This is a genomic window from Gardnerella sp. DNF01144, assembly GCF_049244245.1.
In the GTDB taxonomy this organism is placed as follows: Bacteria; Actinomycetota; Actinomycetes; order Actinomycetales; family Bifidobacteriaceae; genus Bifidobacterium; species Bifidobacterium piotii.
This window is the reverse complement of record NZ_CP058390.1, coordinates 461,371-519,041: the sequence shown is the minus strand read 5'-3', so window position 1 is coordinate 519,041 and position 57,671 is coordinate 461,371. Positions and strand designations below refer to the sequence as shown.

Below are 57,671 nucleotides of genomic sequence, written 5' to 3'. Positions count from 1 at the left end.
TTGATGAAGATTTTGTTTTAGCAGCGTCAACAAATTCGCAATTAGGAAACCAAAAATCTCCAATCGATTTGTCTCAATTATCTAGTCAAAAAATACTTCTTTTGGAAGATGGACATTGTATGAGACGAAGTATGATTGATGTTTGTCAAAAGGTTGGAGCAAAACAGTCCGAATTTTGTGCAACATCTTTGGAAACCTTACGATACATGGTTGTTGGAAGCAAAGATGTAACATTGCTGCCACGTCTTGCAACTCTCCCTCCTATTGTTCAGCCAGCTGGTTTAACAATTCGCGAGTTTAATAGTCCAAAGCCGTATCGTTCACTGTACTTAAATTGGCGAGCTGCTTCTCCAGTAGACAAGATTATGGAAGGATTATGCACGATTATTTGTGGAACTTGCGCGAATTTGCATAAAAAATAGTTGCGATCATATATTTGCATATTTAACATGATTTAGCAGAATCTTAGTAAGATTTTCTATAAAATTTGATTACATGCTTGCGATTCAACAATCATTTATATTTAGAATGTTCGCTATACTTAGAATGTTCAGTAAGAATCAATAAGATGCGTATAAATCAATTGTGTAGAATTTTATTGTCTTACGTTAAAGTTGTGCAATAAGAAAGAATGGGGATTATGCAAAACCAAGTGCAATCTAGCAATAACGCTGATTCAATCTGCCATGATGTAAAAAATTGCAATTATAACGCAGATAGAAGCATGCAGATTGTGTTACGTACAATTGATACGCTTTGGGAGAGCAAAAACTCAATTTCTGTTAAGCTATTTTCAAAAAAACATATTTTTAACGATTTTCCTTTTATGCCTAGCTCAACAAAACTGGGTTGGATTAAGATTTACGGCAAAAAACAAGGTATTTCAATTGGATTGTTTAGCAAAGATTGCAAACGTTTTTACCAAGTTGCTGTTGCTGATTTAGAAGGAAGAGTTTACGAAGGACACACTGTAACAATTGAAGATACAACGGAAAATATACCCGAATTGTCTTTTGTTGAGCAAAACTCTATGACTCTTTCTAACTCAGATAGATTCTACGGTTGCATTGATAAAAAAACTACTCGAGCAAGTCATAAAACAAGTCATAAAGCGAGCCATAGCGCAAGCCATATCAAAAAAAGTTGTTTTAAGAATAAGTCAAATAATGATTTAGTTGTTATTAAGGGAGATGTTGTTGTTCAAACTTCTAAAGATGGCGGAATTCAATGGGTGTCGTCTTGGATTCGCAAAGCAAATACTAAAAAAGAAACTTATACGCTAGAAGAAACGCGTGTAGATTTGCCTAATAATTTGCGTTGCAATCTTAGTTATTTTGACGCAATCGCTATATCTTACTTTGCATCATTCTTTGTACCAGATATGTTGTTAGCTTTTAGCGGATTTGGGTCTGGAAACATATTTAGGCATCTTACAAAAGAAGCACCTTTGAGGGCTATTAGGCGAAGCGTTTGCGATGCAAACACGGCAGAGAGAGCTGGTCTACGCGTATCTGCAATGGAGAAATATTTTACGTACTTAATGGCAGATGCTGGAGCGTTAGAGGACGCTGGAGCATTAGAGGCTGAACATGCCGCTGAAAGATTGCATTTGCAAAAATCTAAATGTTCAGATGCAAACTTTTTAGTTTGGGATGATTCTTTGGAGGCAAAATCCGCGTTAAGAGCTTTGCGTATAGAAGGAGCAATAAATAGATTCCAGTCTATTAGCAATTGCTTAGAAGAAAACTGCTCTAATGGCGGTGATTTAACAGAAAATAACGCAACTTATAATCAAGTTTGTGCAATGGATATGGCTTTTATAAACGATCCTGCTTTTTGCGCAAGTGGCGAGATTGACATGAATTCTTTTGGCGACCCGTTGCAAGACAACAATATTAGGCCATTATTGCATTTACTTAACCGTGCAAGAAAATCTAATGATTTGTATATTTATAAAGCTGACGGATCTTCTAATTGTGAATGGTCGTACAGGCAAAGACTCTCGGAACTAATCAGAAGCCTTTATTTGCCTTTTAGATTCGATGCTGATTTTAGATCTAATTTAGATAGTGGGAATGTTGCATTAGCGTTTATGGCAACAGGCAATTCAATGATGCCTAATCTAACATACGATTGTGCTAAAAAAGATTTTGTTCCAATAAGCGAACAAAACAGATCCAAAATGACAACTAACTACAATCTTCGTCTTGGATTAATGCTGGCTACTCTTGCTTTTGGTGCTAGCGAAGAAGTGCAAAACGTTTCAATACGATTAGATTCAATCGGCTTAGAAGAGATGGTTGCAGCTCAAGACGTTGCTATGAATAAAATTTTAAGCCAAACGATTAATGCTCTTAATCACATGAATAAAAATGCTGCAAGAGCAAAAGGCGATCCAAAAGATGGGGATATTCATGGAGACGTTAGTAGTGGTTTTGCTAATTTAGGGTCTAGCGCGGATAGTAGTGCAGACAGTGCTTCAGATAGTCTTGTTGAAAGCATTGTAGAAAATCTTGAAGATACAAGCGCAAGCAACAGTGATAATAGCGCTAACGGTAATCGTAGCGATAATAGCAATAGTAGTAATAGTAGTAATAGCGATAGCAATAATAGCGCAAAAAACGAAGACCCAATGGCAGCGTTTAGCAAATCTCCTTCGATTATACCGTTGCTAACTGTTACTTTTACTAGAAAGTCGTTTTTAAAGCACATACGCGCAAACGGATTAAATAATCCTCTTGAAACGTATAAAAAGTTTAATGCAACTTTGCATGTCGACGAAAACGGCTCATTAAACCAAATTGAGCCAACGTTTGACTTACGAGACAGCTGCTTTGCGCCGCATGGTGCTCAAGAAGAACCAGAGTTTTCCGACATAATTTTTGACGCAAAGTCGCAAGAATTGTTAGCAACTCAAGACGCAAAAGGCCTTTCAATTCAGCGCGAAGACGTTTTGCAACAAGCGGTTGCTGATTTTAATCACATAGCGTCTAAAGCAATTATGACGAACGCAGAAAAAGCTCGTATGGCAATGGATATTGTTGAAAGCATTAACGATCCAGAGCTAAACGATCAAGCAAACCATGTAATAAGTGCATTAATAGACGAAAAAGAAATACCAGAAATATCGTTTAACGCTTCAAAAGATATTTACAATATGCGAGTGCATGCTCACGAACAATTTATGAGTGGAGATTTAGAAAGCGCAATCGAAGAGTATGAAAACAATATAAAGCATTTTGACGATATGTTTGCTTCTGGGGATGTTGTTCCAAGATACTTCAACTCGTATGCTGAGCGCGTTGTTTATAATCGCATGTTTGCAACGCAAAACGAGCAAATGAGGCTTATACCAGACGGACTTTTCTACGCGCATATGGAGATTGCGGATTTACTCGGCCAGCTTGGAAGGAGTAAAGAGGCGCTAAAACATCTAAATACAATGGTTTCTTACGCTCCAACGTATGTTATATCTCACTTAAAGTTAGCTTCGCAATTATCTCGTCAAGAAGATTGGCCTTCTGTAGAAGCAGTATGCTTAAACGCTTTACAAGTATGTTTCGATAGAGAAGATGCTGCGTTTATTTACTACAGGCTAGCATACGCAGAGTGGATGCAAGATAACTTCCCGCTCGCTGTTGCTGCATATATGGTTGCAGATGACTTGTTTAGCGAAAAAAATGAATCTCTAGAAGTAGAGCTTGCAGAACTCTTAAGTAGAGTTGAATCTCAATGCATTGCCGTTCCTAGAAGCTTGAATCAGGCAAAAGAAATGCTAGAAATCAATAATGTTGTGAATTGGCCAGATGTTAATGCATATGAGATTATTGACGAAGCTGCAAAAGTCACTGTTAATGAAGGTATGTTTGTTATTGCGCGAACTCTTTCTGTTGCTAGATCTAGAATGCTATTTAGAAACGATTCTTCTGAAAGTATTGTTCAAATGCAATTCTTGCGATCTCTTAACGCTTAATAAATTCTTGTTAAATGGGCTATAAAATAGACTAAAACGCTTTGAAGGGAAGACTCATGGCTGCATCTAATGGTGATTCGACGCAACATTCGAGTGGTGCTCAATTGTCACTTTTTGATGACTTAGATAGTGTTAATAATGTTGAAAATATACAAAATAATAATGAGCCAAGCGTTAATGGCAAATTTGCATCAACGATTCAAAGAGCAGAACAATCACATGATGTAACAAGCGATTTAAGTGAGTCTAACACTTTTAGTTCAATCGCAGATTTTGACAGTTGGATTGCTAAGCTAGAGCCGTCAGATTCGGACGCAATGCAATTAGCTAAGCTTGATCCTTCGCTTTTAACAACAGAACAAGGCGCAAGATTATGGGCAAAATTGGCTGCATGGGCGCAAGCAGATCAAATCGCATACTATGTTGACGATTCTCCAACAAGCTCCGACGCAGCTTACGACGCAAGAATGCGTGTTTTAAGCGCGCTTGAGTCTACTTTTCCGATTCTAGACACGCCGCAATCGCCAACGCATAGAGTTGGCGGAACTTTTTCTAACGATTTTGCGCCAGTTCGTCATCCTTCAAGAATGATGAGCTTGGATGATGTTTTTTCGATTGATGAATTAAAATCCTGGTATAACAGCATTATTCGAGACTTGCAATGGCCCGAAAATAAGCCGCTGCCAATGACATGCGAAGTAAAAATCGATGGTCTTGCGCTAAATCTTATTTATCGAAATGGAACTTTGGAACAAGGGCTAACCCGAGGAGACGGTGTTACTGGAGAAGACATATCGCTAAACGTAAGAACAATCGAAGAAATTCCTACGCAATTGCATGGTGAAAATCCAGACGATATTCCAGAATTTGTGGAAATCCGCGGTGAAGTATTTATGAAGTGGGCGGATTTTAGAAAACTGAATATTGAGCAAGAAGATTTAGGCAAAGCTCCTTTTGCAAATCCAAGAAACGCAGCTGCAGGCTCTTTAAGACAAAAAGATCCTAGAATTACAGCCACAAGACGCTTGAGTTTTATAGCACACGGATTAGGAAATCTAAAGTGGAAGGACTTAGCGCAAAGCGGTGGCGAATCTAATGCTCATGCTCAAACATCCTTCAACCAATCGGACGCTTACGAATTGTACAAAAAATGGGGTATTCCTGTTTCTCCATATACGCGCAAGGTTACGTCTTTTGAACAAATAGAAGACATGATTGACTACTATGGCGAGCATAGAAACACTATTATTCATGCTCTAGATGGAATTGTAGTAAAAGTAGACGATCGCGCATTGCAAAAAAAGCTTGGTGCAACTTCTAGAGCGCCGCGTTGGGCGATTGCTTACAAGTATCCTCCAGAAGAAGTTAACACGCGCTTAAAAGATATTGTTGTTCAAGTTGGAAGAACAGGAAGAGTAACCCCAGTAGCTGTTTTAGAGCCAGTAACTGTTGCAGGCTCCACTATATCTCGTACAACTTTGCACAATCCATACGAAGTTGAACATAAAGGTGTACTTATTGGAGATACTGTTGTTGTGCGTAAAGCTGGAGATGTTATTCCAGAATTAGTTGGACCTGTGCTCAAATATAGAAATGGCAGAGAAAATGAATTGAAAAAATTCGTTATGCCAGAGTATTGCCCATCTTGCGGAACAAAGCTTGCTCCTACAAAAGAAGGCGACAAAGATATTCGCTGCCCTAATGTAGAAAATTGCCCAGCTCAGCTTACTGAGCGCATAATCAACTTGGCTTCAAGACAAGCTTTTGATATTGAAAATCTTGGCGAAGCATCCGCTCTTGCTCTAACTAATCCAGAAGATTCTAGGCCAATAACGTCAAAAGTTTATATTGAAGATAAAAGCATAAGCAAAATAGTTGTTGAGCGTGGATCTTCTAATCCGCCGATTCTACCAGAGTCGAATTGCGATCTTCCTGCTCCTCAAACTCCTGTTCTTACTAGCGAAGCCGATATTTTTAACCTTAGTGCTAACGATTTAAGAAATGTTAAAGTTTGGAAGGAAATTCCGCTTGTTGAAGAATGGGAAGAAGTAGGAAAAGACGGAAAACTTAAAAAACGATCTAAAAAGATTGGCGGAAGTGGATTATGGAGGCAAGTCTCAGCTTTTTGGACTAGGCCTCTAGAAGCTACTAGAAGAAAGTCGAATGATGATTCTAAAGATTCTAACGACTCTAGTAATTCTAACGACTTTAGTAGTGATGAGTCTAACGAATCTTTTAACCCAAACTACCCAATGTTTGAAGTTCCTATAGATGCTTACGTAACAAAGCTAGTTGAAAAGAAAATTCGCGTAAATAATGTTCTTAAAACAGTTGAAGTGCCAGAATACACTCGTCCTAGCGAAACAACAAGAGCAATGCTAGAAGAAATAGCTCAAAAAGGCAAGTCTGCGCCTCTTTGGCGTGTGCTAGTGGCACTTTCTATTCGCAGGCTTGGTCCGCCAACAGCTCGCCTTATAGCTGCAAGATTTGGCTCAATCGAAAATATTGCAAATGCGACTATTGAGGATTTAACTCAAATTGATGGCGTTGGCCCAGAAATTGCTCAAGCTGTTTACGATTGGTTTGAAAAATCAAAAGATTCTAACGATTGGCGTAGTGAAGTTTTAAGAAAATGGAAAGAAGCTGGAGTTGTTGGAAACGATTCTGCACAATCCAATAATCTTGAGCAAACGCTTAGTGGCAAAACTGTTGTTGTTACAGGGTCTTTAGAAGATTTCACACGAGATTCTGCTAAAGAAGCTATTGTATCTAGAGGTGGAAAAGCTGCATCTTCTGTTAGTAAAAAAACGTATTGTGTGATTGTTGGAGCAAATGCTGGATCTAAAGAAGCTAAAGCAGAAGAACTTGGCATATCAATGTTGAACGAGAATCAATTTAAGATTTTACTTAAAACAGGTAGTGTTGAATCTGCACTAAAAAACGATATTACACTTGATTCGCAAAGTGAATTGTAAAAACATGAGTGATAATCTTGTTGAATTAGAAACGCGTATTTACGACTTATTAGGTAGTGTGATTGATCCAGAATTAGGGCGTTCTGTTACCGAATTAAACATGGTTACGGGCGTTCGCGTAAGCGAAAAATCATGCGAAAAATCATGCGAATCAAATAATCATAAGCCAACTTATAGCGTTTCTATAGATATTGAGCTTACTGTTCCAGACTGCCCATTAGCTCAAGTTATTACGCAAAGAGTTCAATCAGTTGTAGCAAAGTACCCAAATGCAACGCTTATTCCAACAGTAAACGTAAGCGCTATGAGCAAAGATAAGCTTGCAAAGCTTGTTTCGGATTTAAAAGAGGAGCGTAAAGAAAATCCGTTCAATAAAAATGGCGTTAGAACAAGGATTTTTGCTATTGCATCTGGAAAAGGCGGAGTTGGTAAGTCTTCTATAACAGCCAATTTAGCTGCCACTTTTGCATCTCTTGGCTACAAAACAGCAGCAATAGATGCAGACGTTTATGGTTTTTCACTACCTCGCATGTTTGGAGTTACAACTCAACCCACTAATCTGAACGGCATGCTTATGCCAGTTGAAGCTTGGGGAGTTAAGCTGATTTCTATTGGAATGTTTGCTGGAACAGATCGCGCGATTTTGTGGCGAGGACCTCGTTTGCAACGTTCTCTTGAGCAATTTCTATGCGATGTTTGGTGGGCAGATCCAGACGTGCTTCTTTTAGATTTGGCTCCTGGAACGGGAGATATGGCTTTAGCCGTTGCACAATCATTGCCGAATGTGGAGCTTGTTGTTGTTACAACACCTCAACCTAGTGCTTCGGATGTTGCGGTTAGAGCGGGGCTTATGGCTTTGCAAATTCCGGTTAATGTGCGCGGTGTTGTAGAAAATATGAGTTGGTTCGATAACAATGGAGCGCGACTAGAAATCTTTGGCTCGGGAGGCGGAAAGCGCGTGAGCTATCAGCTTTGCAAAGCTCTTGGTAAGAGTGTTCCTCTTCTTGCTCAAATTCCGTTAGACACAAGTATTAGAGAAATTGGAGAATCGGGCAGACCTGCTGTTCTTACAAAAGATGGCAAACTAGCAAACACTCAATTAGCGAATACGTTTGTTAGTCTTGCAAAATCATTAATCGATTAATCGATAAAAAATGAGGCCACTTGACTTTTCGTCAAGCAGCCTTATTTTTGCAATATGCTTTGATTAATGCTTTGCTTTATAAGCCAAACTACTTAATAGCGTTAAGCCACTGTTCTTTAGTTGCTTTTTCTGCTTGTAGCTTAGATTTACGCTTTGCATCTTTTTCGCTTGCAATCTTAGACTCAAGCTCTTCGAGTTGAGCCTTTAATTGAGCAGCAAAACTAGATTTGCGAGCATCTGCTTCTGGGTCTGCATCTTTCCAAGCAGCGTCTTCAACAGCCTTAATCTTCTTGTCTACATCGTTCAAGCGAGATTCAATTCTGCGCATATCTTCGCGTGGAACAAAGCCAATCTTGTCCCATTCTTCTTGAATCTCAGACAATGCTTTGCGAGCAGCTTTAGCGGCTTCTTCGTCTTTAACAGGAACAAGAGCTTCTGCTTTAACTAGTAATGCTTCCTTCTTGCTAAGATTTTCTTTTTCGCCAGCACTCATCTTTTCTCTATCTTCTTGACGAGCATGGTAGAAAGCATCTGCAGCTTCGCGGAACTTAGTCCACAATTCGTCGTCGTGTTGACGTCCAGCATTTCCAGCCTTCTTCCAGCGGTCCATCAAAGCATTAAACTTCATTGAAGTTTCACGCCATTGAGTGGAGTCCTTTAGGCTTTCTGCTTCTTTTATGATTGCTTCCTTAATCTCCTTAGCACTATTGCGCTCATTGTCTCGCTCTTTAACCCAAGCAGAGCGAGCTTGAGAGAATGCGGAACGAGCCTTGGAAAAACGCTGCCAAAGAGCATCCGCATCCGCCTTGTTTAAGTGAATTGTAGTGCGCTGATGCTGCTGCCACTTATCGAACAGCGAACGGAGCTTATCGGAAAGCGAGCGCCAGTTTGTAGACTCGCCCATTTGTTGAACAAGCGCTTCTGCCTGTTCAACAATTGCTGTGCGATCTTTAAGAGCTTTTTCTAATTCTGCTTTGCGAGCTTTAGCAAGTTCTTCTTTTTTAGATGCAGCTTTAGTTTTTAGCTCGGCGTGTCGCGCGCTTAAAGCGGCAAGATCTCCAACAACAGATGGCTCCTTAAGCTCCGCATCTAAAGTAGCTAAGGTTTCGTCAATTTCCTTTGGCCTTACGTTAGAAGATTCAAGTCTTTTTTCAAAAAGATCAAGCTTGATTTTTAAGTCAAGATAACGGTGTACGTAGAAAGTCAAAGCGTCTTCTGGAGTGCCAGTAGAGTATTGCCCTACTTCGCGTTCTCCACCAGCTTCTCGAACATACACATTTCCATTTTCATCAACACGCCCAAAGGTTTTTGCGCCTTTAACGTCTTCTTCGCTATACGAGATAGCTGGAACAGCAGCAACAACGCGAGCTTTATTTGCTAAGCTTGCAGGCGAAGGAGCATGCGGCTTTGGGGTAGCTTGTTTAGTAGTTTCTATAGGTTTAGTCTGTTCGGTCACGGGACGACTCCTTAGAGCATATGCACGGTAATAGTGTTACGAATAAGTATGACGGTAAGCCATGATTTTTCCGTAACATAACCTATTATAGTGGACATGGTACAAGGCTCATCAATATCTGGTTTTCCGGAGTGGCTTCCAAGCGAGCGCGCTGTTGAGCAGCGTGTTATGGACACATTGCGGGAAGTATTTGAATTAAATGGTTTTATAGGCATTGAAACTCGTGCTGTTGAGCAGGGTTCAAGCTTGTTAAAAAAGGGTGAAACTAGCAAAGAAATATATCTTTTATCTAGATTGCAAGAAGTGGGTCACGAAAGCGACACTCCAGTTGAAAACCGCATTGGATTGCACTTTGATTTAACAGTTCCTCTTAGTAGATATGTTGTTGAACACACTGGCGATTTAGCATTCCCATTTAAGCGTTGGCAAATGCAAAAAGTTTGGCGTGGAGAGCGTCCACAAGAAGGACGTTTCCGTGAGTTCGTTCAAGCAGATATTGACGTTGTAGGCAATGGCGACTTGCCATCTCACTACGAAGTGGAGCTTCCACTTGTTATGGTCGAAGCTTTGGAGCGTTTGCGCGAGTTTGGCTTGCCAAAAGCCACTGTTCACGCAAATAATCGCAAGCTTTCCGAAGGCTTTTATAGAGGAATTGGCTTAAGCGATATTGAAGGTGTTCTTCGAGAAATCGATAAGCTAGATAAGATTGGCGCAAAAGAAGTTGCAAATCTTCTTGTAAAAGAATGCAAAGCTACGGATTCTCAAGCTGCAGCATGCTTAGAGCTTGCAGAGCTTAACGCAAATAGCGGAGAAGAATTAAAGACTAAATTCAACGCTTTATGCGATAAACACAATATTTCTAGGGATTCTAGCAATGAATCTTACGCATTAGCGATTGAAGGTGTAGAAACGCTTGCGATGATTGTAGACGATGCGTCAAAAATTCGTCCAGGATCCGTTGTTGCAGATTTGAAGATTGCGCGCGGCTTGGATTACTACACTGGCTCAGTCTACGAGACGTTCCTAGAAGGCGCTGAATCCCTGGGGTCAATCTGCTCTGGCGGAAGATACGACAATCTTGTTTCTCAAGGAAACAAAAAGTATCCAGGAGTAGGTCTTTCTATAGGACTTTCGCGCTTGCTTTCTTACATGCTTCACACATCTGGAGCTACAGTTTCACGCGTTTCTCCTGCTGCAGTTTTGGTTGCAGTTTGGAACGAAGAAGATAGGCCAGCTTGTAACGAGATTGCTCAAAAGCTTCGCTCTAGAGGAATCGCAACAGACGTATCTCCAAGTGCTGCAAAGCTTGGTAAACAAATCAAGTATGCAGATAAGTTGGGTATTCCATACGTTTGGTTCCCAGAAGATAGCACAGATTCTGAATCCAGCAAAGATGAAGTAAAAAACATTATTACGGGAGAGCAAGTTTGCGCAGACGTTATGTCTTGGCAGCCAGATGACGCATATGCTCATCAAACTGTTTCTTGCGCTCAATAATTGTAATTTGCTTTTTAAGATTTAAGATTTAAGATTTGCAATTTGCTTTTTAAGATTTTAATATTTGAAAGCGCGATTCATGCGGTAAACTATTAAAGTCAAAACAAAAATTAACAAAATTATTCAAACAAGGAAGTGGACTTATGAGCCAGACGGCGTATCGCACACACCATGCCGTTGAAGTGACTGAGACATTAGTTGGACAAAACGTAACCATTGCTGGTTGGGTTGATCGTCGCCGCGACCACGGTGGCGTTGCCTTTGTAGACGTTCGAGACAACACTGGCTTAGTGCAAGTTGTTATTTACGATGAAGAAACTGCGCGACCATTGCGTAGCGAGTTTGTTGTGCAAGTTACTGGCGAAGTTCGCTTGCGTCCAGATGGCAATGAAAATGACCATTTAGCAACAGGAAAAATCGAAATCGTTGCAAATAAAGTAACAATTCTCGCTAAGTCCGATGCGTTACCATTCCAAGTTTCTACAGCTTTGGAAAACGAGTCCGAAAACAAGCTTCCTAGCGAAGACGTACGTTTGAAGTACCGTTATCTTGATTTACGCCGTCCATCTATGCAGCGTAATCTAAAGCTCCGCTCTGATATGGCTAAGGCAGCTCGTCATGCTTTGGAAGATATGGACTTTACAGAAGTAGAAACACCAACATTTATTAAGTCCACTCCAGAAGGCGCTCGCGACTTTGTTGTTCCAGCACGCTTGGTTCCAGGCTCTTGGTACGCTCTTCCACAGTCTCCTCAGCTTTTAAAGCAGTTGCTTATGGTTTCTGGTGTTGAGCGCTACTATCAGCTTGCTCGTTGCTATCGCGATGAAGACTTCCGTGCAGATCGTCAGCCTGAGTTCACTCAGCTCGATATGGAAATGAGCTTTGCAAGCCAAGAAGATGTTATGGCTATGGCAGAGCGCGTTATCGCTGCTATTTGGAAGGAAGCAGGCCACGAAATCACTTTTCCTTTGCCTCGAATCACTTGGCAAGAAGCAATGGATAAGTACGGTTCCGATAAGCCAGATTTGCGTTTTGGAAACCCACTTATTGAGTTGACTGACTTCTTTAAGAACACTCCATTCCGCGTGTTCCAAGCTCCTTATGTTGGCGCTGTGCTCTTTAAGGGCGGTGCCGAAACACCTCGTCGTCAGTTTGACGCTTGGCAGGATTGGGCTAAGCAGCGCGGTGCTAAGGGTTTGGCTTATATAATCTTTGGTGAAGATGGTGAGCTCAAGGGCCCTGTTGCTAAGAATCTTAGCGAAGAAGAACGCGCAGGACTTAAGGAAGCTGTTGGTGCGCAGGATGGCGATGCTGTGTTCTTTGCAGCAGGAAGCCGTGAATCTTCTCAGCTTTTGCTTGGTGCAGTTCGTGTAGAGCTTGCTAGCCGCGCAGGATTGCTTCACCCAGACGAGTTTGCTTTCACTTGGGTTGTTGACTTCCCACTGTTTAAGCGCACAGATGATCCAGACGATGACGATGTTGCAGTTGGCCACTCAAAGTGGACTTCTATGCATCATCCATTTACAATGCCATCTGCTGATTGGATTGACAAGTTCGATAAAGACCCAGAGCATGCAATGAGCGATTCTTACGACATTGTTTGCAACGGAAACGAGATGGGCGGCGGCTCTGTTCGTATTCATCGCGATGATATTCAAGACCGTGTGCTTGACGTTCTTGGAATCGACAAAGCAGAGGCAGAAGAAAAGTTTGGATTCTTGCTTGAAGCGTTTAAGTATGGTGCTCCACCTCACGCTGGTATTGCTTTGGGCTGGGATCGTACTGCTGCGATTTTGGCAGGCGCAAGCTCGATTCGCGACGTAATCGCCTTCCCTAAGGCTGGTGGCGGTCGCGATCCTCTAACTGGCGCTCCTGCTCCAATCTCTGCCGAACAGCGTGCAGAAACTGGCGTTGACTACGATCCAGAAGAAGACGAGTAGTCGCAAGCGTTAAACAAGAATTAATATTCGTATATGCCGTTAAGTCGTTTGGTTAACTAAACCAAAATCAAGGCTTAACGGCATTTTTTTAAGTAAAATTAACATTTTTGTATCATTTTTAATGTTTTTCGTAACTTTATAGGTGGTTAAAAGTAACTATTACGATAAACGCATGTAACACAAGAACATTAAAATCCTTTTTATGGATACTAAATTAAACAACACAAAAAAAGTAGCACAGCCATTGGTGGAACTTAGCCATGTTGAAAAACATTATGGCAAGCTTCACGTTTTGAAAGATATTAACTTAACAGTTAATAAAGGCGAAGTGCTTGTTATTATTGGACCTTCTGGTTCTGGCAAGTCAACAATGTGCAGGACGATTAATCGTCTTGAAACAATCGACTCGGGAGATATTCGCATTGATGGTAAGCCTCTTCCTCAAGAAGGAAAAGAACTTGCTGCATTGCGCGCAGAAGTTGGAATGGTGTTCCAATCTTTTAATCTTTTTGCAAACAAGACGATTCTAGAAAACGTTACGCTTGCTCCTATTAAGGTTCGCCATATGGAACAGCAAGAAGCGGAAAGTTTAGCAATGGATCTTCTTGCAAGAGTTGGTGTAGATAATCAAGCAAACAAGATGCCTTCTCAGCTTTCTGGAGGTCAGCAGCAGCGAGTGGCAATTGCTCGCGCGCTTGCAATGCACCCAAAGGTTATGCTTTTTGATGAGCCTACATCCGCGCTTGATCCAGAAATGGTTAACGAAGTTCTTGATGTTATGGTTGAGCTTGCAAAAGAAGGTATGACAATGATTTGCGTTACTCACGAGATGGGCTTTGCGCGTAAAGCTGCAGACAAAATCGTGTTTATGGCAGATGGTCGTATTCTTGAGCAAAATACGCCAGAAGAGTTCTTTGAGAATCCAAAGACAGATAGAGCAAAAGACTTCCTTTCAAAGATTTTGACTCATTAATTTGATTCTTAATTGAAATCATTAATATCGATTTTTAAGTCTTTAAGAGGTAGCTATGAAATATTTACACAATATTGCTCTTAAGTGTAAGCGTTGCAGACTGGGATTCAGGCATACATATCGCGCAATTTTATCTATGGTTTGCGTATTGTGCTGCGTTTTCCCGCTTAGCGCTTGCAGTAGCGATAATCGAAGCAATGTAATACGCATTGGTATTAAGTTTGATCAGCCTGGTCTTGGTTTCAAAAAGTCTGGAACCTACGTTGGTTTTGATGTAGACGTTGCAAAGTATGTTGCCAAAAAGTTGGGTTACTCCGAAGATAGAATTGTTTGGAAGGAATCGCCTTCAAAACAGCGCGAAGCAATGCTTCAAAATGGCGATGTAGATATGATTGTTGCAACATATTCCATAACAGATGCCAGAAAAAACGCTGTTTCTTTTGCAGGACCATATTTTATTGCTGGTCAAGATTTATTGGTTCGTAAAGACGAGCATAAAGTAAGCGGTCCAGACGATTTAGATGGAAAGCGCTTATGCTCCGTAACTGGCTCAACGTCTGCAATAGTTATTAAAGAGAAATACTCTTCAAAAGTTCAACTTATGCAACAGCCTGGATATGCAGAGTGCGCAACAGCATTATTCTCTGGAATCGTAGACGCTGTTACAACAGACGATATTATTCTCGCTGGTCTTGCTACAGCATCTAGAGGCAGACTAAAGCTTGTTGGTAAGCCATTTACCGAAGAACACTACGGAATTGGCATTAAAAAAGGAAACACTAAGCTAGCTAAGCGCATTAATGCTGCTCTTAAAGACATGATTAAAAATGGTTCATGGAAAAGAGCTTTAGACGATAACATGCGCGGAACTGGTTTTAAGCCAAACGCAAAGTATAATCCGCCAGTACCAGAAGAGGGGGAGGAGTAAAATGCAAGACTTTGTGCAATTATTTACCTCATACAATATTCCAGGAGCATTCTTAGTGAATATTGAAATCACATTGTGGAGCGTGCTTTTTTCCACGATTCTTGGCGTGATTCTAGTTATGATGAGGATTTGCCCAATCCATTCGCTTCGTCTTATTGCAGGCGCATACGTTGAGTTCTTTAAGAATATGCCTCTAACTATAATCATGGTTTTTATGGTTCTTGGCGTGTACGCACAGCTAAAGCTCGGTTTTTCCACTGTTTTTAGCGTAAACTTCTTCTGGCTTGCAATTGCTGGCTTGAGTTTTTACACTGCAGCATTTGTTTGCGAATCTTTAAGATCTGGCTTAAACACTGTACCTTTGGGTCAGGCAGAAGCATGTAGGGCGCTTGGACTTAACTTCTTCCAATCTGCTTCTAGTGTTATTTTGCCTCAAACTTTCTGCGGATCTGTAGCACCACTTGGAAACACGTTTATTGCGTTGCTTAAAAATTCCACTGTTGCCGCTGCTGCATCTGTTGCTACAGAAACATCTACTCTTATGAGCGAGATGATTGAAAGGCACGCAGATTTGATTGTTCCAATCTTTTTGATTTTTGCGTGCGGATACATTGTTTTGATTATTCCAATCGGTATTCTCACAACTTATTTGTCTAATAAGCTTGCGGTTAGAAGGTGATAAAAATGGCAAAAGAACAAGAAAAATCTCTGTTATTTGATGCGCCTGGACCTAAGGCTCTAAAGAAGATTCGTATTGCAAATATTATTGCATGCGTTGTGTTTGCGCTTTTTGTTATTGCTTTGCTTTTAAGACTTAGCAATCCTCCAGAAGGCGAGAACCAGCTTTCGTGGGCATTGTGGAATCCAGCTGTAGAATCGGAAGCTTGGAGCGATTTTTATCTTCCAGGATTGTGGATGACTCTTAAAGCTTCACTTCTTGCTGTTGTAGGCTCAATAGTTTTTGGACTCTTATTTGGTCTTTTAAGACTATTGCCTAGCTTGATTCTTCGTAGCATTTCTGCAGTTGTCGTTGAGTTTTGCCGAGCTGTACCAGTGCTTTTGCTTATGATCTTCCTTTGGCGAGGATTTGCATTTGCTGGAATAAGTGGAGCGTCTTATTGGGCTGTTGTTTTGTCTTTGATTTTGTACAACGGTTCTGTTGTTGCAGAGTTAGTTCGATCTGGCGTTGGAAATCTTCCTAACGGTCAGCGCGAAGCATCTTTAGCTCTTGGACTTTCGCAATATCAATCTTTAACACAAATCGAAATGCCGCAAGCAATAATCGCAATGCTTCCAGCAGCTGTAACTCAGCTTGTTGTTGTGTTAAAAGATACTGCATTGGGTTCCATAATTATGTACACTGATTTGCTTCAGGAATCTAGACGACTTGGATCAATGTACTTTAACATTTTGCAAACTTTGACTGTTGCTGCAGTTGTATACTTCTTGATTTGCTGGGCGCTTTCTTGGTTTGCTGAATGGCTTCCATCAAAGCTTAGTAGCAGAACTGCAGCTCCAACAGAGCCTGAACCTGTTGCACCAATCGCAATTATGGATCCTTCTAACGTGAATCAGATTGCTGTTGCTAAGGAAGTTAAAGAGCTGCCACATGGTGGAACTCCTAGAAAGTACCACGTGCATCACCGCGGCACAAACGCTTCTATTCACCATTGGCGTCGTACGCGTTACTTGCAAGGCTACGATGAGCATCATCTAGAAACAGGTGACGAGAATCTAGAAGATAGTCAAAATACTAACCAAGATAAAAATAATAAAAAGCATGATTAATCTTAACTTTTAGATTAATCATGGATTGATAGCGCAATGGGTTTGATTCCGCCTATTGCGCTATTTTTATTCGTTTGATTTTATTAATTTGAACAAAACGCTTTTAGCATTTACAAAAAACACTGCTAAACATGTTCAAAATAAAAATCGATAAAAATCTACACAATCATGTTAAAAATCGTGTTGTGATGTGTCGTTATTGAAAGATATCATAGCAAAGATATGCTTGCGTTCGCCGTTATGACTGGAGGAAAGTTTTATGACTATCGCACAAGCGGGGGAAAGCAAGTCTCGTAGAGTTTTATTGAAACTCTCGGGAGAAGCATTTGGCGGTGGCGCCGTTGGTATAGATACTCATGTTATTCGTAGAATTGCTGGCGAGATTGTAAAAGCAGTGCATGAAGGCGTGCAAGTTGCAATTGTTGTTGGCGGCGGAAACTTCTTCCGCGGTGCAGAGCTTCAACAAGCTGGCATCGATCGTAGTCGCGGCGATTACATGGGTATGCTTGGAACTGTTATGAATTGCTTAGCTTTGCAAGATTTTCTTGAACAAGCAGGGCAGGCAACTCGCGTTCAAACTGCTATAACAATGGGTCAAGTTGCTGAGCCTTATATTCCACTTAAAGCAATTCGACACTTAGAAAAAGGCCGAGTTGTGATTTTTGGTGCAGGCGCTGGCATGCCTTATTTTTCAACCGATACCGTTTCTATTCAGCGTTCTTTAGAGATTCATTGCGATGAAGTTCTAATGGGTAAGAATGGCGTTGACGGAGTTTATAGTGCAGATCCTCGTAAAGATCCTAATGCTAAAAAATTCCTCACTCTTAATTACCATCGCGCGCTTGTTGATGGTCTTGCTGTTATGGACGCTTCTGCGCTTTCTATGGCTAGAGACAACAACCAAAAGATTCGCGTGTTTGGCTTAGAAGGAGAAGGAAACGTTACTCGTGCATTAGTCGGAGATCAAATTGGAACTTTGGTTTCTAACGACGAGCCTACGTTTGCTTAATAGATGAAATATTAGTGAATAATCACCAATAAATAAATCATCAATAAATAAAACATGCAAATTAGGAAATAATTTAACAACGTAAAATTTAACAATCACAAAATTTATAAATAGAATTTTAATTGGCACAACTAATACCAATAAAGGAGAACACATGCCAGCGATTATTGATCAGGCTCTTGAACAAATGAACAAGTCTGTTGAAGCTACAAAAGAAAACTTTATGGGCATTAGGACTGGTCGAGCTAATCCTGCTCTTCTTAATGGCATTATGGTTGACTATTATGGTGCTCCAACTCCTATTAAGGCTGTAGCTTCTATTGGCGTTCCAGAGCCAAGAACTCTTTCTGTTACTCCTTTTGACGCATCGCAAGCAAATGCTGTTGAAAAAGCTATTCGCGATTCAGATTTGGGTGTTAGCCCTAACAGAGATGGCAATGTTATTCGCGTTACAATGCCAGAGCTTACTGAAGATAGACGTAAGGAATACGTAAAGCTTGCTAAGACCAAGGCAGAAGAAGGCAAGGTTGCTGTTAGAAATATTCGTCGCAAGACTAAAGAAAGCATTGATAAGTCTGTTAAAGATGGCGAAATTGGCGAAGATGAAGGCGATCGCTTGCAAAAAGAACTAGATAAAGTAACTAAGCAAGTTACCGATTCCTTAGATGCTTTGCTAGAAGGCAAGCAGAAGGAAATCATGGAGGTTTGATTCTTTGGATTCAAATGCTACAAACGATGCTTATGAAGCTTTAACAGATATAAACAAGCGAACTGGCAGGAACATGCCACAAGCTATTGCAACTGCAGTGCTGCTGATTGCTGTAATTGTGGCATGTCTTCTTGTAAGTATAGATGCTTTTGTTGTTCTTTTAACTGTTTTTATGCTTCTTGCATTGTGGGAATTGCACGTTGACTTTGCTACAGCGGGGTTTAGGATTCCTTTTGCTATACTGTCTATTTGCTCGGTTATTACGATTTTTTCAACCTTCTACGCAAAGTGGCATGCAGTTGCAATGGCAAGTGGAATAACAGCCTCGCTTATTTTAACTGTTATTTTTGCAACTCTAAATAGCACTGTATCTAAAAGAACTATGCGTGCTGTAGAAAAGAAACTACAGCATGCAACTTCTAAAAGCCCAAAAGCTAGTACTTTTACTAATACAGCTGTTTCGTTGTTTGTAGTGTTGTATATTCCTCTTCTTGCTTCTTGCATTATTTTATCTATAGCTGATTCTAAACAAGCTGTAGCGCACGCAATGCTACTTATATTTTTACCTGCTTTAAGCGATACGGGCGGACTTTTTGCTGGAGCATGGTTAGGTAAACATAAGCTTTCTCCACGAATATCTCCAAAAAAGTCTGTTGAAGGACTTATAGGATCTATGCTTCTTGCACTAATCGGAGCTTACGCGATTGTTGCTGGATTCTATGGAACATCTTGGATTAAATTCTGGTGGATGCCTGCTGTTATGGGCATTTTGTCTGGAATTGTTGGAACTTTTGGTGATTTGTGCGCATCTATGCTTAAACGAGATATTGGCATTAAAGACATGGGTCATTTGCTTAAAGGTCATGGCGGTGTTCTAGATAGAGTGGACTCAATCTTGCTGTGCGCGCCAGTTTTAATGGCCTTAATCAAAGCAGTTGGATTCTAATATTAATTTTTACCAATTAAACGTTTTAACAAAAGTCCTTATGTTTTGTTGAAAGTAAAAGAAAATAAAGGAAAGTAAAGAATATGACGATTTGTGCTATTCCTAGTCCAAGTATTTCTCAAATTACATTCGGACCTATTACATTAAGATTTTATGCGCTTTCGATTCTTGCTGGAGCACTAGTCGCAATTTGGATTGCAAATCGCAGATGGAAGCGAGAAGGTGGAGATTTTAACCAAATTTTAGATATAGCTCTTGTAAGCCTTCCTATGGGAATTGTTGGCGCGCGTCTATATCACGTTATTACAACTCCAGAGAAGTTTTTTGGCGCAAATGGCGATTTTCTAGAAATTTTTAGGATTTGGAATGGTGGACTTGGAATCTGGGGCGGAGTGATACTCGGATCTTTGGCTGCTAGTGCATTTTGCACGTACAGAAAATATCCTATAAGCCTACTTGCTGATTGTGCAGCTCCTGCATTGCTTGTAGCTCAAGGAATAGGGCGTTTAGGCAATTGGTTTAATCAAGAACTTTATGGCGCTCCTACAAAACTTCCATGGGGATTAAAACTTAATTATTCGGCATCAAATGCAATTGGTCACGCTGAAAGATGCTACGACGGTCTTACATGCCCAGAAGGCACACTTTTCCATCCAACGTTCTTGTACGAGATGCTTTGGAATTTTGCAGGCGCTGCTTTGCTTATATGCTTTAGCAAAGCGCTTAAAAGCAAGCTTAAGTCTGGTTCAGAGTTTGTTCTTTACGTAATGTGGTATACAGCTGGAAGAATGTGGATTGAAGCTTTACGTATTGATTTTTCACACACTTTCCTTGGAGTAAGAATTAACGTTTGGGTGTCGATTGCAATTTTTATTGCTTCGATTATTGTTTTTGTTATTTTGCAAAATAGTAAAAAATCGCGGGCAAATCTTGTGAACCGTTTGATTGACATTACAGCATACGAGCGTGAGCGTGAACTTCAATCCAAAGTAAAAATGGTTTCCAAAAACGAAGCGAAAGAGGAATCTAAGTTAAATAGTTAGATTTAGTTAGATTTTGCTTTTCTAGTCGCTTGCTTTTCTTAGAATGGAACACATGAATATACAAATAGCACCTAGCATTCTTTCTGCAGATTTTTGCAATCTTGAAAGAGATCTTATAGCAATTTCCAACGCTGATCTTGTTCATGTTGATGTTATGGATCATCATTTTGTACCAAATTTGACTTTGGGGGAGCCGATTGTAAAGCGCATTTGCGAAGTTACTAATCTTCCTGTAGATGTTCATTTGATGATTGAGGATCCAGACCGTTGGGCACCAGAATACGCTAAGCTCGGGGCTGATTCTGTTAGCTTCCACATGGGTGCAACTCACGCTCCTGTGCGCCTTGCTCGTCAGCTTAGAGATATGGGTTGCAAAGCTTGCTTTGCGGTTCGCCCAGCTGAGCCAGTTGAGCCTATTTTCGATATTTTAGATGAGTTCGACATGGTTCTTATTATGACTGTAGAGCCTGGTTTTGGTGGTCAAAAGTTCTTAAGCAATCAAATGAACAAGGTTCGCCGCTTACGCGATGAGATTACGCGCCGCGGACTAAGCACGCATATTCAGGTTGACGGCGGAGTTAGCCCATCTACTGCTGCAACTGTTGCGCAAGCTGGAGCAGATGTTCTTGTTGCTGGCTCTGCAGTTTACGGAGCAAGTAGCCCAGCTCAAGCAATTGATTCTATTCGTAATATTGCTCAAGAAGCTTGGCGTGCGTAGAAATATTGGGGCATAAGAGTGCCCCAATATTTTATTATTCGCAATAGTATTAGTATTGAAATTTTATTTTTAGCAAGTTTTAAGGAAATTAGGTATGGTCAAATTCGTTTATAGTCAGGAATACAGTCCTGAAGCGCTTAATCGAGTTCTTACTGTGCCTAATGTTATTAGCTTTTTAAGAATATGCTCAATACCTTATCTTGCTGTTTTAATTGCGCAACACAAAATGTGGCCTGCTTTAATTGTTCTTGCAATTGCTGCACTTTCTGATTGTATTGACGGTTATATTGCAAGAACTTTTAATCAAGTTAGCAAATTAGGTCAGATTCTAGACCCAATTGCAGATAGGCTTCTTATAGTTTGCAGCACATTAGCTTTAGCATTTGCAAAGATTATACCTTGGTGGGCATTAGCTTTAGTTGTTTTGCGAGACGCAATAATGGCAATTTTAATTGTGATTCTTGCACAATACGACTATGGCCCTTTGCCTGTTAATTTTATGGGCAAAACTGGAACAGCATTGCTAATGGTAACTATTGTTCTATTTATGATTGTTTTCGCGATTGCAACAGAGCCAATGCTTATTCTATATGCTGCTGCAATTGCATGTGCGATTTGGGGAATAACGCTTTATTGGTTTGCGGGAATATTATATTGCATACAAGCTTATAAGCTACTAATAAAAAAGGCTAAATAATTCTTACGATTTTTGAAAACTAATCAATAACAACGGATGAATCATGGTGGAAAAGACTTCTAATCTAAATCAAAGCGGAGATTATGCCTCTAGTGGCAAAGCTCCAGAGTCTTTTCCTGCTCCAACTGTTGTTTTGTTTTCTAAGCGCAGAGCAGTATTTTCTAAATCCGTGTTTAATTTAGGCGCTCATCACGTTACAAATTCATCGTATACTTTTTCGTCGCATCGAGATAGGCGTCGTAGGCTTGAAGATTATTCTCTTAGACTAATAGATGATTTAAGCAACAGGCCAGTGGATCCGCTTTTTATGGATTCTAGACTAAATAAGCAAAATGTTAGCAAGATTAGTATTTGGATTACAAGAATAATTGTTTTTTTAATTTGCATTGCTGTTGGTACTGTTGGTAGCCAATTTGTACGTAAACTACACGCTGATTCGCGTAAAGCTATACGCGTATCTTTAGCGAACGAGCTTACGACTCACGCAAGCAGATTCGATAATCTTGTTAAAGAAGTTGCAAAGCTTCACGCTAGTGTAGACAAAGAGTCTAAAAGAATTAACACTCCGTACGAAAATCAAGTTGATAAATCCGACAACATGACTAATGGTACTCACGCTGTATATGGGCCTGGTGTTGTTTTAACTATTGCAAATCCTATTTCTGCAAGTAACGATGTTTCTAATGGCTCTATTCCTAGAGAAATGTCTAAAGGAGCTAGAATCAAGGTTGTTAGCGATAGGGATATTCAAATCTTTGTTTCCATTCTTTGGGATGCTGGAGCGGAAGCAATATCAGTTAACGGATACAGGATTGGCTCTCAAACATCAATTCGTACTGCAGGATCCACAATTCTTGTTGGTGTTAATCAAACTCAAAGCCCGTATACGATTGAGGCAATAGGAGACAGCTCTAGCCTTATTGAAAAGTTAAATTCTCAAAAGCATTCTGAATGGTTTACTTCTCTTACAAATGCTGGTATTAATCCACAAGTTTCAACTACTAATAACTTAAAGTTGTCGGCAGCTGGAACTGGAGAAGTCAATTTTGCAAAAGAGTTGACTAGTAGAAGATAGGAAAGATAGGAAATAGGTTATGACAGCTATTCTTGGATTGATTTTAGGAGCACTTATTGGCATTGTTGTGCATCCAGATATTCCAGTGGTTATTCAACCGTATTTGCCAATCATGGTGCTTGCTGCACTAGATGCTCTTCTTGGCGCTGCTAGAGCTTATTTCGAGCGCAGCTTTTCCGACAAAGTGTTTGTTATTTCGTTCTTCTCAAATGTTATTGCTGCAACGCTTTTAGTTTTGCTTGGCAACCAGCTTGGAGTTGGTGCACAATTGCAAACAGCTGTTATTGTTGTTTTAGGAATACGAATCTTCTCTAACGTTTCTGCAATTCGTCGTTTTATATTTAGGGGATAGATTCAGGGGATAATATGAAACATCCACTTGCGAATACTTCAAAAAACAGCGTAAAAAACAATGAATTAAGCGATAATAATATTGATAAAAATGTAGACAATATTGTTAAACGGCTTCATCGCCAGCATGCTAAAGATCGAGAAAGCGACCGCACGCAAACGGGTTCCTTCCCAATCGTTAAGCGCAAAAATAAGCCATCTTTGCAAGGTCATGTTACTAGAACGCGCATTATAACAGGCTTGCTTGTTATGCTTCTTTGCGCTCTTCTTAGCTTTGCATATATGATTCAAGTAAATCGAAGTGCTCTTGTGTATCAAACTATGAGCGAAGATGAGCTTACGCGATTGATCACGGAAACTAATTCTCAAATACAAAATCTTGAGCAGCGAAAGTTTGAATTAACAAGTCAGCTTAATTCTCTAAAAGCATCTGTTAATAAGCAAGAAGAAGCTGCTAGAATTGCTAAGCAAAATTCGCAAACAAGCGGCTTGATTTCTGGTAGACTTCCAGCAATCGGAAAAGGTGTAATTATTCATATTACAGCTGGAGAAAAAGAGCGTGTAGATGCTGCAACCATGTTTCAACTTATAGAGGAGCTTCGCAACGCTGGCGTGGAAGTTATGTCTATTAATGATATTCGCATTGTTACTTCTACTTATATTTCCGACACTAAGCATGGATTGCTGTGCGATGGAATTGAGATAAATCCTCCTTACATAGTTAAGGCGATTGGCGATGCGCAAAATTTGCAAAACGCCGTAAATATTGCAGGGGGAGTTGGATCTAGATTAAAAGTTAAATTTGGCGCTTCCGTATACGTTTCAACGCCTGAAGAGGTTGAGATTCGTTCAACACGCGAACCAAAACAGTACCAATACGCAAAACCGGTCGAATAAGAAGGTAAAATAGCAATTATGACTGAACCTATTCCTACAGCTGGTGAAACAACCATTATTGGCATGCCAGCAATAACTATTCCAATAAACTCGAACGCAGACCGTCCACTAAAACAGGATGATTTAGACACAATAGCAAAACTGCTGCCAGGCACCGCTTTGCTTATTTCTACGCGTGGAGCAGTTTCTGGGTCTCGTTATTTGTTAGACGAAGATGTTGTATCGGTTGGGCGTGATTCTAGAGCAGATATTATGCTTGACGATTCTACTGTTTCTAGAGCGCATGCTGTTTTTAGAAGGAATGGGAACGTTTTTAGCATTGCAGATGCGGGCAGCTTAAACGGAACATATGTTAATCGTAATCGAGTTGATGAAGCAGTTCTTAATAATGGCGATGAGATTATGATTGGCAAATATCGCTTAATGTTCTTTACGCAAAGTGCTGTTAGTAAACGATAGCGATAAACACAATAAACACAATAAACAATAATGGTATTGAAAAACTCTTCTAAAAAGAATGCGCTGGCCGATTTTGATGAATCTAATAATCAGCCAGTGCAGGGGGAGTTGTTTTCTTTTTCTAGCGATGGAGAAGAGTCCGTAGGATATCGCGGAAGCGTTGCAATGAAGATTGCTGGAATAACCTATAGGCAACTTGATTATTGGGCTAGAAAAAACATTATTGTGCCTTCGATTAATCCTTCACACGGGTCTGGATCCAGACGTTTATATTCTTTCAAAGATATTTCTATTATGGCGGTTGCTAAGCGACTTTTAGACGCTGGCGTAAATCTTACAAACGTTACAACAGCTATAGTTTTTTTGAATTGTTATAGTGTTAATCATCTTGAGAGCATGACAATAATTTGCGATGGTCAATCTGTTATGGAATGTAACAATAATCAAGAAAACATGTTTAGCATGCTCGAAGGCGGCTCAGCTGTTTTTGCAATCGCAGTTGGATGCATTGTTAAGCAAGTACGAGCTGATTTATCTAAAGAATCTTAAAACTAAAGAATCTTAAAACATAAAATTTATATCATATTGAAAATATTGAAATATTAAGAATAAAAAAATAATGAATAATAAAAAATGAAAGTGGTGTGCTGATTCTAATTTCTTATGTAGTGTGTTGTATTCGTGATTTATCACAAATCTGACATAACGTACATTATCGGATACTTATATAGAATTATTTTTATATAGAAATATTATTTGCGCAAAGTATTATCAAAATATTCATCAATAGCAATGCTCAAATCACAAACATTGTCAATAATTCTATAAGCACCGTGCTTTTTAAGCTCACCAGACTCTGCGTAGCCCCAAGCGCAACCAAGACAATCAATGTAGCATGCTGATGCGCCATCTGCGTCCGTCCATCGGTCGCCAACCATTAATGCCTTGTCTAGCGAATAGTCAAAACCAATATTTTTCAAAACATAGCGAATAACTTGGTCTTTTTTAATTCTAGACATATCGGCACTTGCGCCGTAAATTCCATCAATCAAATCTGTTAAACCAAAATAATCACAAATAGGCTTAACTTGATATTCTGGCTTGCAAGATGCTGTAGCAAGATAATATCCAGATTCACGTAGTTTCTTTAATTGTTCTGGAATACCTTCGTAAACCTTATTCAAAAGACTTCCAGTGATTTTACTACCACTAGGATTTTTCGGATCTGTAAAAGTTGCAACTTCGGAATAATACTTTCGATATAACTTTACGCCTTCTAATTGCAAATCTTCTGGCATGCCATTTCGTTGAAAAGATTCAAGAATAGACGGTCCTACAAATCGCATCATCTCTTCATCGTCTGGAATTTGCATTCCTAAATCGCTCATAGCTCTTTTAGCACACGCAATAATTCCCATATGAGATTGAGTCAAAGTGCCATCTAAATCAAGCAAAACAACTTTCATGGAGTTTTCCCTAAAATCCTAAATTAAATAATTAATATTAGTGATTAATCACAAAATTAAAGTAAAACTACACATCAAAGACTACTCGTAATCAGGAATCCAACCTTCGTGATGCATTTTCAAGCGCTTATCAAGCAAAGCTTTTAGCTCTTCTTCGCTTCTACGCTCTAAAAGCATATCCCAATGAGTTCGAGTTGGCTTATTAAAATCATCATCTGGCCTATCTGCGTCGCCTTCTTTATGCGCTAAAGCGCCGCAACGGCATTCCCATTCTTCTGGAACTTCTGCACCTTGAGCAAGAGGGAGAATAGTCCTATGCCCTTTAGGACAAACATATGTAACATCATTACGAGCTGCAAAATCAACATTATCGTCGGATTCTAGCGACTTTGCACCAATGCTCATACCACGTAAACTGCGTTCTGCCATATTATATTCTCCTTTTAGTTTCCATTATAAAGCTAGCGAATTGCACGGACTATAAAGACTAAACATCACAATAGGCTACTACCCCACGATTAATTATTTGAACTGCTTCATATGCTTTGTGTGCTAAAGAATCGTCTACATTAGGCAAAATTCTTAAATAATCGCTAAGAACAGCAAGCTGATTAAGCAAGTCTATAAGTCTTTTAGCAAAGCGCACAAAATCTCCACCCGTAATATCCGTATTTTGCAAAATATCAAGCAAGTCAGCGCCTTGTGCCCAATCGTATATAAGGTCTACTGCGCCAAAATCCAGCGATTTCAACGCATCAAGATGATTGTTTAAGCACATATTGCTTATGCGCATAAACAATTCTTTTAATCTAGAAACAGTATTGAATACAGCACCGTCTAATCCACCAGGATATCTTCTTGGCTCTGATCCCACTGGCCCTCTAGACTCATAAACCAAAGAAGATACACAACTCAACAGCTCAATAGGAGTTAAATCGTTAAAAATACCTTCGCAAATAGCTTGCGCAAAAACAACATCAAGCTCGTTATAAAGTCGTCTAAGAAGCTGACCCTTATTAGTCAAAACAAACGTATTACCTGTTTGTTTTAAGTAATCCAAACTACATAAAACATTACAAATGTTGTCAAAACATCTTGCAACAGAACCAGTTCTAGAATTATAACGTTCTTTAACTTGATTTAGCTCTTTTGTTTCTCTAGCCCAATAATATCCCCAATGTAAATGGTTTTGAATATCTGGGCAATTTGCACAAGGATGGTTTCTTTCTTGAATGCGCAAGCTAGCAATTTTGTTATCTAACTCTTTGAAAGCATTTGAACGCTCTAAATCGCTAGAAAACAGAGTATGCTTAAGTTTTCTACGCTGATCATGTTGAGCGTCTTTAAGGCGCATTCTAAGAGTCATAAACTCAGCAAAATCGCCATTAGAACAATGGAAAGCTTGCTCATAGCCACTAATCGCCTCTTGAAGCTCTTCAATACGACTCAAAAGGCGCGTTGCAGAAGCATTTGCTTCCCATTGCGCAAACGAGCTGCTAAGTGTTACTCGAGCTGTTTTTGCATCGCTATTATTAAGAAGATTAACAGCCATGTTAAAAGTTGGAACAAAGCTAGAGTGAAGAGGATAAACACGCTTGCTAGAAAGAGAAGCCGCTTTAGCTGGGTCAAAATCAGGATTGTCTATTAAAACAGCATGACCAATATCGTCAATTCCACGCCTGCCAGCTCGGCCAGTAAGTTGAGTAAACTCTCCAGGAGTAAGAGGAACATGACCTGTGCCATCATACTTAACTAGCTTTTCTACAACAACGCTCCTAGCTGGCATATTTAAGCCTAAAGCAAGCGTTTCTGTAGCAAAAATAATCTTAATAAGACCACGCTCAAAAAGAGTTTCAACAATATGCCTAAAAATCGCAATCATGCCTGCGTGATGAGCCGCGAATCCTTGTTCCAAAGCATATCTAAAGCGTTCAAATCTAAGCGCTTTTAAGTCACTTTTAGAAAGCTTATTTTGCGAGATCATTGAATCAACAATTCTACGAATCTCGTACATCTCTTCATCGCTTGTAAGGGCTAGACCAGCGTTTAAGCATTGCTGAACAGCTTGATCACAACCAGAACGTGAGAAAATAAAGTAAATCCCAGGAAGCATATTAAGATAATCAAGCTCGTCAATAACAGCCCATCTTTTAGGAGTATGACGAACAGTTAAAGACGACTTGGAATTTTTTTGTAAATCACTAGAACGATCTCGCAATTTTCTTCTAGAAAATCGCCCTTTAGAGAATCTCTTATCTTTACTTAAATAAGAAGATTTTTTGCGCAAAGCAGCGTTTTCCCACTGGCTTAACTTTCTAGTTAAAGCAAGATTTACACGATTCGTTGCATTACCATTTTTGTCTGTATCGTAAAGATTAAGAAGCTCTGGCTCTGTTTGGCCATCTTTTTGAATAATAACATGACGTTCAAGAGGAACAGGCCTATGCTCATCTACGATTAAATGAGTGTTTCCGCGAACAGAAGAAATCCATGCGCTAAAATCTTCAACATTAGAAACAGTTGCCGAAAGTCCAATAATTTTAACGCTTTGCGGAAGATGAATAATAACTTCTTCCCAAACTGCTCCTCGGAATTTATCTGCTAAATAATGCACCTCGTCTAAAACAACAAATCCAAGAGAATTAAGTGTTATTGAACGCTCATAAAGCATATTGCGTAAGACTTCTGTTGTCATAACAACAATATCTGCTTCACTGTTAACAGACGTGTCTCCTGTTAAAAGACCAACTTTATTAGATCCATAAACTTCACAAAAATCATGATATTTTTGGTTACTAAGAGCCTTGATTGGAGTTGTATAGAAGGTTTTAACACCACGATTAACGCCCAAAAAAACAGCAAAATCTGCTACAACCGTTTTACCAGCGCCTGTAGGAGCAGCAACAAGAACATTATCTCCATTTTCTAGAGCATCAATTGCTTCAAGTTGAAAATCATCCAAGTCAAAACTTAAAGAGCTTTCAAATTTTGCAGCCATTGATTTAGAATGCTGCAAAGTCTTGCGAAACGCACTAAATCGTTGCGACGGAGATAATGGGAGCGTAGTCATAAACTATTCGTTAGTTTCCTTTAGTTTCTTTAGATTCCTTAAAAATTGGATTGTCAATATCTTCCTTACGCAAAGACACATTATTCCAATGCTGCCAAACAGTCCTATGAGAATCCCCTACTTTTTCTTGGCGCTTTAAAACTCGAATGCGAGCCTCTTCTACACATTGCGCAGCATCGCTAATCGGACGCGTAAAAAATGGATATGAATTCTTTTTCAACGAATCATCACCGTTTTGCAACTTTTCAAAACAAGAATAAACCTTAGTGGAAAAACTAGTGCAATTCGTTAAAATCTTATACGCGCATTTAAGCGCGTACGCAAGCCCTGCACCAATCATGCATAGCATAAAAAGAGTTAATAAAAGCCAAATCCACCATGGCATTTTAATTCTCCACGTTTTGGAAATCGCTATTATTAACGCTTAATTCTCGCTGTGCTCGAGCAATAATCATAGTGCGCAAGGTCTCTGGAGAAACAGCTTTAATATGACGAGCGTGAGCAATGCAAAATGCAACAAACCAGGAGTCGGAAGAAACCGTTAAGTGAACCTTAACACCAGCTCCACAAGGCTCGATGGTAGCTCCAGAAAGACTCTTTAAGAAGTTCAAATCTGGCTCATCTGTAATAAAGCATGTTTGAGTACCATTGTCAAAACTCCATTTTCTAAGTTCACTAACTGGAACATCTGGAATTTCTACAGGGCAAATAGGCTTAACAACTTCTGCGCGCTCAATTCTTGCAACGCGCAAAACCTGCCAAATTCTAGGCAAACCGTTCGCTTTATTAATCGAAGTGTCTTTTGCAACAAAACTACGCTTATCTTGTGGAGTTTGATTCTCAACATCTGTCCAAACAGCAACGTAGTAAACGCCTTCGTCAACAAAAATCTTAGAAGGAGCAACAATCTTTCTGCGAGTTCTACCAGCACCGTCCGTGTACTCCATGTCGATTAATGCATTAGCGCTAATCGCACTGCGAACAACGGAACAATTTCTAGGCTCCACCTCGTAACCGGTAAGGCTAAGCCAAGGAGTCTCACCAGGGCTAACATGCCTACGTAAACGCATGTAAAGCGCTTTGGCTTGATCTCTTTGTTCAACAGGCAAAAGAGGAGAATGCGCAAGGTAATTGATAGAAGCAGTAAGCATGCTCATATATTGTTGAGAAACTCCTGCTAAACGCTCAAGACCCAGTGAGTTAGTTGCGGAAACAATACCTTCCGTTTCTAAAAGCGACCAATCAATATCGAAGAATTGGCTACCTGCCATCTCTCCATCGTCGGAAACGGTAGTAAGCGTATTAATGTCTTTATGCAAAATCGCAACAAATCTACGAAGCTCATCGTCATTCTTAGGTTTGCCAATAAATCTTACAGCAAGCTCATTTAGTGGGAATTCTTCTCCAAGATGAGCAGATAGGAAGAGCATTAGTCGAAGTCTGCGATCTACTTCACTTCCCGTTTGGAAAGACGTCTTTTTTTGACGAGACTTGTCTGGCTCGTTTTCCGAAAGGTCTTGATTATCTTCCGCATTAGAACGTGCAGAATCAACGCTTTGATCAGCGTAATTCTCGTCGCATTCAACGAATTGCGTAGCAGCATTAAGTCTTCTATGGAAAGCATCAACCGCTTCTTGAGGGCTTACAACGCAAGAACCTGGATGCTCAAGAACAAACATTGCTAAATCGTCGGAATCAGTGTATGCAACGTTCAAATGTTCACCATCAACGTCAACAGTTGCTGCAAATCTTCTAGAATCGATAACCTTAACCAATGCGTCTGGAATTGTTTGAGTTCCAAGCCCTGGAGCAATCGAATCTAAGCCCAAACCAGGAATAGGCGTTTGAGGAACGCGCGGAGCAGTACGAGACGCAGAAGAATGTTGCTGATCTACTTTGCGTGATTCAGAAGAAGAAATCGACATAGAACGAGCTAAATAATTAGCAGCCGCAAGAACAGGAAGCTCTTCTTGTTCAAAACGAATACGCACGCGTGGTTCGTCACCAAGTTGCAACCTGTAGGATGCAAAATCTTGGCCTTCAGACTTTGAAGAATATTCAGGCTGGCGAGATTCAATCGCAATACCCATAGCTGCAAGCTTTGCGCGATCTCTTTGGAATTGCTTTGCAAACGCAGCCTTTGCAGCTTGATCTGCAAGTTCTCCATAAGAATCGGCATAAGCCTTAACTCGTTGCGCAATCTGACGCGAAGTCAGCCATTGTGGAAATGCGGAAGACAACACAGCCAGTACATCAAGCTCGTGTTTGCCCCACTTATCGGAAAAACGACGTCTTCCGTTACTTCCTTCTGCCATTTGTCCTCACGTATCGTTTCTTTGTAATTTCACTTTGTGTTAAAAACATGCGAAAAACGCTAAATTCTCAACACACACCTTAACTATTTTAATGGTGTTTTGCCATACGTGTGGACATTTTCAAAAAAAGTCATCAAATTTCTTGAAAATACAATAATCAACACTATAAAAACGTTGAAATAAGGCCATTTTCCACACGACACGCCCGAATGAATTTATTTTGTGACTACACCCACTCGTCTGGCTCAATGCCCTGCGGACCCACAAATTCACCATTTGGAACGTAACTTGGCTCCCCTGTATCTTCTAAAATAGCATCCGCAAACATAGAAACTTGGCTTCCAAAAGTCCAATCGCCTCGGATTGTAACGGATTTTGCAGCAGCCAAAGCTGGAACAGAATACGGGAATCTTTCGTTAAAATCATCAATAGTTTTGTAGAATCGTGGATCTAAATCCACATCTGGAAATATGTAATTGCCATCTTCCATCTCGTAAGAATCTGTAAGATGGAAGCGGTCAGAACGCATTATAAACAAATCGTTAGTAGTCTTTACAGGCAAAAATCGCATTCTATCAACCTCAACGCAAATCGCATCGTCAAAAAGCGAAACAGCGGAACCCATAGCAGTTTCAAGCTGAATCACTTTTTCGCTTGAATCATCAGTTGGGTCAACAGTCTTGTGATTGCAAATAACTGGAAGAGGAAGCACACCTTTATATTTTTTAAGAATCTTTTGCAAAGCATCAACGCGAATCCAAATATTATTAGTATTAAAATAAGGATGTTTATTAATGCTTTGCGCACTTCGCCTATCTTCTGCGGCAACCTGAGTCATTTCTCGAAGCATCATTCTGCCAGTTTCAAGACTTCTAACAATATGACCGCCTTTACGGTCTGCTTGAGTACGCTTAGCAACCTCAATCATGATTGAAGCACCAGTATTTTCAAAATGCTGAGCAAGAGTTCTAGAGGGTCTTGCACCTAAATTGTCGGAGTTAGAAATAAACAAGTATTTAATGCCATTTTTCTTTAGAATATCCAGCAATCCAGATTCCCAAATAGTAGAGAAAATGTCGCCGTGGCCTGGAGGACACCATTCTAAACTGCTATCTTTAGAACAAGAAACAGGCTCCCCCGTTTCTTCTAGAAGCTTTGGCTCTTGATGCTGAATAATTTCAACAGGAATATTTTCTTGAGAAAACTTTTTTGTACGCTTTAATACTTGTAACGTATCTTTAGACGTTCTAAAAGAGTTCATAAAAATCAAGGGCAAATCAACGCCTAAACGTTGGCGCGCTGTAAGAACTTGGCCAATTATAATATCAATAAATCTCATTTGACGAGCTTTATGTCTTCTAACTGGCAATAGCGACTTTGCACAAGACAATCCCATTGACGTTCCAAGACCACCATTTAGCTTAATAAATGCTGTTTTTGAAAACGCGTTAACTGCTTTATTGTGATCAATTGTTTCATAAATCTCATGAAAATTTGGCACAGTCTTAATAGGTTCTACTGCGTTTTCGCGAATAAATCCGCCAGTTTTATCTTCATTCCACACTTTATAAAGACGTTCAAATTGGCTAATAGCAACTTCGCTCATACCGTGTTCGCGCATCTTTGCAGCGGACAATTCAAAAGTGTTGTCCATTTAACGCAGCCTCCCTGTATGCATTGTGATTAATAGTTTATCTGCTCAAACAATATGTTGCAAACAAAAATGGACTCACGCGTTAAACACGCAAGTCCATTTTTACATTTCAAATAGTTTTCAGTAAAAGAAAATTATTTGAAACTTAGCAAAAACTATTCAGCAGAGCCTTTGCCAACCTCAACACGAGCGAAAGCTAAAGCAGAGCCGCCAACTTCCTTGAACAAGTCGCCAATAGTCTTGGAAGGATCCTTAACATAAGCTTGCTCAAGAAGAACAGTTTCCTTGAAGAAGGCGTTCAAACGGCCTTCAACAATCTTTGGAACGATCTTTTCTGGCTTGCCTTCTGCCAAGGACTTTTCGGTAGCAATGCGACGCTCGGACTCCAACACATCTGCTGGAACGTCTTCGCGGCGGAGCCACTGAGCACCCATAGCGGAAATTTGCAAAGCAGCTTCGTGAGCAACCTTAGCGCCTGCTTCGTCGGTAGCAATCATAGAAACAATGCTTGGAGGCAATTCAACGGACTTCTTGTGAGCGTAAACCTCAACGTGAGGACCGTTAACCTTGGCAATCTGGCCAACCTTAACGTGCTCGCCAAACAATGCTGCTGCTTCTTCAACTTCTTCCTTAACAGTAGCATCTCCAGCCTTAGCGGCAAGAAGCTCTTCTGCATTAGAAGCATTGGCTTCAATAGCATTGTTCAACACAGTTTCGGAGAATTCAACAAACTTTGGTGTCTTAGCAACAAAGTCAGTTTCGGAATTCAACTCAACTGCATAACCAGTTTCGCCTTCTGCAGTCTTAACAACCTTAGAAGCAACGGTTCCTTCTTGAGCCTTGCGACCTTCACGCTTGCCAGCGGCCTGAATGCCCTTAGCGCGGATGATTTCCTTAGCGCGAGCTACATCGCCTTCGGCTTCAGTAAGAGCCTTCTTAACGTCCATCATGCCTGCGCCAGTTTCTTCGCGCACCTGCTTAATCAACGCTGCAGTAATTGCTGCCATTTTGTTCTCCTCATTAACTGCCAACAGGCTTATTCAGCCTTGGCTTCATTGTCGGACTGTTCAGATTCCTTAGTGAGCAGTTCCTTTTCCCATGCTGCCATTGGCTGAGCATTGGCATCTTCAGCCTTTGCACCCTTGCCAGCGTGATCAAGCAAACCTTCTGCAACAGCATCGGCCATCAAGCTTGTAAGAAGCTCTACACCACGAATTGCATCGTCGTTTGCTGGAATTGGATACTCAACGGATTCTGGATCGGTGTTGGTGTCAACGATTGCCACAACTGGAATACCGAGCTTGTGTGCTTCTTCAACAGCCAAAGCTTCCTTGTTAACGTCTACAACAAACATTGCAGAAGGAGTACGGTTCATATTGCGAATACCGCCGAGCTGCTTGGAAAGCTTATCCTTTTCGCGCTCAAGAAGCAAAAGTTCCTTCTTGGTTAAACCAGATCCACGAACGTCGGTAAAGTCCATTTCCTCGAGTTCCTTCAAACGCTTTACGCGAGTAGAAACAGTTTGGAAGTTAGTCAACATACCGCCGAGCCAGCGCTCACTTACGTAAGGCATGTTTACGCGAGTAGCCTGATTTTGCACAGCTTCTTGAGCCTGCTTTTTAGTACCCACAAACAAAACAGTGCCATTGTGAGCAACAGTCTGCTTAATAAAGTCATAAGCCTTGTCGATCATGTCGAGCGACTTGAACAAATTGATGATATGAATACCATTGCGCTGAGTAAGAATGAACTGCTTCATCTTTGGATTCCAGCGACGAGTTTGGTGACCGAAGTGCAAACCAGCCTTCAGCATTTCGCTCATGGTAATCTGTGCCATATCTATATACCTTTCTTGTCGGTTCTTGCCTGGCCATGTCTGTTCGCATGCAACTTGGCTAGCATATAACTAAATCCAAGCCGACCGACACGAACGGACGCGTACATGGCGCGTATATGCGCATTCTGATAGACAATAAAAAACGAGCAATCGTATAACGCGACAACACTCATGCTCAAAGCGAACACGCAAATCCAAATTATAACAGAAGCTTTATACTAACTTTGTAATCAATCTATATAAAAAATCGCGATAATTTATTAAATTAGCTACTTAGAAGAGCTATTGCGCAATTGGCGTAAAGCTTGCTTTCTAACATCTTTTTCTAAACGGTCAATATACACATGACCATCAAGATGGTCACATTCATGTTGAATCATGCGGGCCATTAAGCCTTTACCTTCTAAAACAACAGTTTTACCGTCTAGATCTATTCCTCTTGCTCTAGCATAATCAGCTCTGCGGGTCTTGTACCACAATCCTGGAACCGATAAGCAGCCCTCATCTCCGTATTGTTCACCATTAAGCTCTTCTATAACAGGATTTAGAATATAGCCTATTGTTCCATCAATGTTATAAGAAAATGCTCTAAGATTAACACCAATTTGGTTTGCGCTAAGACCTGCACGACCTGGGTCGTTTACAGTTTCTAATAAATCTTCTACAAGACTTCTAACAGATGGTGTAATCTCGCGAATTTCATCACAAGGTGTTCTAAGAACAGGGTCTGGAACAACGCGGATTTGTCTAATAGTCACGGCACTCCTTAAAACAAAAGGCTAATTAAAATCGCAATCTATAATTATACAAGCTTTATCGTAATACCAGACGTAAATCTATATTTGCAATTGTTAATTAGCCTATTAGTATCTTATTTTATAATCTTATTCACTAACGGTTTGGTTTACTCCATCTTCATTATTTGAATAAGATTCCTTAGAATCGGATTGCACAGGCAAATCTTCTCCAAAACGCTTCAAATGCGTTGCAGCTTGATCAATAGCTTGCTTAACTTTAGGCGTAACAACCTCTTGAGCTTGCTTAACAGTTTCTTGAGCCTGCTTAACAGTTTCGGTTGTTTTATCTAAAATCTTAACCGTTGCAGGAAGTGGCCTACTATTAGGTTTTGGAGCATAAAGCTGCGTTTCAATAATATCGCTATATTTCTTCAAAACCTTTGGACGCACAACCTTCATGCTTGGCGTTAACGTACCAGCATCTTGAGAGAATTCTTCGTCTAAAATAACAAATTTACGAATAGACTCCGCTCTAGAAACTGTGCTATTAGCTTGATCAATAAATTGCTGAACAACAGATCGGATTGCATCATTTTGTGCAATATCTTTCATTGGAATAGTCTCATCCATTCCTTGATTATTAAGCCAAGAACGAACCATATCTGGCTCAAGCTCAATAAGAGCAGAAACAAATGGCTTTCCATCTCCAACAACCACTGCATGCGAAACAATAGGACACTTTGCAATAATGGTTTCAAGAGGAGCAGGACTTATGTTCTTTCCACCAGCAGTGATAATAATGTCTTTTTTTCTGCCAGTAATTGTTAAGAAGCCATCATCATCAATCTCGCCTAAATCGCCAGAATGAAGCCATCCATCTTGGTCAATAACTCCTGCAGTAAGCTCTGGCTTTCCGTAATATCCAACAAAAACATTAGGACCTTTTACAAGAACTTCTCCATCATTTGCAATGCGAATTGTGATTCCAGGACCAGGCTTTCCAACAGAACCAACTTGATTAGCATGCTCAAAGTTAACAACGCATGGAGCAGCTGTTTCCGTCATTCCATAACCTTGAATAAAAGTTATTCCATCTAATCCATTAAAGAAGTGAGCAAGCTCTGCATTTATTGGAGCACCACCACAAGCTAGCCACGCTAAATTAGGACCAAGTGCAGATCTTATAGAAGAACCAACAGTCTTCATATAAAAATCGTGCTGCAATTTTGCATAAATAGAATGCGATTTTCCTTCGACTTCGTCTTTAGACCACTCAGCAAAATGCTGAACAGCCTTAGCAAAGATTCTACCGCGGATTCCAGCGCCAGCTTTTTGAGATGCTGCGTTATAAACTTTTTCAAACACTCGAGGAACGCCAAGCAAATACGTAGGCTTAAAACTACGCAAATCTGCCAACAAATGCTTAGCGTTTGGAACATAACCAATAACGCCGTTCGCTCCAACTGCAACATATTGAATATACCTTGCAAAGCAATGTGCAAGAGGAAGGAATAGAAGTATTCTACTTGGCTTATACAACATGTCGTTTAGAACATCGTATGCTGCGTAAACAATGTGCGTAAAGTTTCTATTAGTAAGCATTGCTCCCTTTGGCTTGCCAGTAGAGCCAGAAGTGTAAACAATAGTTGCTAAATCATCTGCTTTTATTTGATTAATAGCATTATTTAGCTCATCGTCGCTTATTGATTTTCCAAAATCAATAACAGCATCAATACCATTGGCCTTAAAGTTAAAAACCGTTTTTAACGAAATTCGCTTATTGTCTTGACGAACTCTTTCCAAGCATTGCGCATGCTCATCGTCTCCTGCAAAAGCGATAACAGGCTTTACTTCCGAAATAATATCTGCAGCTTGAAGAGCGGAGTCAGTTTCGTAAATAGGTATGCTTACAGCACCAATACAAGCGCACGCAAAGTCAACAACACCCCATTCGTAACAAGTTGGAGAGTAAATAACGATTTTGTCTCCTTGCTTAACACCAAGAGCGATTAAGCCTCTTGCAGTAGAACGAACTTTGGATAGCATCTGTGATGCGCTAACATCGTGCCATTGACGAGTATTGTCATCTTGCCATTGTGCAATCACGCCTTGCGGGTCTCGCATTGCCCTATTGGCAAGCAATGAATAAATTGTGTCACCATCGTTAGTTGGGTGAATGTCTTCTACAGAAAATTCTCGCAGCATATTCTTAATTGTACGGTATAAGCATGCCAACACAAAACTATGAAGATACAAAAACATGCACAGAAAATTGGCGTTTTTTACAAAATAACAATTTAACAAATAACGATTTAGAAAACCCCTTGAGTAAAACAGCAAATGCAAATTATATTCTAGGGGCGTTACGCAAATAAGCTACATAATCCAACATGTTTATGCATGTACATACTTAATTAAATCAATAACTACTTAAAATTCATATTATGCAAACTACGATTAGGTAAAACCTAACCTATATCTGCTAACGTGCAAACCCATTTTCCCATTATGAATCTAAGTGTTAAAGATGTCCAATATTCTGTATCTCCAATATGAAGCAAAACAACTGCCTCTAATTGTGATGGAGAAACCAGTATTCCATTTATCATCTTAGGTATTGTTGGATTGCTTCTTAGCTTAGAAACTTCTGCCTCATTATGCTTATCTTTGTAGCATTCATTAATCAAGTACCACATATTCTCGAGTTTGTATATACACTCTTTTGTTAATGCTCTTTTCATCTCTGGCGATATTGGCCTGCCGTGAGAAATATCACCTACTATGCACGCTACTTTGCATATTTGCATTGCAAGATATAGGTACATCTTTTTACCATGCGTATTATTGAAACACGATGATACGTGATAACTTGCCATTGAGCGAGAAGACCCAACTGGTATTAAACCTTCATAAACTGGAAAAGGTCTTCTATCTTTAGTCTGGAACCGCGACGGATCTACTTGATCTGGGAAGTTACTATTAATAACCTCCCAAAATGTCTCATTATCATCGTCGTTTGCGTATAACAGAGTGTTAGAAAAATTTCTCATTCTCTCCTTCTTTCCTAAAATTTTGTCAAGTCATTTATTTTTTAATTCCTTATTTGTTAATTTTGTTTTCACATTATTTTCTAATGTTTAAGTAAAGCATACAGCTTATTGCAAAAAATAAAAGAGTTAATTTAATATGTGGATAAAACATTCATAACGCTTGAATTTTCACCGAAAAATCAAGGATTATCTAACAAAAGTTATACACATTGAATAAAAAGAATTGCTTTATAGTCCAAAGCTAAGCTGACTGCTTCTATTTTAAGAATACTCATCAGCTTAGCTTTACACACTTTTTGGCCTATAACCCATTTTCAGAATATTCATCAGCTTAGCTTTACACACTTTTTGGCCTATAACCCATTTTCAGAATATTCATCAGCTTAGCTTTACACAGTTTTGGCCTATAACCCACTTTTGGCGCTTACCCCCATTTTTCGGACTATAACCCAATAACCCAATATATGTGCGGAGACATGTGACAGAAAATAAAAAAAATCTCAGCGGAACATTATGGAACATCTGCTGAGACATAAAAAAAAATGGAGCGGACAGCGGGACTCGAACCCGCGGTCTCAACCTTGGCAAGGTTGCGCTTTACCAACTAAGCTATATCCGCAAACAAGATGCCATAGTAGCCTGATTTATTGTTTAATGCAAGTTATAATCAAAAATAAAAAATGTATAGTGATTTTCTGCTGTATTCAAGCAATTTTACGGAGTGTTGAGCAGAAGAAAAAGATAAGAAAACGATAAGAAAAATATTGAATACGATAATTATTATCATTAAGTCATAAATTTTTATAAAAATTTTTATTAAAATGTGATTTTTATCATGAAAAATCGTAAAAATAATGTAGAATAAAAGATAGCTTTTACCAAACAGGTAAAAGAAAACCGAAAAAGCAATGTTTTTCAAAGATGAAGCATAGAACAAGGAGGTTTCTATGAAGGCTATTGTTGCAACCAAAGATAAGAAGGCTCAGGTTGTAGAGAAGGAACTTCGTCCATTGGAATTTGGTGAAGCTTTACTCGATATGGAGTGCTGCGGCGTATGTCACACCGATCTTCACGTTAAGAACCAAGATTTTGGCGATAAAACTGGCGTTATTCTTGGCCACGAAGGCATTGGTATTGTTAAGGAAGTTGGCCCTGGTGTTACAACATTAAAGCCAGGCGACCGTGCATCTGTAGCATGGTTCTTTAAGGGTTGCGGACATTGCGAATATTGCACCACGGGCAGAGAAACACTTTGCCGTAGCGTTTTGAACGCAGGATACACTGCCGATGGTGGCATGTCTCAAGAGTGCATCGTCGCAGCAGACTACGCAGTAAAGGTCCCAGAAGGCTTGGATCCAGCTCCTGCAAGCTCCATCACTTGCGCTGGCGTTACAACCTACAAGGCTATTAAGGAATCTGGCGTACATCCAGGCGAATGGCTTATTTTATTCGGTCTTGGCGGTCTTGGTAATCTTGCGTTGCAATATGCAAAGAACGTATTTGGTGCGCACGTAATCGCAGTAGATGTTAACGATGCTCAGCTTGAATTTGCTAAGGAATATGGCGCAGATTTGTGCGTGAACCCACTTAAGGAAAATGTTCCTGAATTTGCTATGAAGAAGGTAGGCGGCGCTCATGGCGCTGTTGTAACCGCCGTAAGCAAGGATGCTTTTAACAGCGCAGTTGACTCTGTGCGAGCAGGCGGCACTGTTGCAGCTGTTGGTCTTCCACCAGAAGATATGGAACTCAGCATCCCTCGCCTTGTTCTCGACGGAATCCGCTTGGTTGGATCCCTTGTTGGAACTCGTAAAGATTTGGAAGAAGCATTCCAGTTTGGTGCTGAAGGCAAGGTTGTTCCAAAATGCCATATGCGCAAGATGGAAGACATTAACGACATCTTCGATGAGATGCTCAGCGGTAAGATTCGCGGTCGAATGGTAATTGACCTCTCCCACTGAAAAAAGAGATAAAATAAAAAATTAGAAGCCACTTAGTAAACGCTAGGTGGCTTCTAGTTTATGTTTGTGCTTTAATTTTTAAGACTTAAGCATTAATCTTAAATCTCAGTATTCAGCCTTAAGTCTTAAAAAATCTGCTATTTTAACGGAGGCATTGGCTTCCAGTTGGAATCATGCAAGATTTTTCTGCTTGCAATCCAACCAGTAAAAAGCTTTTTAACGCCACTTAAAATATGCTCGCGATCTACAGCAACAAGTCTAATAAGCTCTTTTGCAGCAGTCAAAGCAGTTCCAAGAGCAAACATAAATGGCCTAAAATCGCCGTGGATCATAAAGTAGCGCGCCATAAAACCACGATTTCGCATAATATGGTAACGATTCATATCGGAAGTGGAATTTAGTTGACGAACGCCAGCAATATCCCAATTAGGAATATTACGAGTTCTGCGAAGAATAATGTCACTTACAACAATCGGATTCGTAACCTTGCTAGCAAGATAGCCATAAGTAGTGTCATCCCAATAAATAAAATAGCGCGAATCTGGAAGTCCAATTTTCTCTACAATATTGCGCTTAAACAACCCACCTTCAAAGCACATTGTGTTCATAACGCGGTAGCCCGATGGCCCAAATGCTGCTGGAGCGATTGGATTAGGGATTCCAAGAGAAACAATAAAGTTATATTGCCAATAAAAATCGCCACCGTCGTAGTCTAATCGGCTGCCTTGAATCACATCGTGGCTCTTAGTCCACTTGCAAAGACGCTCAATAGATTCTGGAACAGTTTCAACGTCATCGTCCATAACCCAGAACCATTGTGCACCAAGATCGTACGCTTTTTTAACGCCAGCACTAAAACCGCCAGCTCCCCCAAGATTGCTACTTTGTGGCGCGTAAACAACGCGATTTGAATCGCCAGAATCGTCCGCGCTAGAAGCGCCCCATCTGCGCGAAAGAATATCGCCTAAATCATTCACCATTTTGCGCGTTTTTTCGCTACTTTCGTTGTCTACAATAATAATTCGCCAAGGGCATTGATTCAGGCACTCAAAAGATTTAAAAAGATTTGCAAGAAGCTCCTGGCGTTTATAAGTAACAACAATAATCGCAAGCTTGTCTATAGTATTAACAGAAGTATTCGTAATTTCACTCATGCTCTTAATCTTACACTTAGCATTGCCATCAAAAAGCGTTACAAGTCAAAAGTTACCCAAACGTGCTAAATGTTCTTGGCTATAAATGTTCGATAAATGTTCTTAGCATAAGATAAAAATAAAGTGTAGTTTCAGGGAAGGTGAAAATCCTTACTGGCGGTAACGAGGTAATTCTTGAATTAGTGAATTGTCTCGAAGCCCGCGAGCGGCATTGCGCTGCTGATTCGGTTAAAATCCGAAGCCAACGGTTAAAGTCCGGATGAAAGAAACGGAGGCTCTAATGAGCATTTCACGCGAAAATAATCATAAAACAAGCAATCACACAGCAAATAATCACGCAACTTACTCTGGCACAAACTATTGGTCAAGCGAAAAAATTGCTAAATACGCGCTATTCGTTGCGCTCTCTATTGCTGTAAGCTTTATAGAATTTCCACTTATTCCAGACGTAAACTACCTTAAATACGATCCTTCGGGAATTGTGTGTTTGATTGCAGGATTTGCATACGGACCATTCGCTGCTGCAATCGTAAGCGTGCTAGGATTTGCTCCACACTTCTTCACTAACCCGTTTGGCGCAATAATGGCAATATTGGTTTCAATGGGCGCTTCTGTTAGCGCTGCAATCGTCTACAAAAAAATTAGAACCAAAGAAGGCGCTATTATTTCGCTTGTAGTTGGCTCTGTAGTTGCGATTGCTCTTGCAATAGTCGGAAATCTTATTATTACGCCGCTTTATGCTCATATTAGCGTTGAGCAAGTTGCTGCTCTTATAGTTCCAGCTCTGCTACCGTTTAATGTGATTAAGCTTGCGATTCATTGCGTAGTAACTATGCTTGTTTATAAGCCTGTTTCAAAACTTCTTAACTACAACAAGTAGTAAACAAATAGCATTAGCCAAAATAGCATTAGTCAATTAAGTAAAAAGCAAGCTGATTATGCAAAGCAATAGAGTTATTCAATATAGAACAAGTTGCAAAGACGAAAAAAGCAATACGGATTATTGTGCTAAAAAAGATAATGCTGTTTCTTTGCAAAAAGTTCGCTTTAGCTATGATGGCGGAAAAACTTGGATTCTAGACGGAATAGATCTTGAAATTGCATATGGTCAAAGAATTGCAATAATAGGCAAAAATGGTAGCGGAAAGTCCACGCTAGCTAAAATTATTGCAGGACTTTCTTCCCCAGATTCTGGAATTGTTACGCTATGCGGAATAAAAGTTTTTGAAGCAAACAATGTTGATTCAAAAGCGTACCAAAAAGCACGAGAATCTATTGGAGCATTGTTTCAAAGCCCAGAAGACCAAATCGTTACAACAGTTGTAGAAGACGATGTTGCTTTTGGGCTTGAAAACTTGTGCGCCTCTAAAGAATTTATGAAGCAAAATATAAGCAACGCTTTACGCGCTGTAAACATGGAAAATCACCGTTTTAGCGACCCGAGCAATATGAGTGGAGGTCAGCAGCAGCGTGTTGCTATTGCGTCATCGATTGCTACAAAATCAAAACTTCTTGTATTAGATGAGCCTACAAGCATGCTTGATTCTTGCGCAAAAGAAGATGTGAATAAACTTTTTGACAAGTTGCAAACGAGCGGCACAACAATCGTGCAAGTAACGCATAAGATTAGCGAATGCAAAAATGCTGATCGAATATTAATGCTAGAAAACGGAAAATTGCGTGATGTAAGTTTATTGAAATTAGATGAATTTTTCACGGAAAAATCGCCAACTGTTATTGAATCAAAAAGCATGACGGAAAATGTAGAAAATTCAAATACGGCAATTGAAATATCGAATTTAAATGTGAGCTATACAAATAGTCAAAGTCCAATAATAAGAGACTATTCTCTAAGCGTAAAATCAGGCGAAATCGTTGCAATAATGGGAAAAAATGGATGCGGAAAATCAACGCTCGCAAAAGCAATATGCGCACTTATTAAATATGATTCTGGCTCTATTTGCGTAAACGGAATAAAAATTAGCGAAAAAACAAGCAAATCGCAAATGCGTGAAATTCGCAAAAACATTGGTTACGTTATGCAATTGCCAGAACAGCAACTTTTTGCGCAAACTGTTTTTGAAGACGTAGCATACGGGCCAAAAAACTTTGGATTAGAAGGACGTGAATTACATTCCAGAGTATTGAACGCACTAAAATCATTGCATATTGAGCACTTAGCGCAGAAATCCCCATTCGAACTTTCTGGAGGCCAGCAACGACTAGCAGCAATCGCAGGAATTTTAGCTTGCAATCCAAAAATTTTGGTTTTAGACGAGCCTACAGCAGGATTGGATTTTGAGTATGCAAAAATCGTGCTAAAAATTTTAAGCGATTTGCACAATAAAGGCGTAACAATTATTGTTATTACGCACGATTTAAATGAAGCAAAATCGCTTGGTGCGCGCATAGTTACGTTAGATTCGCGCAAAAAGAAGGAAATTCAAGAACACGCACAAGACGAAAAGCTTGAAAATGCTAGCGAGAATGGTAGCGAAAACAAAAACGAAAACAAAAATAAGTCATTGCTAAGCTTATTCAATACGCGAATAATACTAATATCTTGCTTAATTCTTATGTTTAGTGCGTTTAGCATTACAAACTTCTATCAACTAGGAATTCTTGCACTGTCAACGCTTGCTCTAATATTTCTCGCTAGAATATCGCCTATAAAATTATTGTTGTCATTGCACATGTTTATTGCAATATTCGTATTTTCTGGAATGTTTAATCTTCTAGTTGTGCATTCTGGAAGAGAACTTTTTAGAATCGGGCCGCTATTAATAACAGATGATGGAATAAAGTTTGCAATACTTTTCGCTTCAAGATTTTCGCTTGTTATACTAATTGGGTCAATAATTGTACTAACAATAAGCCAAACGCGATTGACTGAAGCATGCGCGTCTATTATTTCACCTCTTAAAAGCGTAGGATTGCCAAGTCAAGAAATTGCTCTTATTATGAGCCTTGCTTTGCGCTTTTTGCCAACTCTTTCAAAAGAAGCAGAATCTGTAGCCTTAGCTCAAATCGCAAGAGGCGGAAATATAAAAGACGGATCTATAAAAAAGCGATTGCGAGCAATAACATCTCTTATTGTTCCAGGATTTGCAAGCGTGATTCGACACGCAAACACACTAGGGCTTGCACTAGATTCTAGATGTTACGTTCCTGGAGCAAAGCGCACGCACTTACATACAGAGAAAATTCGCATAAAAGACTTTGCGCTTTTAAGCGTTACATTAGCTATTGTGTGCGGAATAATTTTTGCTGGAATATTTATAGCCTGAATATTTATAATCGAGCGGATTGAACGCATTGAGCGGATTTATTGTATTGAACGTATTGAGCGCATTGAGCGCAGATTCTTACGGTTAATGTATAATCCGATAAGCATTGAAAATTTAAGCGTTATAAATAGATGGTCGATAGTTGGTTGTTGATAATTGCGTTTGACAATATAGCGTTTTGACGTTTTAGTGTTTTAATGTTTTGAAAATTGACGTTTTAGTGTTTTATGCATATTGAACTCGATTTGGAAGGAAAATAATGGCATTAACTAAAAAGCAGATTAAGCAATTGCGCGCGCTCGCTAACACTTTAAGCCCATTGCTTTATGTTGGAAAAAACGATATTAGCGACGCTGCTGTTAAGCAAGCAGACGAGACAATGCAATCTCATGAGCTTATGAAGTGTGCTGTACAAGATGGCTCTGGCTTAAGTGCTAAAGAAGCTGCACAAGAACTTGCAGAGCATCTTGGTGCAGAAGTTGTGCAAGTAATTGGCAACCGCTTTGTGCTGTTCCGCGTTTCAAATCGCGAAGATATTGACCACATTATGCTTGTTCGTGACTAAAACTCTCTTAAAAAATAGTAATACTGCATTAAAAGGCTTCTTAAAATTCTAAGGAGCCTTTTAATTATCGACTTTATTTATTGTCATCGGGATTGTGGAGAATATTGCGGATTTGAGATAAACGTTGTGAAATCTCGTGCTCGTAGCCGCGATTATTTGGGTGATAATATTCGCGGCCAACTAGCTCATCTGGCATATATTGTTGAGAAGCTACAGCTCCTGGATAGTCGTGAGCATACTTGTAGCCTTCGTGATTTCCCCAACTTTTCATCAAAGCAGTTGGAGCATTTCGCAAATGAAGAGGAACTTGACCAATATTTCCAGCATCAACATCTTGCAAAGCCTTATTAATCGCATTGTAACTTGCGTTTGATTTTGGAGCAGTTGCTACAGCAATCACAGCTTCCGAAAGAATAATCCGCGCTTCTGGCATGCCAATTAGAGCAACCGCTTGAGCTGCTGCAACAGTTACTTGCAAAATTTGTGGAGCTGCCATGCCAACTTCTTCCGCAGCAGCAATCATAATTCGCCTTGCAATAAAACGCGGATCTTCCCCAGCTCTAAGCATTCGCGCTAAATAATGCAAAGAAGCGTCAACATCACTTCCACGCATTGACTTAATAAAAGCAGAAATCACATCGTAGTGGTCGTCGCCATCTTTGTCGTAACGAACTGTAGTAGTATCCATTACGTTAGAAACAATATCAGCAGTAATAACAGGCTTCTTTTTGCCATGTTGCAACGCAACATCTCCAGTTACCGCACCTGCTGCAGCCTCTAAAATAGTAAGAGTTTTGCGAGCATCTCCCCCACTTAAACGAATAATTGAATCTATTGCGTCTTCGTCGATTTTAAGCTGATTATTAAGACCATTTTCGCTTGAAATTGCGCGTTCTATAAGCGTGCGCAAATCTTCTACGCTAAGAGACTCAAGTTTAACAACTACTGATCTACTAAGTAGTGGCTTAATAATTGAAAAACTTGGATTTTCGGTAGTAGCTCCAATAAAAGTTACATCGCGATTTTCTACGCTTGGAAGCAAAGCATCTTGCTGTGATTTAGAAAAACGATGAACTTCGTCAATAAACAGAACTGTTTCTTGACCTTTACTAACTAAACGCTCATGCGCGCGATCTAGCACCGCTCTAACATCTTTGACTCCAGAAGTTACAGCAGAAAGCTCTTCAAACACGCGACCAGACTGTTGAGCCACAATATAAGCAAGCGTAGTTTTACCAACACCTGGAGGCCCAAACAACACAACAGAACTTGGAGATGTAAGAGAACCTTTAGATTGAGGATTTGCAAGTCTGTGCAAAGGCGAACCATCTTTTAGCGCATGAGTCTGCCCAAGAACGTCTTCGATAACGCTCGGTCGCATACGCACAGCCAAAGGACGTGTTACATCACTAGGCGCACTACTTGCTGTAAATAAATCCTGAACCATAATCTAAGTATACTCAATCCATAGAACAAACGTTCGACTATATTTTAGATTTTGCATAAAACATAAGTAAAATATAAGCAAAACGCAAATAAAACTTAAGTAGAACAACACTAAACATGCGACACGCTGTAGTCAAAGAACACAACTTCGCCTGTATCTTGTGTGGAATCCAAATCAACAATTCCAGTAATAGCCCAATTATGGTCTCCGTCCGAATCGTCAATAATCTGCCGAACTTTCCACGAATGCTCACTTTTTTCTAGAGAATCATCCAAAATAAACAAGTCTCCGCCACGAGCTTTGGCATCTATCCCAACATACTCATGTTCGTCGTAATAGTCGTCGAGCACATCATTCCACTCGTGAACACCGTAGCCCCAAGCTTTGTCAAGCTCTCCCAAAGTATCCGCATCTTCCAAATCCATAAGTTGCACGCGGCGGAACATTGCGTTTCTAATCAACACAATAAGTCCTCTTCGATCCGCAACAACAGACTCAGCAGTTGAAGGCGCAGCCGTAGTTACTGCACTAGCTTCAGCGTCCGACCCTCCAGCACTCTCCCACTCGTCAACCAAACTAGAATCAATAGAGCGCACAACAAGACGAAGCCACGAAATAATATCGCGCAATTCTTCGTTAAGCATGTCTTCTGGCACAGTGCGAGCAAGCGAACGATAAGCGTCCGAAAGGTAACGAAGAAGCGTTCCTTCACTTCTAGCAATGCCATAGCGCGAAATATAGCCAGTAAAATCGGATGCTGTTTCAACCATGTCTCGAAGCACAGATTTAGGCTTAATCCAGTAGTCGTTTGCCCACGGAACATCTTTGCGATATTGCGCAAAAGCAGGCTCAAGCAAATCTTCAAGAGGCTTAGGGTAGCTAACTTCAGCTAAGCGTTCCATGCGCTCCTCGTAATCAATGCCATCATCTTTCATGCCAGCCATTGCAGCGTCGCGAGCTTTACGCTCTTGAGCACGAAGAACAGGCTTCGGGTCATCTAAAGTTGACTCAACCATAGAAATTACGTCAAGCGCGTAACTTTCAGATTCTGGGTCTAGAAGTTCCAAAGCAGCAAGCAAGAACGGCGAAAGTGGCTGATCTAGCGCAAAACCCTCTGGCATAGCAACATCAAGATCATAATCGCAAGAACCGTCCGAAAGCTCTCTACATTCAATAACTTGAGTGTCAAGCAAAGTTTGGAAAATATCGTTGCAACGCTCAAGCAATTTTTCTTTATCTTGCGGCTTTTGCGCACTATCTCCAATAAGTTTTTCAACGCGTGCTCTAGCATCCCCGCCTTGCGTAACTTCGTTCAAAATCATTGAGTGAGTTACAACCATGTGCGGATTCAAAGTTTCGGGAGCGCTTTCAATAAGCTTAGTAAACGTTTGCTCACTCCAAACAACAAATCCTTCTGGAGCCTTCTTACGCTTAACTTTTTTAAGCTTTTTAGGATCGTTTCCAGCTTTTGCAACAGCGCGCGCATTCTCAATCTCGAACTCTGGAGCCTCGCTAACCACTAAGCCTTCGGTATCAAACCCCATTCTGCCTGCGCGACCTGCAATTTGGTGAAACTCGCGAGCGCGAAGCTTTCGACTACGGTTCCCGTCAAATTTTGTAAGAGCTGTAAGCACAACAGAGTGAATCGGCACGTTAATACCAACGCCAAGAGTGTCTGTTCCGCAAATAACTGGCAGCAACCCCTGTTGTGCAAGCTGTTCAACAAGCCTGCGGTAGCGCGGAAGCATACCAGCATGATGTACGCCAACTCCTGTGCGCAGCAGCCTTTGCAAGATTTTGCCGAATCCTGTAGTAAATTTAGTGCCTTTAATTGCTTGCGCAATTTTATCTCGCTGATCTTTGCTAGAAACCCCCGTGCTTGCAAGCGCTTGAGCTGTTTCTAGAGCTGCGTCTTGCGAAAAATGAACTACGTAGATTGGCGTTAAACCCTTGTTAAATAATAGTTCTACAGTTGTTGCAAGCGGCTTATCTGTGTACTCGTATTCTAGTGGAATTGGTCTTGGAGCGTTAGCAATAATATCAACACTACGATTTGTTGATCTTTCTAAGCGTTCCGCAATATCCGTTACGTCTCCAAGAGTTGCACTCATAAGCAAAAATTGCGTGTTTGCAAGAGTAAGTAGCGGAACCTGCCAAGCCCAACCGCGCTCTGGGTCTCCATAGTAGTGGAATTCGTCCATTGCAACGCAATCGACTTTTGCGTTTGCTCCTTCGCGCAGAGCTTGATTTGCTAAGATTTCCGCCGTGCAGCAGATTATTGGAGCGTCCGCGTTAATATGCGAGTCGCCAGTAATCATACCTACGTTGTCTCGCCCAAAAATCGCAACTAAATCGAAGAATTTTTCGGATACAAGTGCTTTGATTGGCGCAGTGTAGTAGGAGCGTCTGCCAGTGGCAAGTGCTGCAAAATGCATGCCGAGCGCTACTAGCGATTTTCCAGAACCTGTTGGAGTGTTTAAGACTACGTGGTCTCCTGCAAGCAAATCCATAACCGACTCTTCTTGATGCGGCCACAAATCTACATGCTTGTTAGTCTTAACCCAATCAACAAATGCTTGAAAAATTTCGTCTTCGCTAGCATGATGCAAATCAAGAGCTAACTCGCCTAATCCAGCCATATTCCGCTCCTACTTTACTTACGCTTTAATCGCAACTTTAATCGCAGATTTATTTGTGATTTATTTGCGATTAACCTGCGACTTTACTTGCGCTTCTTTTTATCTCGTACTTTTACAGAGATTTGAATAGGAGTTCCCTCAAATCCAAACTCTTCTCGAAGAGAACGCTCAATAAATCGACGGTAGCCGTGCTCTAAGAAGCCAGTTGCAAATATTACAAAACGCGGAGGGCGCGTAGAAGCTTGCGTTGCAAATAAGATTCGCGCTTGCTTTCCACCTCGCAAAGGATGTGGATGAGCAGACTGAATACGGCCTAAGAAAGCGTTAAGCTTGCCTGTAGGAATGCGCTTATCCCAGTTTTCTAAGGCTGTTCGCATAGCGCGCGCAAGACGGTTAGTATGCCATCCCGTTTTTGCAGAAAGATTAACGCGTTCAGCCCAAGTAACGCGCTCAAACTCAGTTTTCCACAAGCGTTCCATGCGCTGCCTGGAAAATTCGTCCATCAAATCCCACTTGTTAAACACAAGTACGATTGCGCGACCTGCATCTACTGCCTGGCTCATAACTTTTAGATCCTGCTCTGCAATAGGCTGAGAAGAATCAAAAAGAATCAAAGCAAGTTCCGAACGTTCAATCGCAGCTTGCGTACGTAGTGAAGAATAGTATTCGGCGCCCGTAAGCTTGTGCTGTCTGCGCTTAATACCAGCAGTGTCAATAAACAGCCAATCCTCGCCGTCTACGCGCACAACCTCATCAACAGGATCTCGAGTAGTTCCAGCCAAGTCGTTTACAACAGAGCGTTCTTCGTGAGCCAAATGGTTCAAAAGCGAAGACTTACCAACGTTTGGACGACCTACCAAAGCAACTCTGCGAAGACCTTGCGGAGTTAAGAATCCAGAAGTCTTATTCGCTTTCTTCAAAGACGTAAGAGCCGCGTCAAGCAAATCTCCAACGCCTCTGCCGTGCATTGCGGAAATTCCATAAGGCTCGCCCATTCCAAGCTTCCAAAACTCTGCAGTTAAATACTCGCTTCTAGCGTCGTCAACCTTGTTAACTGCCAAAGTAATAGGCTTACCAGCAGCGCGAAGCATTGAAACAATACGCTCGTCGGTAGCTGTTAAACCAACTTGACCATCTACTAGAAAAATCACAGCATCGCTTAAACGCACTGCTACTTGCGCCTGTTGAGCAATCGAAGAATCAATGCCTTCAACATCTGCTTCCCAGCCGCCAGTATCAACAAGCTTGAAGTTGGTTCCAGCCCACTCAGCATCGTAGCTTACGCGATCTCTAGTAACGCCTGGAGTATCTTCTACAACAGCAACTCTGTGACCCAAGATACGGTTTACAAGCGTTGATTTTCCAACGTTTGGTCGGCCAATAACGGCAATTACTCCAACAGCTTTTGTATCTTTCGACTCATCTTCGCCTGCTAAATCTCCGCTAAGAAGCGCACGGTCTTCATCGTCAAGATCGTAGCCTTCAAGATTTGCAGCATAACGGTCGTACTCATCCTGCTCAATTGCATCGTCAACCATCTCTACAAGCGCGTCAAGAGTCTGCTCAAAAGTCAAATCAGAATTATCTAAAGTTGTAACACCGTCTGCTGCTTTAAGAAAATGCGTAACTTTAGCATCTTTAGCGTCGCGAGCGCGAATATCGTCTTCTTCTAAAGATTCATTATTCTTAGATTGATTATTTTGCGAATTTTCTTGCGCAATATCTTGCTTGTTTCTGCGAGCTTGGCGCACTTCTTCGCGCGCAGTAAGAAGCACTCGAACTTGCGCATTAGGAGCCACAACAGTAGTAATATCGCGGCCTTCTGCAACTATGCCTTCTCCGCCAGAGAAAGAATCCTCAGCAGACTCTGAAGCAATATATGCGCGTTGAGCAGCAATAAGCATGCGTCGAACTGCAGGAATCGAAGAAACAGTAGACACGTGCGAAGAAACTTCAACAGAACGCAATTCTTCGCTAATATCTTCACCATCAATTACGACTACAGGATTTTTTGGATCAACACTAAATTCAGCATGATCTTCCGTAAACAATGCTCCAACAGCTTCAACAATTTGATTAAAGCGTTCTGCATCTGCAGAATTTGTTGGATTTCCTTCTTCGTCCAACTCAAGCTGCTTGCTTAAATCAATTCCTTGCTTTAAGCACCACCATGCGGCAGCTCTATACATTGCACCCGTATCTAAATACGCAAAACCGTAGTATTGTGCTAAAGCGCGAGAAGTAGAAGACTTGCCAACTCCTGCTGGTCCATCAATTGCTACACAAATCACAGGCCAACCTCCTTAGAAAGCGAGCGCACTTCTACTTGCGAAAGCACGCGATAAGACCCAGCTTTTAAGTCGCCCAACTTAATAGGGCCGATTTGCGTACGAACAAGACGCTTTACTGGGAAGCCAACAGCTCCAAAAATCCTACGCACAATGCGATTTTTGCCAGAGTGCAAAACAACTTTTACGATTGTTGCATCGTGATTCTGGTCGATTATTGCGCATCTGTCTAGCTTGATCCAGCCGTCTTCCAGATTTACTCCTTGCGAAACTAGCCTGCGGCAAACCATTCCGTTGATTTTGCCTTCAACAGTTGCAATATACGTTTTTTCAACTTCGTACTTTGGGTGCATAACATGCTGGCTTAGCTCGCCATCGTTGGTCATTAAAATAAGACCTTCCGAATCGTAGTCCAAGCGACCCATGTGGAAAATTCGCTCGTATTTGTCTCCAACAATATCTCTTAAAGTAAAGCGACCTTTTGGATCATCCATTGCGCTCAAAACTCGCTTTGGCTTATTAAGCGCAAGCGTTACAAGCTTGTGATTGAACTTTACTCTGGATCCGTCTACGCGAATTTTTTGCTTACTTGGATCTACTCTAGTTCCGAGTGTTGTTACAAGCTCATCATCTACTTCAACACGCCCATCGAGAATAATCTCCTCACATTTGCGTCTTGAACCAAATCCCGCTTCAGCAAGTAGCTTTTGCAGTCGAACGGCATTTTTGTCATTTGAATGCGCCTGATTGGCGCGGGAATATGCGTTTGGCATCGTTCTCCCAACGTGACCTATTGTATTAATTTAATCTTATTGATGTTTTATTTATGGCCATTTTTGCGTATTTTTAATAATTTTTTAATCATTTTTTAATACTCACAGCAAATTGCCACGTTTTTCTATACTAGCGTATGGCATAGCCGTGATACTATAGCAAACGTTTGGTTGTGTTGCGAATAACAAAACAACATAAAAACAACACAACACGTACACATTAACGTAAGGAATTGTTATGAACAACACTTTGCAAAATAAATGTTCAAATGATGAGCAAAAAGCATCTGCTCCTGCACCTCTTATTTTTAGGATTTTTGCTGAATTTATTGCAAGCGTTTTTGCAATATTTACTATTTACACGTTCTCTTCTGTTGTAACAGCAATGTACGGCGTGAACGTTCTTTTGATTGCTGCAGGAACAGGCTTAGCTTACGCAGCAGCAATCAGTATAGCAGCTAAGGTTTCTGGAGGCCACGTTAATCCAGCAGTAACAATCGCTTCTATGCTTACTGGAAGAACTTCTTATATCTCTGGAATTTTATACATTATTGCGCAAGTTCTTGGCGCACTCGTTGCTGCTTCAATAACTGTTTTTATTCTTCCTCAAACTAAAATGGTTCCAGAAAAAACATGGTTTGCTCCTGTTGTAAACGGTTTTGAAAGCGCTTCAATCTCTGCAAATCAGCTAAAAAGCGTTAATGCTTCTTTTGGCGTTATCTCCGCATTAATCGTTGAGATTATTGCAGTTCTTATTATTGTTGCAACAGCAATGACATATACGCGCGAAGATGGTAGTGCTAAATGCACGTATGCAGCGCACATGGGTATTGCATACTCTGTTGGAGCTTTTATTACATACCAAATTACTGGATCGGGTCTTAATCCTGCTCGCTCTACGGGTATTGCCATTCTTGCACAGTCTAAGAAATTAGCTGCTTCGCCATTAAGCCAACTTTGGGTATTTTGGATTGCTCCTGTTTTTGCAGCAGCTCTTGTTGGATTCATTATGCTTATTAGCAAGCTTGTTCGTTCTTCTTCAAAAGACTCAATCAGTGCTAAAGAATCTAATAATTCTTGCGATTTAAGCTTGGATGATTCTTCCAAAAACACTTCAGCATCTAACGAAGAATCAGAAAATAGCGAGAATAAAGAAGTTAACCCATTTTATAACGAAGACAAATAGTTAAAACAAAATAGGTTACATAAAAACAAAAATAGAAAAATACGTTATTAGCAAACCAAGTCCTAGTGCAATGCTTAGAAAAGAGTCAAAAGCAACGGATCTAACTTTCCAAGGGCTTCGTTGAGAAAAAATTAAGCGTATTATTCCAAGAATGATGGCTGTTGCAGAAATAATAACTGTAGCAGCCATTATTTTTCCTATAAAAGCTAATACAGCGCACATGCATACGATTATTGCTACAATCCATTGCGCGTATGGCTTACCTTCTTTTACTTCCGAAACGTAGATATGATTGTTTGAGTTGCTATTCGCATTGCTATTCGCATCGTGCATTAATTCATCTTTATGATCAAATTTTAATTCGCTATCTTGATTCTTCTGGCTAATTGTCATACTTGTATAATACATAAAAAGCCTTGGAAAGTATATTAAATACAATCCAAGGCTTTTTACGTTAATATGATTAATCGAGCTAATCTAACTGACTAATCAGCTATTTACAGAAATACTAATTTGCAAATAGCGATTGATTTTTAGTGGAAGAAGTGCCTCGTTCCAGTAGTGTACATTGTTACGCCAGCCGCGCGCGCAGCTTCAAACACTTCCTCATCTCTAATAGACCCTCCAGGTTGAACTATTGCGCTTACACCTGCTTCTATCAAGATTTGAGGACCATCAGCAAACGGGAAGAATGCGTCAGATGCTGCAACAGATCCTTTAGCACGCTCAACGCCATCAGCCAAAGTATTTGCTCTTTCAACTGCAAGATGGCAAGAATCCACGCGATTAACTTGACCCATTCCGATTCCAACAGTTGCTAAATCATGCGCAAGCAAAATGGCATTAGACTTTACACACCTAAGAGAACGCCATGCAAACTCTAAGTCTTTTAAGGTTTCTTCGTTCGCTGGGTTTCCAGAAACAAGAGTCCAATTTTGTGGATTATCTCCAAAATCATCAATCTTATCTGCACTTTGCACCAACGCTCCGCCGTCAATAGGATGCACTTGCAAACCTAAAACAGGAGGATTTGCAACCTTTAGTATTCGCAAATTCTTCTTCTTAGTGCGCAATAATTCCAAAGCCTCAGGCTCGTAGTCTGGAGCAATAATTACTTCTGTAAAAATTGGACGCACACTTTGTGCCATTTCTAGAGTAACAGTTGAATTGCAAGCAATCACTCCACCGTATGCGCTTACAGGATCGCAAGCGTGAGCCTTCGCATGAGCCACTGCAGCTGTTGCACCTATTGCTAAGCCGCAAGGATTATTGTGTTTGCAAACAGCAACAGCAATTTGCGGAGCAAAATCCCAAACTGCACGCCATGCTGCATCCGCATCAACATAATTGTTGTAACTCATTGGCTTTCCGCCAAGAAGCTCAGCTTGAGCTAAACCGCCATTATGCAACGGATCAAGATAAAGCCCCGCATATTGATGTGGATTCTCTCCGTACCTAAGCTTACGTTCAAGAGTCCATGTTCGCGTATAGTCACATGGAAGTAACGAATCTTTGCTTGTTTTATCAAGCGAATCATCGCTGTTTTCTGTGTTTTCTATCATGCTCTGTGGCATTGGCCAAGCACTATTAGTCCATTGGCATATTGCAGCATCGTAAGCGGCTGTATGCTCGAATGCTTTATGCGCTAAGTATTCGCGCTCTTGCAAACTAAAGCCTTCGCCAGAAGCAATTCGATTAGCAAGCAATTTGTAATCTGCAGGATCTGTAATAACAGCTACAGACTTATGATTTTTAGCAGCTGCTCGAATCATTGAAGGTCCACCAATATCGATTTTTTCAATAATGGCGTTGTTTTTAGCGCCGCTCATAACTGTGTTCACAAAAGGATACAAGTTTACAACTACAGCATCAAATGGCTCAATATTCAAATCTTTAAGCTGCTTTACGTGATCCGAATTGCTCATATCTGCTAGGATTCCAGCGTGAATATGCGGATCGAGAGTTTTAACTCTACCATCTAAACTTTCTGGGAATCCTGTTACATCCGACACTTGCGTAACGCTTACACCCAATTCTTGAAGCTTTGAAGCAGTTGAACCAGTTGAAACAACTTGAGTTCCACACTTTCTAAAAGCATCTGCCAGCGTTTCTAGTCCTTCTTTGCAAAATACTGAAACCAGTACTCGCTTTATTGACCTTTTACCTGTGGTTATCAGCACATCTGCATTTTGTTCTTGCTCATGTATCTGTTGCACCGGTCTTCCTCCTTGTGTTGGATGAGGATTTATTTTTTATTAGCTTTTGAGCTGACTGTTCTAGTTGACTCAAGATTACTAGTTTCAGTTTTGCTCTCAAGCAAAGGTTGATTTTCGGATAAAATTTTATTGCTTAAAAGTCGAATACCAACTATTATTGCGCAAACAAAAAGAATAACAAGCCAAGCAAAGCCAAAACCGTATATTGTTAAATGGCCTAAGGAACGAAGACTTCTACTTACATTAACTCCAACATGTGCTAATCTAAATCTTCCCAAACTACCATTCGCAAATAGAAGCAATACACTCATAACAAGTATTATTGCCATGCAAGACGCTACTAGAACTATTGCAGATTGAACAAATGCAAAAGCTGTTTTCTTCCAGTCTACTTTATTGTTATCAAATATGATTCTAAGGTTGCACAACTTTGAGTACAAAATTATAAACGATGCCAAAATAGCGCACAAAACAAACAATATACTAACCGAAGCTGTTCTATAGAATGAATCTTTTATAGCGTCTGGAAATATTGCAAAAAGTGGAATAGGTGGTAACGATTTTTTGCTAACAGAAAAAATACTAAAGCTTGCAATATCTCCAATGTTGAATCCTGCTCCAGAAATCCAAGATAATGCCCATAGTGCAATATTCGGCAACCACACTAAACAGGCAATAGATGTTAAAATCCTAGAACCGATTTGCATTCCTAGCTTAGAAAATGCAATCTCAACGTTGCTTGAACCAACTACACACCAAAAGATGATTGTTAAAAGTGCAACAATTGCGTAAATAACTAAAACACTTACAGAGCAATAAAAACAGATTTTTGCACATTTAATTATTCGCTCAGAAAAATGCTTTGCCAACTTTTGTTTTATTTGTGCAAACGTAGAAGAATATGGAAAAACAGCAATCATCATAGCCAAAATATACACACAAACACTTTTTAGCAATATTATTGGCAAAGAATCCAACAACTCAATATTAGTATTTTGGGATATTACATAATTTGCAAAAACCCAAACAAATAATCCTATTGAATTGGCTAATTGACCGCCTTTTAGCTTTCTCATTGCAATTGCAAGAGATGAAACTAAAAGAATTGTTAATCCAAGAGGAATAATCGTAAGAACAAAATCGTCAAAACCAAGACCAACACCTTGTGCAAAAAGAAGTACGGCCCATGTTAAAGACATTGATGAATCAGAAAGATTACCAGTTCCTTCTTCAATCGAAATTACTAAAAGCGTTAAAGACATAAACAACCCAACAATAAGAGCAAAAACAAAAATAGCTATTGCTGGAATAGCTAAACCCTTCAAAACGCTAATAAGAGAAGATTTTAGTTTTTTCAAAATTGTTCCTCCCCTACGTTCTTAAAGTTTAGACTTGGATTATTTTGGATTATCTACGTATTTAACGCTTTTCCTAAAACTATTATTTGCTGT

At 40.3% G+C, this 57,671-nt stretch carries 47 protein-coding genes, 1 tRNA gene and 1 riboswitch (1 of these 49 running past the window's edge); of the genes, 27 read left to right on the top strand and 21 right to left on the bottom strand.

The genetic code is table 11. The features are described from left to right. From HXT36_RS02020 to HXT36_RS02005, 4 genes are all read left to right on the top strand, one after another. Positions 1-422, top strand: the end of a protein-coding gene (locus tag HXT36_RS02020; protein ID WP_016635329.1) for a LysR substrate-binding domain-containing protein. 481 nt of this gene lie to the left of the window's left edge; 422 of the gene's 903 nt are visible here — the last part of the coding sequence; its start codon lies off the left edge, out of view; its stop codon occupies positions 420-422. 218 nt (positions 423-640) lie between these two features. Then, positions 641-3,973: a tetratricopeptide repeat protein gene (locus tag HXT36_RS02015; RefSeq protein WP_421779228.1), complete on the top strand. Its 3,333-nt coding sequence runs from the start codon at positions 641-643 to the stop codon at positions 3,971-3,973. A gap of 56 nt (positions 3,974-4,029) precedes the next feature. Further along, positions 4,030-6,948, top strand: coding sequence for an NAD-dependent DNA ligase LigA (gene ligA / locus HXT36_RS02010; protein ID WP_421779111.1), 2,919 nt, complete (start codon positions 4,030-4,032; stop codon positions 6,946-6,948). 4 nt (positions 6,949-6,952) lie between these two features. Continuing rightward, positions 6,953-8,092: a P-loop NTPase gene (locus HXT36_RS02005; RefSeq protein WP_421779109.1), complete on the top strand. Its 1,140-nt coding sequence runs from the start codon at positions 6,953-6,955 to the stop codon at positions 8,090-8,092. An 88-nt stretch (positions 8,093-8,180) separates the two neighbouring features. Here the strand turns inward: HXT36_RS02005 and HXT36_RS02000 are convergent, their stop codons facing one another. Continuing rightward, a complete protein-coding gene (locus HXT36_RS02000) occupies positions 8,181-9,548 on the bottom strand; it encodes a DUF349 domain-containing protein (RefSeq protein ID WP_016792050.1) in 1,368 nt (455 codons plus the stop codon). A gap of 96 nt (positions 9,549-9,644) precedes the next feature. Between HXT36_RS02000 and hisS the strand changes: the two genes are divergently transcribed. The 17 genes from hisS to HXT36_RS01915 all read left to right on the top strand — a co-directional run bounded on the left by hisS (position 9,645) and on the right by HXT36_RS01915 (position 25,127). After that, positions 9,645-11,045, top strand: a complete 1,401-nt coding sequence (gene hisS, locus HXT36_RS01995) for a histidine--tRNA ligase (RefSeq protein WP_016635324.1) — start codon at positions 9,645-9,647, stop codon at positions 11,043-11,045. 143 nt (positions 11,046-11,188) lie between these two features. Beyond that, positions 11,189-12,985 carry an aspartate--tRNA ligase gene (gene aspS / locus HXT36_RS01990; RefSeq protein WP_421779107.1) on the top strand — a complete coding sequence of 599 codons (1,797 nt, stop codon included), beginning with the start codon at positions 11,189-11,191 and terminating at the stop codon, positions 12,983-12,985. Between the two features lie 202 nt (positions 12,986-13,187). Beyond that, entirely contained in the window at positions 13,188-13,958 is a 771-nt protein-coding gene (locus HXT36_RS01985) for an amino acid ABC transporter ATP-binding protein (RefSeq protein ID WP_004137994.1), read from the top strand. Between the two features lie 55 nt (positions 13,959-14,013). Continuing rightward, the gene (locus tag HXT36_RS01980) at positions 14,014-14,886 is read left to right on the top strand and encodes a glutamate ABC transporter substrate-binding protein (protein ID WP_032815674.1); all 873 of its coding nucleotides are present in this window, start codon (positions 14,014-14,016) and stop codon (positions 14,884-14,886) included. 1 nt (position 14,887) lies between these two features. Beyond that, entirely contained in the window at positions 14,888-15,565 is a 678-nt protein-coding gene (locus HXT36_RS01975; protein WP_248899164.1) for an ABC transporter permease subunit, read from the top strand. 5 nt (positions 15,566-15,570) lie between these two features. Further along, entirely contained in the window at positions 15,571-16,674 is a 1,104-nt protein-coding gene (locus tag HXT36_RS01970) for an amino acid ABC transporter permease (protein WP_032816806.1), read from the top strand. A gap of 259 nt (positions 16,675-16,933) precedes the next feature. After that, entirely contained in the window at positions 16,934-17,683 is a 750-nt protein-coding gene (gene pyrH / locus HXT36_RS01965) for a UMP kinase (RefSeq protein WP_016635319.1), read from the top strand. A gap of 154 nt (positions 17,684-17,837) precedes the next feature. Continuing rightward, the gene (gene frr, locus HXT36_RS01960) at positions 17,838-18,392 is read left to right on the top strand and encodes a ribosome recycling factor (RefSeq protein WP_016635318.1); all 555 of its coding nucleotides are present in this window, start codon (positions 17,838-17,840) and stop codon (positions 18,390-18,392) included. Between the two features lie 4 nt (positions 18,393-18,396). Next, positions 18,397-19,338 carry a phosphatidate cytidylyltransferase gene (locus HXT36_RS01955; protein ID WP_004130869.1) on the top strand — a complete coding sequence of 314 codons (942 nt, stop codon included), beginning with the start codon at positions 18,397-18,399 and terminating at the stop codon, positions 19,336-19,338. An 83-nt stretch (positions 19,339-19,421) separates the two neighbouring features. Then, positions 19,422-20,381 (top strand): prolipoprotein diacylglyceryl transferase, encoded by a 960-nt coding sequence (gene lgt / locus HXT36_RS01950; RefSeq protein WP_421779102.1) that lies wholly within the window; start codon positions 19,422-19,424, stop codon positions 20,379-20,381. Between the two features lie 52 nt (positions 20,382-20,433). After that, a complete protein-coding gene (gene rpe / locus HXT36_RS01945) occupies positions 20,434-21,099 on the top strand; it encodes a ribulose-phosphate 3-epimerase (RefSeq protein WP_004130865.1) in 666 nt (221 codons plus the stop codon). Between the two features lie 94 nt (positions 21,100-21,193). Continuing rightward, on the top strand, positions 21,194-21,796 hold the full coding sequence (locus tag HXT36_RS01940; RefSeq protein WP_016792034.1) for a CDP-alcohol phosphatidyltransferase family protein: 603 nt from the start codon (positions 21,194-21,196) through the stop codon (positions 21,794-21,796). Positions 21,797-21,839: 43 nt separating this feature from the next. Continuing rightward, positions 21,840-22,871: a DUF881 domain-containing protein gene (locus tag HXT36_RS01935; RefSeq protein WP_421779099.1), complete on the top strand. Its 1,032-nt coding sequence runs from the start codon at positions 21,840-21,842 to the stop codon at positions 22,869-22,871. A gap of 19 nt (positions 22,872-22,890) precedes the next feature. Continuing rightward, on the top strand, positions 22,891-23,223 hold the full coding sequence (locus HXT36_RS01930) for a small basic family protein (protein ID WP_004130859.1): 333 nt from the start codon (positions 22,891-22,893) through the stop codon (positions 23,221-23,223). Between the two features lie 14 nt (positions 23,224-23,237). Next, positions 23,238-24,119: a DUF881 domain-containing protein gene (locus tag HXT36_RS01925; protein WP_016792031.1), complete on the top strand. Its 882-nt coding sequence runs from the start codon at positions 23,238-23,240 to the stop codon at positions 24,117-24,119. 18 nt (positions 24,120-24,137) lie between these two features. After that, complete coding sequence (locus tag HXT36_RS01920) at positions 24,138-24,578, top strand: FHA domain-containing protein (protein WP_016635312.1); 441 nt, start codon at positions 24,138-24,140, stop codon at positions 24,576-24,578. 30 nt (positions 24,579-24,608) lie between these two features. Further along, on the top strand, positions 24,609-25,127 hold the full coding sequence (locus HXT36_RS01915; protein ID WP_410294347.1) for a MerR family transcriptional regulator: 519 nt from the start codon (positions 24,609-24,611) through the stop codon (positions 25,125-25,127). A gap of 203 nt (positions 25,128-25,330) precedes the next feature. On the opposite strand, the gene HXT36_RS01910 is transcribed toward HXT36_RS01915, so the two are convergent. The 10 genes from HXT36_RS01910 to HXT36_RS01865 form a co-directional block, all read right to left on the bottom strand. Then, entirely contained in the window at positions 25,331-26,044 is a 714-nt protein-coding gene (locus HXT36_RS01910; protein WP_421779096.1) for an HAD hydrolase-like protein, read from the bottom strand. Positions 26,045-26,125: 81 nt separating this feature from the next. Continuing rightward, the gene (locus HXT36_RS01905) at positions 26,126-26,473 is read right to left on the bottom strand and encodes an RNA polymerase-binding protein RbpA (protein ID WP_004130843.1); all 348 of its coding nucleotides are present in this window, start codon (positions 26,471-26,473) and stop codon (positions 26,126-26,128) included. A 58-nt stretch (positions 26,474-26,531) separates the two neighbouring features. Then, the gene (locus tag HXT36_RS01900) at positions 26,532-29,114 is read right to left on the bottom strand and encodes a DEAD/DEAH box helicase (RefSeq protein ID WP_421779093.1); all 2,583 of its coding nucleotides are present in this window, start codon (positions 29,112-29,114) and stop codon (positions 26,532-26,534) included. Positions 29,115-29,124: 10 nt separating this feature from the next. Continuing rightward, positions 29,125-29,499 (bottom strand): hypothetical protein, encoded by a 375-nt coding sequence (locus tag HXT36_RS01895; protein WP_016801415.1) that lies wholly within the window; start codon positions 29,497-29,499, stop codon positions 29,125-29,127. A gap of 1 nt (position 29,500) precedes the next feature. Continuing rightward, the gene (locus tag HXT36_RS01890) at positions 29,501-31,429 is read right to left on the bottom strand and encodes a helix-turn-helix transcriptional regulator (RefSeq protein WP_016801416.1); all 1,929 of its coding nucleotides are present in this window, start codon (positions 31,427-31,429) and stop codon (positions 29,501-29,503) included. A gap of 226 nt (positions 31,430-31,655) precedes the next feature. Further along, on the bottom strand, positions 31,656-33,083 hold the full coding sequence (locus HXT36_RS01885; protein WP_116285841.1) for a UTP--glucose-1-phosphate uridylyltransferase: 1,428 nt from the start codon (positions 33,081-33,083) through the stop codon (positions 31,656-31,658). Between the two features lie 155 nt (positions 33,084-33,238). Then, complete coding sequence (gene tsf, locus HXT36_RS01880) at positions 33,239-34,090, bottom strand: translation elongation factor Ts (protein ID WP_421779090.1); 852 nt, start codon at positions 34,088-34,090, stop codon at positions 33,239-33,241. Positions 34,091-34,119: 29 nt separating this feature from the next. Continuing rightward, entirely contained in the window at positions 34,120-34,920 is an 801-nt protein-coding gene (gene rpsB / locus HXT36_RS01875) for a 30S ribosomal protein S2 (protein ID WP_016792016.1), read from the bottom strand. A 269-nt stretch (positions 34,921-35,189) separates the two neighbouring features. Next, positions 35,190-35,678: a peptide deformylase gene (locus tag HXT36_RS01870; protein WP_016801421.1), complete on the bottom strand. Its 489-nt coding sequence runs from the start codon at positions 35,676-35,678 to the stop codon at positions 35,190-35,192. A 126-nt stretch (positions 35,679-35,804) separates the two neighbouring features. After that, positions 35,805-37,862, bottom strand: coding sequence for an AMP-dependent synthetase/ligase (locus HXT36_RS01865; RefSeq protein WP_421779087.1), 2,058 nt, complete (start codon positions 37,860-37,862; stop codon positions 35,805-35,807). 23 nt (positions 37,863-37,885) lie between these two features. Between HXT36_RS01865 and HXT36_RS01860 the strand changes: the two genes are divergently transcribed. Continuing rightward, the gene (locus HXT36_RS01860) at positions 37,886-38,032 is read left to right on the top strand and encodes a hypothetical protein (protein ID WP_415701393.1); all 147 of its coding nucleotides are present in this window, start codon (positions 37,886-37,888) and stop codon (positions 38,030-38,032) included. A gap of 93 nt (positions 38,033-38,125) precedes the next feature. Here HXT36_RS01860 and HXT36_RS01855 read toward each other — a convergent pair whose 3' ends face one another. Continuing rightward, entirely contained in the window at positions 38,126-38,707 is a 582-nt protein-coding gene (locus HXT36_RS01855) for a hypothetical protein (protein WP_004130824.1), read from the bottom strand. A gap of 543 nt (positions 38,708-39,250) precedes the next feature. Continuing rightward, positions 39,251-39,326, bottom strand: a tRNA-Gly gene (locus HXT36_RS01850). A gap of 328 nt (positions 39,327-39,654) precedes the next feature. Between HXT36_RS01850 and adhP the strand changes: the two genes are divergently transcribed. Next, positions 39,655-40,665 carry an alcohol dehydrogenase AdhP gene (adhP, locus tag HXT36_RS01845; protein WP_016801426.1) on the top strand — a complete coding sequence of 337 codons (1,011 nt, stop codon included), beginning with the start codon at positions 39,655-39,657 and terminating at the stop codon, positions 40,663-40,665. A 137-nt stretch (positions 40,666-40,802) separates the two neighbouring features. Here the strand turns inward: adhP and HXT36_RS01840 are convergent, their stop codons facing one another. Beyond that, a complete protein-coding gene (locus HXT36_RS01840) occupies positions 40,803-41,819 on the bottom strand; it encodes a glycosyltransferase (RefSeq protein WP_115757529.1) in 1,017 nt (338 codons plus the stop codon). Positions 41,820-41,942: 123 nt separating this feature from the next. Beyond that, a riboswitch (FMN riboswitch) is annotated at positions 41,943-42,094 on the top strand. 5 nt (positions 42,095-42,099) lie between these two features. Between HXT36_RS01840 and HXT36_RS01835 the strand changes: the two genes are divergently transcribed. The 3 genes from HXT36_RS01835 (at position 42,100) to HXT36_RS01825 (ending at position 45,671) form a co-directional block, all read left to right on the top strand. Continuing rightward, entirely contained in the window at positions 42,100-42,699 is a 600-nt protein-coding gene (locus tag HXT36_RS01835) for an ECF transporter S component (RefSeq protein ID WP_004130819.1), read from the top strand. A 58-nt stretch (positions 42,700-42,757) separates the two neighbouring features. Further along, complete coding sequence (locus HXT36_RS01830) at positions 42,758-45,106, top strand: energy-coupling factor transporter ATPase (RefSeq protein WP_421779083.1); 2,349 nt, start codon at positions 42,758-42,760, stop codon at positions 45,104-45,106. 259 nt (positions 45,107-45,365) lie between these two features. Then, the gene (locus HXT36_RS01825; protein ID WP_004130815.1) at positions 45,366-45,671 is read left to right on the top strand and encodes a YhbY family RNA-binding protein; all 306 of its coding nucleotides are present in this window, start codon (positions 45,366-45,368) and stop codon (positions 45,669-45,671) included. Between the two features lie 73 nt (positions 45,672-45,744). On the opposite strand, the gene HXT36_RS01820 is transcribed toward HXT36_RS01825, so the two are convergent. From HXT36_RS01820 to HXT36_RS01805, 4 genes are all read right to left on the bottom strand, one after another. Beyond that, positions 45,745-47,118, bottom strand: coding sequence for a replication-associated recombination protein A (locus HXT36_RS01820; protein ID WP_020973594.1), 1,374 nt, complete (start codon positions 47,116-47,118; stop codon positions 45,745-45,747). A gap of 110 nt (positions 47,119-47,228) precedes the next feature. Then, positions 47,229-49,757: a DEAD/DEAH box helicase gene (locus tag HXT36_RS01815; protein WP_421779080.1), complete on the bottom strand. Its 2,529-nt coding sequence runs from the start codon at positions 49,755-49,757 to the stop codon at positions 47,229-47,231. Positions 49,758-49,840: 83 nt separating this feature from the next. Further along, positions 49,841-52,048 (bottom strand): bifunctional cytidylate kinase/GTPase Der, encoded by a 2,208-nt coding sequence (gene der, locus HXT36_RS01810; protein WP_421779078.1) that lies wholly within the window; start codon positions 52,046-52,048, stop codon positions 49,841-49,843. Next, a complete protein-coding gene (locus tag HXT36_RS01805; RefSeq protein ID WP_004133164.1) occupies positions 52,045-52,818 on the bottom strand; it encodes a pseudouridine synthase in 774 nt (257 codons plus the stop codon). The genes der and HXT36_RS01805 overlap by 4 nt, the downstream gene beginning before the upstream one ends. 238 nt (positions 52,819-53,056) lie before the next feature. On the opposite strand from HXT36_RS01805, the gene HXT36_RS01800 reads away from it, so the two are divergent. After that, entirely contained in the window at positions 53,057-54,004 is a 948-nt protein-coding gene (locus tag HXT36_RS01800; protein WP_421779076.1) for an MIP/aquaporin family protein, read from the top strand. A 15-nt stretch (positions 54,005-54,019) separates the two neighbouring features. On the opposite strand, the gene HXT36_RS01795 is transcribed toward HXT36_RS01800, so the two are convergent. The 3 genes from HXT36_RS01795 to HXT36_RS01785 all read right to left on the bottom strand — a co-directional run bounded on the left by HXT36_RS01795 (position 54,020) and on the right by HXT36_RS01785 (position 57,578). Next, positions 54,020-54,337 (bottom strand): DUF3017 domain-containing protein, encoded by a 318-nt coding sequence (locus HXT36_RS01795; protein WP_421779226.1) that lies wholly within the window; start codon positions 54,335-54,337, stop codon positions 54,020-54,022. 200 nt (positions 54,338-54,537) lie between these two features. After that, positions 54,538-56,220 carry a bifunctional phosphoribosylaminoimidazolecarboxamide formyltransferase/IMP cyclohydrolase gene (gene purH, locus HXT36_RS01790; RefSeq protein WP_016840186.1) on the bottom strand — a complete coding sequence of 561 codons (1,683 nt, stop codon included), beginning with the start codon at positions 56,218-56,220 and terminating at the stop codon, positions 54,538-54,540. A 29-nt stretch (positions 56,221-56,249) separates the two neighbouring features. Beyond that, positions 56,250-57,578, bottom strand: coding sequence for a DUF6350 family protein (locus HXT36_RS01785; protein WP_016791982.1), 1,329 nt, complete (start codon positions 57,576-57,578; stop codon positions 56,250-56,252). Between the last annotated feature and the right edge of the window lie 93 nt (positions 57,579-57,671).

Excerpts from the sequence above, each read along its gene's own strand:
- HXT36_RS01855 (WP_004130824.1), bottom strand. The coding sequence starts at position 38,707 with ATGAGAAATTTTTCTAACACTCTGTTATACGCAAACGACGATGATAAT.
- hisS (WP_016635324.1), top strand. The coding sequence starts at position 9,645 with ATGGTACAAGGCTCATCAATATCTGGTTTTCCGGAGTGGCTTCCAAGC.
- HXT36_RS01795 (WP_421779226.1), bottom strand. The coding sequence starts at position 54,337 with ATGCACGATGCGAATAGCAATGCGAATAGCAACTCAAACAATCATATC.
- HXT36_RS01820 (WP_020973594.1), bottom strand. The coding sequence starts at position 47,118 with ATGGTTCAGGATTTATTTACAGCAAGTAGTGCGCCTAGTGATGTAACA.
- HXT36_RS01825 (WP_004130815.1), top strand. The coding sequence starts at position 45,366 with ATGGCATTAACTAAAAAGCAGATTAAGCAATTGCGCGCGCTCGCTAAC.
- HXT36_RS01890 (WP_016801416.1), bottom strand. The coding sequence starts at position 31,429 with ATGGCAGAAGGAAGTAACGGAAGACGTCGTTTTTCCGATAAGTGGGGC.
- HXT36_RS01935 (WP_421779099.1), top strand. The coding sequence starts at position 21,840 with ATGGTGGAAAAGACTTCTAATCTAAATCAAAGCGGAGATTATGCCTCT.
- HXT36_RS02015 (WP_421779228.1), top strand. The coding sequence starts at position 641 with ATGCAAAACCAAGTGCAATCTAGCAATAACGCTGATTCAATCTGCCAT.
- ligA (WP_421779111.1), top strand. The coding sequence starts at position 4,030 with ATGGCTGCATCTAATGGTGATTCGACGCAACATTCGAGTGGTGCTCAA.
- frr (WP_016635318.1), top strand. The coding sequence starts at position 17,838 with ATGCCAGCGATTATTGATCAGGCTCTTGAACAAATGAACAAGTCTGTT.
- HXT36_RS01805 (WP_004133164.1), bottom strand. The coding sequence starts at position 52,818 with ATGCCAAACGCATATTCCCGCGCCAATCAGGCGCATTCAAATGACAAA.
- HXT36_RS01830 (WP_421779083.1), top strand. The coding sequence starts at position 42,758 with ATGCAAAGCAATAGAGTTATTCAATATAGAACAAGTTGCAAAGACGAA.
- HXT36_RS01905 (WP_004130843.1), bottom strand. The coding sequence starts at position 26,473 with ATGGCAGAACGCAGTTTACGTGGTATGAGCATTGGTGCAAAGTCGCTA.
- HXT36_RS01900 (WP_421779093.1), bottom strand. The coding sequence starts at position 29,114 with ATGACTACGCTCCCATTATCTCCGTCGCAACGATTTAGTGCGTTTCGC.
- HXT36_RS01930 (WP_004130859.1), top strand. The coding sequence starts at position 22,891 with ATGACAGCTATTCTTGGATTGATTTTAGGAGCACTTATTGGCATTGTT.
- HXT36_RS01835 (WP_004130819.1), top strand. The coding sequence starts at position 42,100 with ATGAGCATTTCACGCGAAAATAATCATAAAACAAGCAATCACACAGCA.
- lgt (WP_421779102.1), top strand. The coding sequence starts at position 19,422 with ATGACGATTTGTGCTATTCCTAGTCCAAGTATTTCTCAAATTACATTC.
- HXT36_RS01860 (WP_415701393.1), top strand. The coding sequence starts at position 37,886 with ATGCCAACACAAAACTATGAAGATACAAAAACATGCACAGAAAATTGG.
- pyrH (WP_016635319.1), top strand. The coding sequence starts at position 16,934 with ATGACTATCGCACAAGCGGGGGAAAGCAAGTCTCGTAGAGTTTTATTG.
- HXT36_RS01970 (WP_032816806.1), top strand. The coding sequence starts at position 15,571 with ATGGCAAAAGAACAAGAAAAATCTCTGTTATTTGATGCGCCTGGACCT.
- HXT36_RS01925 (WP_016792031.1), top strand. The coding sequence starts at position 23,238 with ATGAAACATCCACTTGCGAATACTTCAAAAAACAGCGTAAAAAACAAT.
- aspS (WP_421779107.1), top strand. The coding sequence starts at position 11,189 with ATGAGCCAGACGGCGTATCGCACACACCATGCCGTTGAAGTGACTGAG.
- HXT36_RS01985 (WP_004137994.1), top strand. The coding sequence starts at position 13,188 with ATGGATACTAAATTAAACAACACAAAAAAAGTAGCACAGCCATTGGTG.
- rpsB (WP_016792016.1), bottom strand. The coding sequence starts at position 34,920 with ATGGCACAGATTACCATGAGCGAAATGCTGAAGGCTGGTTTGCACTTC.
- HXT36_RS02005 (WP_421779109.1), top strand. The coding sequence starts at position 6,953 with ATGAGTGATAATCTTGTTGAATTAGAAACGCGTATTTACGACTTATTA.
- HXT36_RS01800 (WP_421779076.1), top strand. The coding sequence starts at position 53,057 with ATGAACAACACTTTGCAAAATAAATGTTCAAATGATGAGCAAAAAGCA.
- HXT36_RS01920 (WP_016635312.1), top strand. The coding sequence starts at position 24,138 with ATGACTGAACCTATTCCTACAGCTGGTGAAACAACCATTATTGGCATG.
- tsf (WP_421779090.1), bottom strand. The coding sequence starts at position 34,090 with ATGGCAGCAATTACTGCAGCGTTGATTAAGCAGGTGCGCGAAGAAACT.
- rpe (WP_004130865.1), top strand. The coding sequence starts at position 20,434 with ATGAATATACAAATAGCACCTAGCATTCTTTCTGCAGATTTTTGCAAT.
- HXT36_RS01865 (WP_421779087.1), bottom strand. The coding sequence starts at position 37,862 with ATGCTGCGAGAATTTTCTGTAGAAGACATTCACCCAACTAACGATGGT.
- HXT36_RS01895 (WP_016801415.1), bottom strand. The coding sequence starts at position 29,499 with ATGCCATGGTGGATTTGGCTTTTATTAACTCTTTTTATGCTATGCATG.
- HXT36_RS01915 (WP_410294347.1), top strand. The coding sequence starts at position 24,609 with ATGGTATTGAAAAACTCTTCTAAAAAGAATGCGCTGGCCGATTTTGAT.
- HXT36_RS01975 (WP_248899164.1), top strand. The coding sequence starts at position 14,888 with ATGCAAGACTTTGTGCAATTATTTACCTCATACAATATTCCAGGAGCA.
- HXT36_RS01815 (WP_421779080.1), bottom strand. The coding sequence starts at position 49,757 with ATGGCTGGATTAGGCGAGTTAGCTCTTGATTTGCATCATGCTAGCGAA.
- HXT36_RS01885 (WP_116285841.1), bottom strand. The coding sequence starts at position 33,083 with ATGGACAACACTTTTGAATTGTCCGCTGCAAAGATGCGCGAACACGGT.
- adhP (WP_016801426.1), top strand. The coding sequence starts at position 39,655 with ATGAAGGCTATTGTTGCAACCAAAGATAAGAAGGCTCAGGTTGTAGAG.
- HXT36_RS01940 (WP_016792034.1), top strand. The coding sequence starts at position 21,194 with ATGGTCAAATTCGTTTATAGTCAGGAATACAGTCCTGAAGCGCTTAAT.
- HXT36_RS01910 (WP_421779096.1), bottom strand. The coding sequence starts at position 26,044 with ATGAAAGTTGTTTTGCTTGATTTAGATGGCACTTTGACTCAATCTCAT.
- HXT36_RS01840 (WP_115757529.1), bottom strand. The coding sequence starts at position 41,819 with ATGAGTGAAATTACGAATACTTCTGTTAATACTATAGACAAGCTTGCG.
- HXT36_RS01980 (WP_032815674.1), top strand. The coding sequence starts at position 14,014 with ATGAAATATTTACACAATATTGCTCTTAAGTGTAAGCGTTGCAGACTG.